General features: G+C 72.9%; 54 protein-coding genes and 1 riboswitch (2 of these 55 cut by a window edge). Of the genes, 17 read left to right on the plus strand and 37 right to left on the minus strand.

Going from position 1 to position 55,909, the window contains the following annotated elements; translation table 11 throughout:
- The 8 genes from pyrF to pyrR all read right to left on the minus strand — a co-directional run.
- Positions 1-17, minus strand: partial view of an orotidine-5'-phosphate decarboxylase gene (gene pyrF / locus ACH35V_RS09030; protein ID WP_395971201.1) — the beginning only. 670 nt of this gene lie to the left of the window's left edge; only the first 17 of its 687 coding nucleotides appear in the window; the start codon lies at positions 15-17; its stop codon lies off the left edge, out of view.
- Positions 14-994 (minus strand): dihydroorotate dehydrogenase, encoded by a 981-nt coding sequence (locus ACH35V_RS09035; RefSeq protein WP_395971202.1) that lies wholly within the window; start codon positions 992-994, stop codon positions 14-16. Before ACH35V_RS09035 ends, pyrF begins: the two co-directional genes overlap by 4 nt.
- Entirely contained in the window at positions 991-1,878 is an 888-nt protein-coding gene (locus tag ACH35V_RS09040; protein ID WP_395971203.1) for a dihydroorotate dehydrogenase electron transfer subunit, read from the minus strand. Before ACH35V_RS09040 ends, ACH35V_RS09035 begins: the two co-directional genes overlap by 4 nt.
- 80 nt (positions 1,879-1,958) lie before the next feature.
- On the minus strand, positions 1,959-5,375 hold the full coding sequence (gene carB / locus ACH35V_RS09045) for a carbamoyl-phosphate synthase large subunit (RefSeq protein WP_395971204.1): 3,417 nt from the start codon (positions 5,373-5,375) through the stop codon (positions 1,959-1,961).
- On the minus strand, positions 5,375-6,505 hold the full coding sequence (carA, locus tag ACH35V_RS09050) for a glutamine-hydrolyzing carbamoyl-phosphate synthase small subunit (RefSeq protein ID WP_395971205.1): 1,131 nt from the start codon (positions 6,503-6,505) through the stop codon (positions 5,375-5,377). Before carA ends, carB begins: the two co-directional genes overlap by 1 nt.
- Positions 6,502-7,785 carry a dihydroorotase gene (locus tag ACH35V_RS09055; RefSeq protein WP_395971206.1) on the minus strand — a complete coding sequence of 428 codons (1,284 nt, stop codon included), beginning with the start codon at positions 7,783-7,785 and terminating at the stop codon, positions 6,502-6,504. The genes carA and ACH35V_RS09055 overlap by 4 nt, the downstream gene beginning before the upstream one ends.
- Positions 7,782-8,723 (minus strand): aspartate carbamoyltransferase catalytic subunit, encoded by a 942-nt coding sequence (locus ACH35V_RS09060; RefSeq protein ID WP_131968133.1) that lies wholly within the window; start codon positions 8,721-8,723, stop codon positions 7,782-7,784. Before ACH35V_RS09060 ends, ACH35V_RS09055 begins: the two co-directional genes overlap by 4 nt.
- Positions 8,720-9,340, minus strand: coding sequence for a bifunctional pyr operon transcriptional regulator/uracil phosphoribosyltransferase PyrR (gene pyrR / locus ACH35V_RS09065; protein ID WP_395972032.1), 621 nt, complete (start codon positions 9,338-9,340; stop codon positions 8,720-8,722). Before pyrR ends, ACH35V_RS09060 begins: the two co-directional genes overlap by 4 nt.
- A gap of 442 nt (positions 9,341-9,782) precedes the next feature.
- Here pyrR and ACH35V_RS09070 point away from each other — a divergent pair, with 442 nt between their 5' ends.
- Entirely contained in the window at positions 9,783-10,277 is a 495-nt protein-coding gene (locus ACH35V_RS09070; RefSeq protein WP_021597992.1) for a transcriptional regulator, read from the plus strand.
- Positions 10,278-10,400: 123 nt separating this feature from the next.
- Here ACH35V_RS09070 and ACH35V_RS09075 read toward each other — a convergent pair whose 3' ends face one another.
- The 5 genes from ACH35V_RS09075 to ACH35V_RS09095 all read right to left on the minus strand — a co-directional run bounded on the left by ACH35V_RS09075 (position 10,401) and on the right by ACH35V_RS09095 (position 16,367).
- Positions 10,401-11,585: a CoA transferase gene (locus ACH35V_RS09075; protein ID WP_395971207.1), complete on the minus strand. Its 1,185-nt coding sequence runs from the start codon at positions 11,583-11,585 to the stop codon at positions 10,401-10,403.
- Positions 11,582-12,667: a Zn-dependent alcohol dehydrogenase gene (locus tag ACH35V_RS09080; protein WP_395971208.1), complete on the minus strand. Its 1,086-nt coding sequence runs from the start codon at positions 12,665-12,667 to the stop codon at positions 11,582-11,584. Before ACH35V_RS09080 ends, ACH35V_RS09075 begins: the two co-directional genes overlap by 4 nt.
- Positions 12,668-12,687: 20 nt before the next feature.
- The gene (locus ACH35V_RS09085; RefSeq protein WP_395971209.1) at positions 12,688-14,106 is read right to left on the minus strand and encodes an aldehyde dehydrogenase family protein; all 1,419 of its coding nucleotides are present in this window, start codon (positions 14,104-14,106) and stop codon (positions 12,688-12,690) included.
- A 739-nt stretch (positions 14,107-14,845) separates the two neighbouring features.
- A complete protein-coding gene (locus ACH35V_RS09090) occupies positions 14,846-15,343 on the minus strand; it encodes an SAV_6107 family HEPN domain-containing protein (RefSeq protein ID WP_395971210.1) in 498 nt (165 codons plus the stop codon).
- 235 nt (positions 15,344-15,578) lie between these two features.
- Positions 15,579-16,367 (minus strand): peptidoglycan-binding protein, encoded by a 789-nt coding sequence (locus ACH35V_RS09095; protein ID WP_395971211.1) that lies wholly within the window; start codon positions 16,365-16,367, stop codon positions 15,579-15,581.
- Between the two features lie 23 nt (positions 16,368-16,390).
- Between ACH35V_RS09095 and ACH35V_RS09100 the strand changes: the two genes are divergently transcribed.
- The 3 genes from ACH35V_RS09100 to ACH35V_RS09110 are packed head-to-tail and all read left to right on the plus strand — an operon-like array spanning position 16,391 to position 17,864.
- Positions 16,391-16,855 (plus strand): YbaK/EbsC family protein, encoded by a 465-nt coding sequence (locus ACH35V_RS09100; protein ID WP_395971212.1) that lies wholly within the window; start codon positions 16,391-16,393, stop codon positions 16,853-16,855.
- Between the two features lies 1 nt (position 16,856).
- Positions 16,857-17,213 carry an arsenate reductase family protein gene (locus ACH35V_RS09105; RefSeq protein WP_395971213.1) on the plus strand — a complete coding sequence of 119 codons (357 nt, stop codon included), beginning with the start codon at positions 16,857-16,859 and terminating at the stop codon, positions 17,211-17,213.
- A 48-nt stretch (positions 17,214-17,261) separates the two neighbouring features.
- Entirely contained in the window at positions 17,262-17,864 is a 603-nt protein-coding gene (locus ACH35V_RS09110; RefSeq protein ID WP_395971214.1) for a GNAT family N-acetyltransferase, read from the plus strand.
- Here ACH35V_RS09110 and metF read toward each other — a convergent pair.
- Positions 17,801-18,736 carry a methylenetetrahydrofolate reductase [NAD(P)H] gene (gene metF / locus ACH35V_RS09115; RefSeq protein WP_395971215.1) on the minus strand — a complete coding sequence of 312 codons (936 nt, stop codon included), beginning with the start codon at positions 18,734-18,736 and terminating at the stop codon, positions 17,801-17,803. The genes ACH35V_RS09110 and metF overlap by 64 nt on opposite strands.
- A gap of 159 nt (positions 18,737-18,895) precedes the next feature.
- Here metF and ACH35V_RS09120 point away from each other — a divergent pair, with 159 nt between their 5' ends.
- Both ACH35V_RS09120 and ACH35V_RS09125 read left to right on the plus strand, forming a co-directional pair.
- Entirely contained in the window at positions 18,896-19,948 is a 1,053-nt protein-coding gene (locus ACH35V_RS09120; RefSeq protein ID WP_395971216.1) for a polyprenyl synthetase family protein, read from the plus strand.
- A 271-nt stretch (positions 19,949-20,219) separates the two neighbouring features.
- Positions 20,220-21,419, plus strand: coding sequence for a serine/threonine-protein kinase (locus ACH35V_RS09125; RefSeq protein WP_395971217.1), 1,200 nt, complete (start codon positions 20,220-20,222; stop codon positions 21,417-21,419).
- Between the two features lie 33 nt (positions 21,420-21,452).
- On the opposite strand, the gene ACH35V_RS09130 is transcribed toward ACH35V_RS09125, so the two are convergent.
- The 4 genes from ACH35V_RS09130 to ACH35V_RS09145 all read right to left on the minus strand — a co-directional run bounded on the left by ACH35V_RS09130 (position 21,453) and on the right by ACH35V_RS09145 (position 24,141).
- A complete protein-coding gene (locus ACH35V_RS09130; RefSeq protein ID WP_395971218.1) occupies positions 21,453-21,611 on the minus strand; it encodes a hypothetical protein in 159 nt (52 codons plus the stop codon).
- Between the two features lie 77 nt (positions 21,612-21,688).
- On the minus strand, positions 21,689-22,357 hold the full coding sequence (thiE, locus tag ACH35V_RS09135) for a thiamine phosphate synthase (RefSeq protein ID WP_395971219.1): 669 nt from the start codon (positions 22,355-22,357) through the stop codon (positions 21,689-21,691).
- Between the two features lie 119 nt (positions 22,358-22,476).
- Positions 22,477-22,851, minus strand: a complete 375-nt coding sequence (locus tag ACH35V_RS09140) for a DNA-binding protein (RefSeq protein WP_131968529.1) — start codon at positions 22,849-22,851, stop codon at positions 22,477-22,479.
- Between the two features lie 78 nt (positions 22,852-22,929).
- On the minus strand, positions 22,930-24,141 hold the full coding sequence (locus tag ACH35V_RS09145) for an NAD(P)/FAD-dependent oxidoreductase (RefSeq protein ID WP_395971220.1): 1,212 nt from the start codon (positions 24,139-24,141) through the stop codon (positions 22,930-22,932).
- Positions 24,142-24,236: 95 nt separating this feature from the next.
- Positions 24,237-24,351, plus strand: a riboswitch (TPP riboswitch).
- Here ACH35V_RS09145 and thiO point away from each other — a divergent pair.
- From thiO to ACH35V_RS09175, 6 genes are all read left to right on the plus strand, one after another.
- Positions 24,341-25,468: a glycine oxidase ThiO gene (gene thiO / locus ACH35V_RS09150; RefSeq protein WP_395971221.1), complete on the plus strand. Its 1,128-nt coding sequence runs from the start codon at positions 24,341-24,343 to the stop codon at positions 25,466-25,468. (Overlaps the previous riboswitch by 11 nt.)
- A complete protein-coding gene (thiS, locus tag ACH35V_RS09155; RefSeq protein ID WP_395971222.1) occupies positions 25,465-25,665 on the plus strand; it encodes a sulfur carrier protein ThiS in 201 nt (66 codons plus the stop codon). Before thiO ends, thiS begins: the two co-directional genes overlap by 4 nt.
- Positions 25,666-25,771: 106 nt before the next feature.
- Positions 25,772-26,542 carry a thiazole synthase gene (locus ACH35V_RS09160; protein ID WP_395971223.1) on the plus strand — a complete coding sequence of 257 codons (771 nt, stop codon included), beginning with the start codon at positions 25,772-25,774 and terminating at the stop codon, positions 26,540-26,542.
- 148 nt (positions 26,543-26,690) lie between these two features.
- Positions 26,691-27,659 carry a DMT family transporter gene (locus ACH35V_RS09165; protein WP_395971224.1) on the plus strand — a complete coding sequence of 323 codons (969 nt, stop codon included), beginning with the start codon at positions 26,691-26,693 and terminating at the stop codon, positions 27,657-27,659.
- Between the two features lie 36 nt (positions 27,660-27,695).
- A complete protein-coding gene (gene pknB / locus ACH35V_RS09170; protein WP_395971225.1) occupies positions 27,696-29,612 on the plus strand; it encodes a Stk1 family PASTA domain-containing Ser/Thr kinase in 1,917 nt (638 codons plus the stop codon).
- Between the two features lie 20 nt (positions 29,613-29,632).
- The gene (locus ACH35V_RS09175; RefSeq protein WP_395971226.1) at positions 29,633-30,478 is read left to right on the plus strand and encodes a deoxyribonuclease IV; all 846 of its coding nucleotides are present in this window, start codon (positions 29,633-29,635) and stop codon (positions 30,476-30,478) included.
- Positions 30,479-31,126: 648 nt separating this feature from the next.
- Here ACH35V_RS09175 and ACH35V_RS09180 read toward each other — a convergent pair.
- From ACH35V_RS09180 to ACH35V_RS09200, 5 genes are all read right to left on the minus strand, one after another.
- Entirely contained in the window at positions 31,127-32,836 is a 1,710-nt protein-coding gene (locus ACH35V_RS09180) for a cation acetate symporter (RefSeq protein ID WP_395971227.1), read from the minus strand.
- The gene (locus ACH35V_RS09185; RefSeq protein WP_395971228.1) at positions 32,833-33,333 is read right to left on the minus strand and encodes a hypothetical protein; all 501 of its coding nucleotides are present in this window, start codon (positions 33,331-33,333) and stop codon (positions 32,833-32,835) included. The genes ACH35V_RS09180 and ACH35V_RS09185 overlap by 4 nt, the downstream gene beginning before the upstream one ends.
- Positions 33,323-34,147 carry a LytR/AlgR family response regulator transcription factor gene (locus tag ACH35V_RS09190; protein ID WP_395971229.1) on the minus strand — a complete coding sequence of 275 codons (825 nt, stop codon included), beginning with the start codon at positions 34,145-34,147 and terminating at the stop codon, positions 33,323-33,325. The genes ACH35V_RS09185 and ACH35V_RS09190 overlap by 11 nt, the downstream gene beginning before the upstream one ends.
- A 76-nt stretch (positions 34,148-34,223) precedes the next feature.
- Positions 34,224-35,468 carry a sensor histidine kinase gene (locus ACH35V_RS09195; protein ID WP_395971230.1) on the minus strand — a complete coding sequence of 415 codons (1,245 nt, stop codon included), beginning with the start codon at positions 35,466-35,468 and terminating at the stop codon, positions 34,224-34,226.
- A 346-nt stretch (positions 35,469-35,814) separates the two neighbouring features.
- Positions 35,815-36,438: a sulfite oxidase-like oxidoreductase gene (locus ACH35V_RS09200; protein ID WP_395971231.1), complete on the minus strand. Its 624-nt coding sequence runs from the start codon at positions 36,436-36,438 to the stop codon at positions 35,815-35,817.
- A gap of 305 nt (positions 36,439-36,743) precedes the next feature.
- On the opposite strand from ACH35V_RS09200, the gene aroF reads away from it, so the two are divergent.
- From aroF to ACH35V_RS09215, 3 genes are all read left to right on the plus strand, one after another.
- On the plus strand, positions 36,744-37,790 hold the full coding sequence (gene aroF, locus ACH35V_RS09205) for a 3-deoxy-7-phosphoheptulonate synthase (RefSeq protein ID WP_395971232.1): 1,047 nt from the start codon (positions 36,744-36,746) through the stop codon (positions 37,788-37,790).
- 215 nt (positions 37,791-38,005) lie between these two features.
- Positions 38,006-38,989, plus strand: coding sequence for a DMT family transporter (locus tag ACH35V_RS09210; protein ID WP_395971233.1), 984 nt, complete (start codon positions 38,006-38,008; stop codon positions 38,987-38,989).
- 41 nt (positions 38,990-39,030) lie between these two features.
- Complete coding sequence (locus tag ACH35V_RS09215; RefSeq protein ID WP_395971235.1) at positions 39,031-39,930, plus strand: DUF5954 family protein; 900 nt, start codon at positions 39,031-39,033, stop codon at positions 39,928-39,930.
- Between the two features lie 31 nt (positions 39,931-39,961).
- On the opposite strand, the gene thiI is transcribed toward ACH35V_RS09215, so the two are convergent.
- From thiI to ACH35V_RS09255, 8 genes are all read right to left on the minus strand, one after another.
- Positions 39,962-41,194, minus strand: a complete 1,233-nt coding sequence (gene thiI / locus ACH35V_RS09220) for a tRNA uracil 4-sulfurtransferase ThiI (RefSeq protein ID WP_395971237.1) — start codon at positions 41,192-41,194, stop codon at positions 39,962-39,964.
- A gap of 124 nt (positions 41,195-41,318) precedes the next feature.
- Positions 41,319-42,344, minus strand: coding sequence for a 6-phosphofructokinase (locus tag ACH35V_RS09225; RefSeq protein ID WP_395971239.1), 1,026 nt, complete (start codon positions 42,342-42,344; stop codon positions 41,319-41,321).
- A gap of 149 nt (positions 42,345-42,493) precedes the next feature.
- The gene (locus ACH35V_RS09230) at positions 42,494-42,967 is read right to left on the minus strand and encodes a hypothetical protein (protein WP_395971241.1); all 474 of its coding nucleotides are present in this window, start codon (positions 42,965-42,967) and stop codon (positions 42,494-42,496) included.
- Entirely contained in the window at positions 42,964-43,800 is an 837-nt protein-coding gene (locus ACH35V_RS09235; protein ID WP_395971243.1) for a DUF692 domain-containing protein, read from the minus strand. Before ACH35V_RS09235 ends, ACH35V_RS09230 begins: the two co-directional genes overlap by 4 nt.
- The gene (locus tag ACH35V_RS09240) at positions 43,784-44,773 is read right to left on the minus strand and encodes a TIGR04222 domain-containing membrane protein (protein WP_395971244.1); all 990 of its coding nucleotides are present in this window, start codon (positions 44,771-44,773) and stop codon (positions 43,784-43,786) included. The genes ACH35V_RS09235 and ACH35V_RS09240 overlap by 17 nt, the downstream gene beginning before the upstream one ends.
- A gap of 57 nt (positions 44,774-44,830) precedes the next feature.
- The gene (locus ACH35V_RS09245) at positions 44,831-45,484 is read right to left on the minus strand and encodes a response regulator (RefSeq protein WP_395972033.1); all 654 of its coding nucleotides are present in this window, start codon (positions 45,482-45,484) and stop codon (positions 44,831-44,833) included.
- Positions 45,485-45,557: 73 nt separating this feature from the next.
- The gene (gene macS / locus ACH35V_RS09250) at positions 45,558-46,736 is read right to left on the minus strand and encodes a MacS family sensor histidine kinase (protein ID WP_395971246.1); all 1,179 of its coding nucleotides are present in this window, start codon (positions 46,734-46,736) and stop codon (positions 45,558-45,560) included.
- A 66-nt stretch (positions 46,737-46,802) separates the two neighbouring features.
- Entirely contained in the window at positions 46,803-47,537 is a 735-nt protein-coding gene (locus ACH35V_RS09255) for a lysophospholipid acyltransferase family protein (protein WP_395971248.1), read from the minus strand.
- Positions 47,538-47,997: 460 nt separating this feature from the next.
- On the opposite strand from ACH35V_RS09255, the gene ACH35V_RS09260 reads away from it, so the two are divergent.
- Positions 47,998-48,903 (plus strand): hypothetical protein, encoded by a 906-nt coding sequence (locus ACH35V_RS09260; protein ID WP_395971250.1) that lies wholly within the window; start codon positions 47,998-48,000, stop codon positions 48,901-48,903.
- A gap of 158 nt (positions 48,904-49,061) precedes the next feature.
- On the opposite strand, the gene ACH35V_RS09265 is transcribed toward ACH35V_RS09260, so the two are convergent.
- The 5 genes from ACH35V_RS09265 to ACH35V_RS09285 all read right to left on the minus strand — a co-directional run bounded on the left by ACH35V_RS09265 (position 49,062) and on the right by ACH35V_RS09285 (position 53,010).
- Positions 49,062-49,769 carry an endonuclease/exonuclease/phosphatase family protein gene (locus ACH35V_RS09265; RefSeq protein ID WP_395971252.1) on the minus strand — a complete coding sequence of 236 codons (708 nt, stop codon included), beginning with the start codon at positions 49,767-49,769 and terminating at the stop codon, positions 49,062-49,064.
- A gap of 4 nt (positions 49,770-49,773) precedes the next feature.
- Positions 49,774-50,742 (minus strand): ROK family glucokinase, encoded by a 969-nt coding sequence (locus tag ACH35V_RS09270; RefSeq protein ID WP_395971254.1) that lies wholly within the window; start codon positions 50,740-50,742, stop codon positions 49,774-49,776.
- Between the two features lie 271 nt (positions 50,743-51,013).
- On the minus strand, positions 51,014-51,448 hold the full coding sequence (locus ACH35V_RS09275; RefSeq protein WP_395971256.1) for an SRPBCC family protein: 435 nt from the start codon (positions 51,446-51,448) through the stop codon (positions 51,014-51,016).
- Positions 51,449-51,509: 61 nt separating this feature from the next.
- Entirely contained in the window at positions 51,510-52,277 is a 768-nt protein-coding gene (locus ACH35V_RS09280) for a metallophosphoesterase (RefSeq protein ID WP_395971258.1), read from the minus strand.
- Between the two features lie 37 nt (positions 52,278-52,314).
- Positions 52,315-53,010: a copper homeostasis protein CutC gene (locus tag ACH35V_RS09285; RefSeq protein WP_395971260.1), complete on the minus strand. Its 696-nt coding sequence runs from the start codon at positions 53,008-53,010 to the stop codon at positions 52,315-52,317.
- Between the two features lie 435 nt (positions 53,011-53,445).
- Here ACH35V_RS09285 and ACH35V_RS09290 point away from each other — a divergent pair, with 435 nt between their 5' ends.
- Positions 53,446-55,248: an AMP-dependent synthetase/ligase gene (locus ACH35V_RS09290; RefSeq protein WP_395971262.1), complete on the plus strand. Its 1,803-nt coding sequence runs from the start codon at positions 53,446-53,448 to the stop codon at positions 55,246-55,248.
- A gap of 16 nt (positions 55,249-55,264) precedes the next feature.
- Here ACH35V_RS09290 and ACH35V_RS09295 read toward each other — a convergent pair whose 3' ends face one another.
- Positions 55,265-55,909, minus strand: the 3' portion of a protein-coding gene (locus tag ACH35V_RS09295) for an SDR family oxidoreductase (RefSeq protein ID WP_395971264.1). Its footprint extends 33 nt past the window's final position; 645 of the gene's 678 nt are visible here — the last part of the coding sequence; its start codon lies beyond the right edge, outside the window; the stop codon is at positions 55,265-55,267.

Genomic DNA, 55,909 nt, shown 5'->3' on the forward strand with positions numbered 1-55,909 from the left:
GCGATGGGGGCGGTCACAGCTTCTCCTTGTCGGGCTCTTCGGGGCGCACCTGCGGCGGGACGTACCCGGCGGGCTTGTGCGCGAGGCCCACGGCGTCGGCGAGGCGGCCGATGCGGCGGGCGACCAGGGCCTCCTCCAGCTCGCGCAGGATGCGCGGGGCGGCCGAGGGGTCGTGGAAGGCGGCGGTGCCGACGGCGACGGCGGAGGCCCCGGCGAGGATGAACTCCAGCGCGTCCAGGCCGGTGGCGATGCCGCCGACGCCGATGACGGGCGTCCCCGGCAGCGCGGCGTGCACTTGGTAGACGCAGCGGACCGCGACGGGGCGGACGGCGGGCCCGGACAGGCCGCCCGACACGCCGGTGAGGGCGGGCCGCAGGGTCCGCGGGTCGATCGCCATGGCCTCGATCGTGTTGATCAGGGTGAGGCCGTCGGCGCCCGCGTCGACGCAGGCCAGCGCGATGGTGACGATGTCGGTCACGTCGGGGGCGAGCTTGGCGAAGACGGGCGTGCCGGGCCGGGCGTGGTCGCGGACGGCGCGGACGACGGACGCCGCGGCGGACGGGTGCCAGGCGAACATGCGGCCGCGGTCCTCGACGTTCGGGCAGGCGATGTTGACCTCGATCGCGGCGACCCCCGGGACGTTGCGGAGGCGGCGCGCGACGTCGCCGTACTCGTCGACGCTGTTGCCGGCGACGGACACGATCGTCCGGACGTCCTGCTCCATGAGCCACGGAAGCTCGTTTTCCAGGAAAGTCTCCACACCAGGCCCCGGTAGGCCCATTGCGGTCAACAAACCGGAAGGGGTTTCGGACACACGAGGTGTGGGTCGTCCCGCGCGCGCTTGGGGCATCACGGAGGTCGTGACGAACGCTCCAAGGCGGGAGAGATCGAAGAACTGGGCGAGTTCGCGTCCCGTCCCGCCGCACCCGGAAGCCGTCATGACGGGGTTGGGCAGTTCCAGGGGCCCGAGCGTGGTCCTGACGCGGTCGCTCACTGGGAGCCCCCCTCGGAGACGCTCAGGACGCGCGGCGCGCCGAGCGCGTCGAACGGGATCGTGCCGAGGTCGCCCCAGCGGACGAGGTCGCCGCGCAGGACGGGCCCGTCCGCGCAGGCGCGGATCATCCGGGTCACGCCGTCCTCGCCGTGGACGGGGAGCATGCACGTCATGCACACGCCGATGCCGCACGCGCCCGTCCGCTGCAGGAACTCTTCGACGGACACCTGGGACGGGAGGCCGAAGTCGGTGGCGACCTGCGTGACCGAACGGAGGAGGGTGGTGGGGCCGCAGCCGTAGACGACGTCCGAGCCCGTCTCCTCAATGACGCGGGGCAGGACGTCGCGGACGCTGCCCTTCTCCCCCATCGACCCGTCGTCGGTGGCGACGGTCGCGCTGTCGCCGATGCGCTGCGCCATGCGGGAGCCGAACACCTGCTTGGCGGACGGCCCGCCCAGCACGAAGTGCACCTGGCAGCCGCGCCGCAGCAGCGTGTCGGCGAGCGCGAACACGGCCGCGCCGCCGGGTCCGCCGCCGACGAGCAGGCAGCTGACGGGGTCGCGGGGCAGGCGGAAGGGGCGGCCGAGCGGACCGACGAGGTCGATCTGGTCGCGGGAGCGGCGTCCCGCGAGCCAGGCGGTGCCGGGCTCGGTGTCGGCGAAGACCAGCTCGACGGTGCCGCCGTAGTCGGACTTGACCTCGTGCACCCCGAAGCAGCGGCGGATCAGCCGGGACGTGTGCTCGCCGCCGACGGCGAGGGCCACGAACTGGCCGGGCCTGAACCGCTCGGCGACGGCGGGGGCCACCAGCGTCATCGCGTGGTAGTCCTGCACCTGGCGGACCGTCAGGACCGTCGCCGACGTCTGCACCGGCGTGTCGGACACCCGTCTCCCTCTCCTCGTCGCGTGCGGGGGGCGGGCGGCGGGCCGTCCTGCACGCCCGCCGCCCGGCCCGCCCGGTTCTGTCACCCGGCTCCCCGGTCTCCGTCCACAGCCCGGTCTCCGTCCACGGCCTGCGCGCCGGTGCGCGGGCCTTCGTCCGCGGCGTGCGCGCCGGTGCGCCCGTGGGCGCCGCTGAGCCGCTCGGCGTGCTCCTGGAGGGAGCGGACGCCGACCTGCCCCCCGGCGACGGCCTCGATGCCCTGCACGGCCGCGGCCAGGCCCTGGACGGTCGTCACGCACGGTACGCCCCGCAGCACGGCCGCGGTACGGATCTCGTAGCCGTCGAGCCGGGGCCCGGACTGGCCGGGGCTGCCGAAGGGAGTGTTGACGATGAGGTCGACCTCGCCGTCCAGGACGCGCCGCACGATCGTGGGCTCGCCGGACGGTCCCGGACCCGCGCTGTGCTTGCGCACGATCTTGGCACGCACGCCGTTGCGGCGCAGGATCTCCGCGGTCCCTTCCGTGGCAAGAATCTCAAAGCCCAGGTCAGCGAGGCGCTTGACGGGGAACACCATGTGCCGTTTGTCGCGGTTGGCCACGGACACGAAGACGCGCCCCTTGGTCGGCAGCGAGCCGCCGTAGGCGGCCTGCTGCGACTTGGCGAACGCGGTGCCGAACACCTCGTCGATGCCCATGACCTCGCCGGTGGAGCGCATCTCGGGGCCGAGGACGATGTCGACGCCCTGGCCGCTCTCGTTGCGGAACCGGTCGAACGGCAGGACGGCCTCCTTCACCGCGATGGGCGCGTCCAGCGGCAGGCTGCCGCCGTCGCCCGCCTCGGGCAGCATCCCCTCGGCGCGCAGCTGCGCGATCGTGGCGCCCATCATGACGCGTGCGGCGGCCTTGGCGAGCGGCACGGCGGTCGCCTTGGACACGAACGGGACGGTGCGGGACGCGCGCGGGTTGGCCTCCAGGACGTACAGGACGCCCGCGGACAGCGCGTACTGGACGTTCATCAGCCCGCGCACCCCGACGCCGCGTGCGAGCGCCTCCGTCGCCTCCCGGATGCGGCGGATGTCGTCGTGCCCCAGCGTGATGGGCGGCAGGGCGCACGCCGAGTCGCCGGAGTGGATTCCGGCCTCCTCGATGTGCTCCATGACCCCGCCGAGGTACAGGTCTTCACCGTCGAACAGGGCGTCGACGTCGATTTCGATGGCCTCGTCCAGGAAGCGGTCGACGAGGACGGGGTGTTCTGGGCTGGCCTCCGTGGCGCGGGCCATGTACGACTCCAGCGTGACGTCGTCGTACACGATCTCCATGCCGCGCCCGCCGAGCACGTACGAGGGACGCACGAGAACCGGGTAACCGATCTCGGCGGCTATCTCGCGAGCGTCCTCGTAGGACGTGGCCGTCCCGTGCTTGGGCGCGAGCAGCCCGGCCCGGTGCAGGACGCGTCCGAACGCGCCCCGCTCCTCCGCGAGATGGATGCTCTCCGGCGACGTGCCCACGATCGGGACGCCGGCGTCCTTGAGTTTCTGTGCGAGGCCCAGGGGCGTCTGGCCGCCGAGCTGCACGATGACCCCTGCGACCTCACCGGACTGCTGTTCCGCGTAGACGACTTCTAGGACGTCCTCCAGTGTGAGCGGCTCGAAGTAGAGCCGGTCGGAGGTGTCGTAGTCGGTGGAGACCGTTTCGGGGTTGCAGTTGACCATCACGGTCTCGTAGCCCGCCTCGGCCAGCGTGAACGACGCGTGGACGCACGAGTAGTCGAACTCGACGCCCTGACCGATGCGGTTGGGTCCGCTGCCGAGGATGAGCACCTTGGGCTTGGCGCCGGGCGGTACTTCCGTCTCCTCGTCGTAGGCCGAGTAGAGATACGGGGTCTGCGCCTCGAATTCGGCGGCGCATGTATCCACGGTCAGGTAGACGGGACGGACGCCGAGCGCACGCCGCAGTTCCCTGATGACTTCCTCAGACAGGCCGCGCAGTTCACCGATCTGCGCGTCCGAGAACCCGTGGCGCTTGGCGCGCAGCAGTTTCTCCTTGGTGAGGGCATCGTCGGCGGTGCGGATCTCTTCGGCGACCTCGTTGATGGCAGCGATCTGGTCCAGGAACCAGGGATCGATGCCGGTCGCCTTGTACAGCTCTTCGATGCCGGCTCCGGCCCAGAGCGCGCGCTGGACGACCTTGAGCCGTCCGTCATGAGGGCGCTTGGCAGCCTCGACCAGTTCGGCGGCGTCGGGGGCACCCGTCCAGCTGAACGACGAGCCCTTCTGCTCCAGTGACCGCAGAGCCTTCTGCAGCGCCTCGGTGAAGCAGCGTCCGATGGCCATGGCCTCGCCCACCGACTTCATGTGCGTGGTGAGCGTGCCGTCCGCGCCGGGGAACTTCTCGAACGCGAACCGCGGCACCTTCACCACGACGTAGTCGAGCGTGGGCTCGAACGACGCGGGCGTCTCGCGGGTGATGTCGTTCGGGATCTCGTCCAGCGTGTAGCCGATCGCCAGCTTCGCCGCGATCTTCGCGATCGGGAAGCCGGTGGCCTTGGACGCCAGCGCCGACGACCGCGACACCCGCGGGTTCATCTCGATGACGATCATCCGGCCGGTGCCGGGGTGCACGGCGAACTGGATGTTGCAGCCGCCGGTGTCGACGCCGACCTCGCGGATCACGGCGATCGCGACGTCCCGCATGTTCTGGTACTCGCGGTCGGTCAGCGTCAGCGCGGGCGCGACGGTGATCGAGTCGCCGGTGTGCACGCCCATCGGGTCGAGGTTCTCGATCGAGCACACGATCACCACGTTGTCGTGGCGGTCGCGCATGACCTCCAGCTCGTACTCCTTCCAGCCGATGATCGACTCCTCCAGGAGGACCTCGGTGGTCGGGGACGCGTCGAGCCCCGCCCCGGCGATGCGGCGCAGGTCGTCCTCGTCGTGCGCGAACCCGGAGCCGGCGCCGCCCATGGTGAACGACGGCCGCACGACGACCGGGTAGCCGAGGCTTCCGGCGGCGGCGAGGCAGTCGTCCATCGAGTGGCAGATGACCGACCGGGCGGACTCGGCGTTCAGGCCCCGCTCGCGGGCGACCTTCGCGACGACGTCCTTGAACTTCTCCCGGTTCTCCCCGGCCTGGATCGCGTCCACGTCGGCGCCGATCAGCTCGACCCCGTACTCGGCCAGGACCCCGGCCTCGTAGAGCGCTATGGACGTGTTCAGGGCCGTCTGGCCCCCAAGGGTGGGCAGCAGCGCGTCCGGCCGCTCCCTCGCGATGATCTTCTCGACGACCTCGGGGGTGATCGGCTCGACGTAGGTGGCGTCGGCGAACTCGGGGTCGGTCATGATCGTGGCCGGGTTGCTGTTGACGAGCGTCACCCGCAGCCCTTCGGCCTTGAGGACGCGGCACGCCTGCGTGCCGGAGTAGTCGAACTCGCAGGCCTGCCCGATGACGATCGGCCCCGAGCCGATGACCAGGACGGACTTCAGATCTTCACGGCGCGCCATTACGTCTGCCCCTCCATCCGCTCGTCCATCAGCTCGCAGAAGCGGTCGAAGAGCCCGGACGCGTCGTGCGGGCCCGCCGCGGCCTCCGGGTGGTACTGAACGCTGAACGCCGGACGCTCCAGCAGCCTCAGCCCTTCCACGCACCCGTCGTTCAGGTTGACGTGGCTGACCTCGCCTGGGCCGTAGGGCGTGTCGAACGGGCCGTCCGTGGGGGCGTCCACGGCGAAGCCGTGGTTGTGGGCCGACACGTCGACCTTGCCCGTCGTCCGGTCCTGGACGGGCTGGTTGATGCCCCTGTGGCCGAACCTCAGCTTGTACGTCCCGAGCCCTAGCGCGCGGCCGAATATCTGGTTGCCGAAGCAGATCCCGAAGAACGGCGTGCCCGCGTCTAGGACGCCTTTCAACGCGTCCACGGCGTAGTCGGCCGCGGCGGGGTCGCCTGGGCCGTTGGAGAAGAACACACCGTCCGGGTTCAGGGCGAGGATGTCGTCGGTCGTGCTGGTGGCGGGCAGTACGTGCACCTCACAGCCCCGCTCGGACATCCGATAAGGCGTCATCGACTTGATGCCCAGGTCGACGGCGGCGACGGTGTAGCGCTTTTCACCCTTCGCCTGGACGACGTACGGCTCCTCGGTCGAAACGTCGCGTGCGAGGTCGGCGCCCTCCATCGAAGGGCTCTGCCGCACACGCTCCAGCAGTGCCTTCTCGCCAGGCGCTACCGCGTCCGGCCCGCTGAAGATGGCGGCGCGCATAGCGCCCCTGTCGCGCAGGTGCCGCGTCAGCGCGCGCGTGCCTGAAATGGCGATGCCCACCACTCCCTGGTCGCGCAGCGCCGAACCCAGCGAACCGGTGGCCCGCCAGTTGGACGCCACACGCGCGGGCTCACGCACCACATAGCCGGCCACCTGAATACGGCGCGATTCCGGGTCCTCGCCGTTGACGCCGGTGTTGCCAATGTGAGGCGACGTCATCGCCACGATCTGGCGCGCGTAGGACGGGTCGGTGAGGGTCTCCTGGTAGCCGGTCATCCCGGTGTTGAAGACCATCTCCCCGAACGTCTCCCCCGCGGCCCCGTACGCGACCCCGTGGAAGACCCTGCCGTCTTCCAGAACGAGCAGAGCAGGGCTCACTGAAGCTTCCCTTCCAGGACGGTCGGCGCGCCGCGCAGGAACGTGGCGACGACCCGTCCGGGCAGCTCCAGACCCGCGAATGGGCTGTTGCGGCTCTTGGACGTCATGGCCGACGGGTCCACGGCGCGGCGCGGCGACGGGTCGTACAGTGTGATGTTGGCGGGCGAGCCCGCCTCCAGCGGACGACCCTGTCCGCTCAAGCGGCCGATGCGCGCGGGACGGACGGCCATGCGGTCGGCGACCCCGGCCCAGTCGAGCAGCCCGGTCTCGACCATCGCCTCCTGCACGACGGGCAGCGCCGTCTCCAGGCCGATCATGCCCATCGCGGCGACGGCCCACTCGGTCTCCTTGGCCTCGACCGGATGCGGGGCGTGGTCGGTGGCGACGCAGTCGATCGTCCCGTCCGCGAGGGCGTGCCGCAGCGCCGCGACGTCGTCGGCGGTGCGCAGCGGCGGGTTGACCTTGAAGATCGGGTCGTAGCTCTCGGCCTTGGCGTCGTTCAGCAGCAGGTGGTGCGGGGTGACCTCGGCGGTGACCGGGCAGCCCTTGCTCTTCGCCCACCGGATGATCTCCACGGACCCGGCCGTGGACACGTGGCAGACGTGCAGCCGCGACCCGACGTGCTGGGCGAGCAGCACGTCCCGCGCGATGATCGCCTCCTCGGCGACGGCGGGCCAGCCGCGCAGGCCGAGCGCGGCCGACATCTCGCCCTCGTTCATCTGCGCGCCCTCGGTGAGCCGCGGCTCCTGCGCGTGCTGGGCGACGACGCCGTCGAACGCCTTCACGTACTCCAGCGCCCTGCGCATGATGACCGCGTCCGACACGCAGTGGCCGTCGTCTGAGAAGACCCGTACCCGCGCGGCGGAATCGGCCATCGCGCCCAGTTCCGCGAGCTGTTCACCGGCGATACTGCGCGTGACCGCTCCGACTGGCTGGACGTCGCAGTATCCGGCCTCGCGTCCTAGGCGCCATACCTGCTCGACTACCCCGGCCGTGTCCGCCACTGGGTCGGTGTTGGCCATCGCATGGACGGCGGTGTATCCGCCCATCGCGGCGGCCTTCGTCCCAGACTCGACGGTCTCGGCGTCCTCGCGGCCCGGCTCGCGCAGGTGGGTATGCAGGTCGACGAGCCCAGGCAGCGCTATGAGGCCGTCGGCGTCGACGGTCTGCGCGTCGGCCGCGTCCAGGCGGGAACCCACTTCGGCTATGGAGCCGTCCCGGACCAGGATGTCGGTGGCCTCCCCACCGAGAATCCGCACGCCCTTGATAAGGAAACTCACTTGGACACCTCCTGGCCGATGGCGGACTCGGAGCCTCCGAGCAGCAGGTACAGGACGGCCATGCGGGCGCTGACGCCGTTGGCGACCTGCTCGACGATGGTGGAGCGGACCGAGTCGGCCACCTCCGCGGCGATCTCGACGCCGCGGTTCATCGGGCCGGGATGCATCACGATGGCGTGGTCGGGCAGCGCCGCCATGCGCTCGGCGTCCAGCCCGTAGCGGCGGCTGTACTCCCGGACGGTCGGGAAGTAGGCGGCGTTCATCCGCTCCTGCTGGACGCGCAGCATCATGATGACGTCGCTCTTCGGCAGCACGCCGTCCAGGTCGTAGGACACCGAGCACGGCCACGTGCCGATGGCGACCGGCAGCAGCGTCGGCGGCGCGACCACGGTCACGTCGGCGCCGAGCGTGTGGAGCAGCAGCACGTTGGATCGTGCCACGCGGCTGTGCAGGACGTCGCCGACGATCGTCACCTTGCGGCCGTCCAGGTCGCCGAGCCGCTTACGCATGGTGAACGCGTCCAGGAGGGCCTGGGTCGGGTGCTCGTGCGTGCCGTCGCCGGCGTTGACGACGCTGCCCTGCACCCAGCCCGCCAGCCGGTGCGGCGCGCCGGACGCGCCGTGCCGGATGACGACGCCGTCCGCGCCCATCGCCTCCAGCGTGAGGGCGGTGTCCTTCAGGCTCTCGCCCTTCGACACGCTCGACCCCTTGGCGGAGAAGTTGATGACGTCGGCGGACAGCCGCTTGGCCGCGGCCTCGAACGAGATGCGGGTGCGGGTGGAGTCCTCGAAGAAGAGGTTGACGACCGTCCGGCCGCGCAGCGTCGGCAGCTTCTTGATGGACCGGCCCGCGATCTGCGCGAGCTCCTCGGCCGTGTCGAGGACGAGCAGGGCGTCGTCCCGGCTCAGATCGGCGGCCGAGATCAGATGGCGGTTCATTCGGCGCCCCCCGTCGGGTTCTGCTGGGCCGGGTTCTGCTGAGTCGGGTCCTGCTGGGCCGGTTCGGCCAGGGTCGGGCCGAGCAGGACGGCGTCGCGCCCGTCGTTCTCGTCCAGCAGCACCTTCACGGTCTCCCGCATCGAGGTGGGCAGGTTCTTGCCCACGTAGTCGGCGCGGATCGGCAGCTGCCGGTGCCCGCGGTCGACGAGCACGGCGAGCTGGACGGCGCGCGGCCGCCCGAGGTCGTTGAGCGCGTCGAGGGCGGCGCGGACCGTCCGGCCGGAGAACAGCACGTCGTCGACCAGGACGACGACCCGGTCGTCGACGCCCTCGGGGGGCAGCTCGGTGCGGCCGAGGGCGCGGGCCGGACGCATCCGCAGGTCGTCCCGGTACATGGTCACGTCGAGCGAGCCCCAGGGCACCGGGCGGCCCTCGACCTCGCGCAGCGCCCCGGCCAGCCGCTCGGCCAGCGTGACGCCGCGGGTCTGGATGCCGAGCAGGAGGACGTCATGGCCGCCCTTGGTCCGCTCGAGGATCTCGTGTGCGATACGGGTCAGCGCGCGCCTGATGTCGGGACCCTCGAGAACGGCCTTGGGCCGGGGATCACCGTCCGCCACGCGCGCCGCCGCGGGCCGTTCCGGCCTGGAGGCAGCATTCACCACGGAAACTCCTTTCCCGCCTCACGGGACGGGCCTTAAAGGACGTCTTGCGTCCCCCACGGTAGCAGCCGCGCCGCACCGCGCCGCGCCCGGGCCGGTCGGCGTCTTCGCAGGTGAGAGGCGTCACATTCGGAGCCGCGACAGACCCGCGAGCGCCCGCGTTCCGGGCCCTGCGCGCCGTGCCTGAGGGGCCTGCGGACGATCCGGCCGCCCGGATCGAGTCCTGCGGATTCGACCGCTTTTTTCCAATCAGCTTGACCTGGGGCCCTCCCCGTTTTACCGTCACTGTCCGTAACCATCCCCGGGGGCGGACTCCTGAGGCCCAATGGCCTCGAGAATCGGTCCCCCTCCGGCGAGAGCCGGGGTCCGACGACGATGAAAGTGAGCCTGGGGGGCCAGAATGCCGTCTGAATACGCAAAGGCTCTCGGCGCGCGCCTGCGCGCCATCCGCACCCAGCAGGGCCTGTCCCTGCACGGCGTGGAAGAGAAGTCACGTGGCCGCTGGAAGGCCGTCGTCGTGGGTTCGTACGAGCGGGGCGACCGCGCCGTCACCGTTCAGAAGCTGGCCGAGCTCGCCGATTTCTATGGCGTGCCGGTATCCGAGTTGCTGCCCGGCGGAGCCGCGCCGAGCCCGCTCGGGCCTACACCAAAGCTCGTGATCGATCTAGAGCGGTTGCAGCAGCTTCCGAAAGACAAGGCCGGTCCTCTCGCCCGCTACGCCGCGACGATTCAAAGCCAGCGTGGCGACTACAACGGAAAGGTCCTGTCCATCCGCCAGGAAGACCTGCGTTCACTCGCGGTCATCTATGACAAGTCCCCGACCGAGCTGACCGAAGAGCTCATCGGCTGGGGCGTGCTCGACCCGGAGGCGCGCCGCGCCGTCGAGTCGTTCTGACAGTTCTGCTAGATCAGCACCACCGCGATGGGGCCCGGCACCGCACCGGGCCCCGTCCCGCGCCGCCGTCGTCACGGCCACTTCCGCGCGTCCGTCGTCACGGCCCGCTCCTCCCCGCCGTCGTCACGGCCCCCCGATCAGCTTCCGGGCGCGTAGTTCCTCGATTCGGTCGGGCGGCAGGGACAGGACGTCCCTCAGAACCTCGTTCGTGTGTCCGCCCAAGGTCGGGGCAGGGCTGGGCGGTAGAGACGCCTCACCGAGCCGTAGCGGGGAGCCTGGGGCCAGGTGAGGGCCTATGCCCGGTTGGTCCAGGAGGGACATTAGGGGTTCTGCGGGCAGTTCCCGGGTGAGTTGTGCAAGGCCGCGGTAGCGGGACCACAGGACGGACGTGTCCTTCAACCCGTCCTCGACCTCCTCGCACGTGCGGGACGCGAACCAAGGCGCGAGCACACCCCCGAGTGCCTCCCGGTAGGTGTAGCGGTCGCCGGCACGGCTGAAGTCGGCGTCGAGGGCGCGTTCCAGTGCGGCGGTCACCTCGCTTAGGCCGGTCGCGTCCACCAGGTCGCGCCAATGACGCGGCGTAAGGGTGACGACCATGACGCGCCCGTCGGCCGTAGCGAAATCGCGTCCGAAGTCGCCGAAGACACTGTTGCCGATGCGCGGACGCGCCTCGCCTAGCTGCGCCTCAGCGAGAAAGCCCAAGTTCCCGGCCGTGGCCAAGGCGACGTCCTGCAGCGCGACGCGAATCCTCTGGCCCTCGCCCGTGCGCAGACGGTGCCGTTCGGCGGCCAGTAGGCCGATGGCCAGGTAAAGACCGCAGGCGATGTCCCAGGCGGGAAGCACGTGATTCACAGGGGCCGCCTGGTCGGACGGGCCCGTGATGGACGGGAACCCCAAGGCGGCGTTCACCGTGTAGTCGACGGCGTTGCCCCCGTCCCGGCGGCCCTGTAGCTGGACGTGGATCAGGTCCGGACGCGCCTGCCGCAGGGCTTCGTACGTGAGTCCCTCGCGTGGCGGTGCGTTGGTCAGGACCACACCGGCCTCTTGGATGAGACCGGCGACCAGTTCCCGTCCCTCCGAGGAGCGGAGATCGACCGTGACCGACCGCTTTCCCTTGTTCAGCCCCGCCCAGTACAGGCTGCGGCCGGACGGGGCGAGCGGCCAGCGGTCGATGTCGGGGCCGCCGCCCACCGGGTCGACGCGGATCACGTCCGCGCCGAGCTGGGCGAGCGTCATCCCGCCCAGCGGCGCGGCGACGAAGCTGGACAGCTCGACCACGCGCAGCCCGGCGAGCGGCCCCGCGGTCATGGGGCGATCTCGATGAGGGACCGCGCGCCCTGCCCGGCCCGCATCCGGTCGAACGCGGCGGCGACGCCGTCCAGGCCGATGCGGTGGGTGACCAGCGTCGACAGGTCGAGGCGTCCGGCCTCGATCTCGGCGGCGAGCGGCGGGACGTCCCGGTCGGGGTCGGACGACCCGTACACCGAGCTGGTCAGCCGCCGGTTGAAGTGGAACAGCTCCAGCGCGTTGAACGTGACGGCGTCGTCACGCGCCCCCACGCCGACGACGGTGCACTGCCCGCCGCGGCGCACCGACTGCCAGGCCGTCCGGATCAGGTCCGCCTTGCCGACGCACTCGAAGGCGTGGTCGGCGCCGCGTCCGCCCGTCAGGGCGCGGACCTGTTTGGCCAGCTTGGGGTCGCCCTCCAGGTAGTGCGTCGCGCCCGCCGCCCTGGCGAGCGCCTCCTTCTCCGCGCCCCGGTCGACGGCGATGATCGTCCCGGCTCCGGCGAGGCGCGCGCCCATGACGGCCGACAACCCGATACCGCCGAGACCGATGACGAGTACCGATTGCCCTTCCCGGACCTGCGCGGTATTGCGGACGGCTCCGATACCTGTCAACACGGCGCAACCCAGCAGCGCGCCTAGGTCGAGCGGCGCGGACGCAGGCAAAGGCACCACAGAACGTTCGGGCACCACCAGTTCTTCAGCGAAACCACCGACGCCCATACAGGCGTACAGGTCCTCGCCGTCCAGCGTCGCGCCGGACGGAGGGCTCACAGCCCCTTCAACGGCGCTGCACAGCCATGGCTCGTCCTGGCCGCAGAACCAACACTCGCCGCACGCCGCGGCCCAGTTCAGCACGACCCGGTCGCCGGGCCGCACCTTCGTCACGTCCGCGCCTGCCTCCGCCACCGTCCCCGCGGCCTCGTGGCCGAGGACGAGCGGGAACTTCGGCGCGAGCGTGCCGTTGATCATCGACAGGTCCGAGTGGCACACCCCGGCCGCCGCCACCCGGACCCGCACGTCCCCCGGACCGACCGGGGGCAGCTCGATCTCGCGGACCCGCGGCGGGGCGTCCGGCTCCGTGGCGACGACGGCCTTGACCATGGGACGGTCTCCTCCTGGGTTCAGAGCTGGATGGACTTCGTCTCAAGGAATTCGTCGAGGCCGAACCGTCCCATCTCACGGCCGAGCCCGGACTGCTTGTACCCGCCGAACGGCGCCATCGGGTTGTACGCGCCGCCGTTGACGTCGATGGACCCCGTCTTGACCTGGCGGGCGAACGCCAGCGCCCGGTCCTTCTCCGCCGCCCACACACCCCCCGCGAGACCGTAACGGGAGTTGTTCGCGATCTGGAGCGCCTCGTCCTCGTCCCGGAACGGGATGACCGACAGCACCGGCCCGAAGATCTCCTCCTGCGCGACGGTCGCGTCCTGGTCGACATCGGCCAGAACGGTGGCCGCGACGTAGTGCCCGCGGTCGAACCCGTCCGGCGTGCCGCTACCGCCCGTGACGACGCGCGCGCCTTCCGAAACGCCGGTGTCGATGAAGCCGCGCACCCGCTCCAGCTGCGCGCGGGACACCATCGGACCCAGTTTCGTGGACGGCTCAAGCGGATCCCCAGGCGCGAACCCCTCCGCGAACCCCTTGGCCAACTCCAGGGCCTGCTCGTACAGGTCCTGATGGACGAGCATGCGTGTCCAGGCCGTGCACGTCTGGCCACCGTTGAGGAACGCGTTGGAGACGCCGACCTTCACGGCGGTCTTCACGTCTGCGTCGTCCAGGATGACGTTGGCGGACTTGCCGCCCAGCTCCAGCGCGACCTTCTTGATCGTCCCGGCGGCAAGCTCCGCGACCCGCGAACCGGCCCGCACCGACCCCGTGAACGACACCATGTCGACCTCGGGATGCACGGCCAGCGCCTCCCCCACGACCGGCCCGTACCCGGGCACGAGGTTGACGACGCCCGCGGGCAGCCCGGCCTCGTGGACGGCGTCCAGCAGCAGGTAGGCGACCAGCGGCGCGAGCTCGCTCGGCTTGATCACGATCGTGCACCCGGCCGCGAGCGCGGGCGCGAGCTTGCACGTGATCTGGTGCAGCGGGTAGTTCCACGGCGTGATCGCGCCGACGACGCCCGCGGGCTCCCGCACCACCAGCGAGTTCCCGACGCGCTCGTCCGGCACGCCACCGGCGATCAGCTCGGCGTATCCGGCGACGACCGTCTGCGGCAGCTTCGCCTGGATGCGGGACGCGATCCGCATCGGCGTGCCGACCTCGCTCGCGATCGTCCGCGCGATCTCGTCCTCGCGGCTCGCGAGGGCGTCGTGCAGCCGTCCGAGATACTCCGAACGCTCCTTCCAGGACGTCGCCGACCACGCCGGCAACGCGTCCCGCGCGGCCCTGACGGCCCGGTCGACGTCCTCCGCCGTCCCTTCTGGCACGGTCCCGAAGGTCTCCTCGGTCGCGGGGTTCTCGACGGCGATGACCCCGCTGCCGCTCGGACTCGTCCACTCTCCACCGATGTAGAGCACATCTCGGTCGTGCACGGCGACTCCTCACATGTCGGCAGGTTCTATGAATACGACACCCCCACCCCGCCCGGCTCCCCCGGCCCCCTGATAGCCGCCACAGACGCTGCACCAGGCACCAGGGCACCACCCACCATCCCCCGCACGACCTTGAGGAACAACTTCCGCGACCAGCGATATCGGCCGGAGCGTCGAAGAACCACGCCGTGAGGAGGGGGCCGGGCCGTGACGAGGGCCTAGCCGTGACGAGAAGCCGGGCCAGCACGAGGGCCCGGGCCAGCACGAGGGCCCGGGTCGGCACGAGGGGCCGGGCCAGCACGAGGGGCCGGGTCGGCACGAGGGCCGGGTCGGCACGAGGGCCCGGGCCAGCACGAGGGCCCGGGCCAGCACGAGGGCCCGGGCCAGCACGAGGGGCCGGGCCGGCACGAGGGGCCGGGCCAGCACGAGGGGCCGGGCCAGCACGAGGGCCTGGTCGTGACGAGAAGCCGGACCGTGACGAGGGGCCCGGGCTGGCGCGAGGGCCCGGGTCGGCGCGCGCGAGCGTGCGGGCGGTCGGCGTATTGCCGCGCGCATGGCGAAGCCGCCGCCGCCTGGCGGTGGGCGGAGGGGGTGGGGATCGCGCCGGTGGGGCCGGCTCGGGGGGAGGTGCGGCCGCCGCCGGCGCGATCGGCTGGGGTTGGCGGTGGCCGGGGCGGCCGGTTGGCGGCCCCGGCCACCGGGAGGCGGTCCCGGGGAGGGGGACGGCCTCGGGAGGGGGTCAGCTGGCTTCGGGGATGGGCAGGGTCGGCTGGCTGGTGACGCCAAGGGTGTCCTCGACGAGGGTGACGAAGACGTCGGCGTCGTGCAGGAGTTCCTCGGCCTCGCGCGGCGTGACGGCGCGGGGCAGGCCGGCCTCGGCGGCGGCGCGCTTGTCGGCGCCGGCGGCGAAGAAGGCGGCCCATTCGCGCAGGGCGGGCTCGGCCTCCGGGAGCAGGACCCAGACGCTGCGCGGACGGCCGCGCCGGTGGGTCTCCAGGGGTTCCTTGGACGCCAGGACCGCGGCCGCGGCGCGCAGCGCGGCCAGGTGGGCGCACACGTAGCGGACGGCGGGCGAGGTGGCCTCGGCCGCTTCGGCGAGGCCCATGCGGGCGGCGTGGAGCTGGCCGGCGGCCGTGTGCGCCGGGCGTGGTGCGGGCATCGGACGGCGGCGCGGGCTCGGCGGTGGGACGGACTGGGCGGCGGCGTGGACGCCGCGTGCGGTCATCGTTCCGGACATTTCTGCCTCCTTCCGGGCTCGGGCCGGCCGGGCGGAGAGCTTCCCCTCACTCCGCCCGGCCGTCCGTCCCGCCGGAGCTGCGCTCCGGCGGGGACGTCGCCCTGGCACGGGCCGCGAGTCCCGCACCACGTCGAACATAAGTTCGACGCACAACCCAGTAAACCGCCCTGACGCCGATTCGTCAACGTGTTCGAATGGGTGTCGCATCCCGCAGGTCAGAGGGGTGCGACGATGATCAGCCGGGCCGCCTGACATGGACGGGGACGTCCGTCCCGAGGAGGTCCGGGAAGTACTCGGCGATGTGCATCGGCAGGCGGACGCAGCCGTGCGAGGCGGGGTATCTGGGCACGTCCAGGGCGCCGTGGAAGGCGATGCCGCCGTTGAAGTAGATCGGGTTGTAGAGGCGGCCCAGCGGCGAGGTCTCCCAGCCGGAGGCGCGGCGTCCCGTACGGAAGTCGCCCGTGCCCGTGCTGGCGTAGCGGCAGCGGGGGACCTTGGCGCCGCGGTCCTTGGCGCAGTAGTACTCACCGGAGCCTGACGAGATGTGCGTGATGAGACGCGGCTGCCCGTCCTTGTAAAGGACGAGGTACTGGCGTTTCAGGTCGACGTCGACGCGGTCCTTCTCGCGCTTCTTGGCCATCGGCCGCGGTTGCGAGGGGTTGGCCAGGGCCTCCCAGAACGACTTGTCGAGCGTGCCCTTCTGCTTCGTGCGGTTCACTGCCTGGAACGCCCACACGGCCAGTTGGGTGGACGTCCCGTACTTCCCGTCCGCTTTGCCTGGGTCGTAGCGCAGTTCCTTAAGGCGGCGCTGGAGTGCCTTGACGTCGTCGCCCTTCGCGCCCGGCTTCAGCTTGCGTTGCGTGGGCGTGGGCGTCGGCGTGGCGGGCGGCGCGGGCGTCGTCGGTTTGGCGACCGGCGTCGTCGGCGGGCCGGCCGCCTCGTTCGTCCCGTTGCAGGCCGTCAGGAAAAGGGCTGCGGTCAGCAAAACCGCGCTCGTCCGCACGTCGATCGGTCTCCCTCGCATGAGCTGACCTTAAAGTGCTACCCATGCATCCGAATACCGAAATCGTGGCAAAGGCGCTGCTCGACCGGGGAGCGGCGGGGGCCGTCGTGGAGCTGCCCGAGTCCGCGCCGACGGCGCAGGCGGCGGCCGACCAGCTCGGCTGCGAGGTGGGCGCGATCGCCAACAGCCTGGTGTTCGACGCGGACGGGGCGCCGCTGCTGGTGATGACGAGCGGCGCGCACCGGGTCGACACGGTGAAGATCGCGGCGCTGGTGGGGGCGGCGAAGGTGAGGCGGGCGACGCCGGAGTTCGTCCGGGAGGCGACCGGGCAGCCGATCGGGGGTGTGGCGCCGCTGGGGCATCCGGCGCCGATCCGTACGCTCGTGGACGTCTGGCTGGACAAGTACGACCAGGTCTGGGCCGCGGGCGGGCATCCGCACACCGTTTTCCCCACGTCGTACGAGGAACTGCTGAGGATCACCGGGGGCGCCCCGGCGGAGGTGGGATGACATGGAGCTCTGGCACAACCCGCGCTGCTCGAAGAGCCGCGCAGCCAAGGCCGCGCTGGACGAGGCGGGCGTCGAGTACACCGAGCGCCGTTACCTGGACGAGCCGCCCACGGCGGACGAGTTCGACGCGGTGCTGAAGCGGATCGGCGCGGAGCCGTGGGACGTGGCCCGCCTCAACGAGCCGAAGGCGAAGGAGCTCGGGCTCAAGGACCTGGCGCACGACCGGGCCCGCTGGATCGAGATCATGGTGGCGAACCCGGTGCTGATCCAGCGGCCGATCGTCCTGACCGGCGAGACCGCCGTCGTGGCGCGGGACGACGCGTCCGTGCGCATCGCCCTCGGCGCCGGACGTCCGTGATCAGCTTTCGTCATACGTCGGGGCACCGCCCGGTCTACTCTCTGTCGGGTGAGGGACCCGAAGCTCCGCGAGATCGACGAGCGCGCGTTCCTGCGCAGGCTCGGCCCCATGCTGGACGTCTACGCGGCCACCATGGACCCGCCGGACGAGCAGCTTCCGGGCCGCCACACCATCATGGAGCGGCATGCCTCGTATCCGGGTTTCCGGGCGTTCGTGGTGGAGCGGCGCGGGGCGCTGCCCGTCCTGGCGGGGCCGGTGCAGGGGTTCGCGTACGGGTTCCACGGGGCGCGCGGGCAGTGGTGGCATGACGTCGTCGTCCAGGCGCTGACCGATCTGGAGGGGCCGGAGCACGCGGAGGCGTGGCTGGAGGACACGTTCGAGGTCGCGGAGCTGCACGTCCACCCGGAGTCGCAGGGCAGGGGTCTCGGCCGGGCGCTGCTGAACGCGCTGTGCGAGGGCAGGGCGGAGCGCACGGTGGTGCTGTCGACGCTGGACCGGCGGCCGGACACGCCGGCCCGCACGCTCTACCGTTCCGTCGGCATGGTCGATCTGCTGACGGACTTCGCGTTCCCCGGAGGCGGCCCCCGCTACGCGGTCATGGGCGGGACCCTGCCGTTGGCCCCGTACGCGCCCGCGTCGAGCAGCCCGTAGACCTCGCGCGTCGCCGTGGACTTGTTGAACGTGATGAAGTGGATGCCGGGCGCGTCCTGGTCGAGCAGCTCCTGGCACAGGCCGGCGGCGTGCTCGATGCCGAGGCGGCGGACGGCGTCCGGGTCGTCGGCGACGGCGTCGAACCGGGCCTTGACCTCGGGCGGGAACGGCGCGCCCGACAGCTGCTCGGACCGCTCGATCGTGCTGATCTGGGTGACCGGCATGATGCCGGGCAGGATCGGCACGTCGCAGCCGGCGGCGGCGACGCGGTCGCGGAGCCGGAAGTAGTCCTCGGCGCGGAAGAACATCTGCGTGATCGCGTAGTCGGCGCCGGCGCGGCACTTGTCGACGAAGTGGCGGGTGTCGCTCTCGATGTCGGGCGAGCGCGGGTGCTTGTAGGGGAACGCGGCGACGCCGACGCTGAAGTCGCCGTAGGAGCGGATCATCCGGACGAGGTCGGCGGCGTACTCGACGCCGTCGGGGTGCTTGACCCACTCCCCCATCGGGTCGCCGGGCGGGTCGCCGCGCACGGCGAGGATGTTGCGGACGCCGACGGAGGCGAACCGGCCGATCAGCTGCCGCAGCTCGGCCTGGGAGTGGTCCACGGCGGTGAAGTGCGCGACGGGCGTGAGCGTGGTGTCGGTGGCGATCCGCTCGACGATGTCGACGGTCTTGTCGCGGGTGCCGCCGCCCGCGCCGTAGGTCACGGACACGAACGTCGGGTGCAGCGGCTCCAGTTCCCGGATCGTGCGCCACAGGTTCCGGGCGCCCTTGTCGGTCTTGGGCGGGAAGAACTCGAACGAGAAGGACTTGGCGCCGGAGGCCAGCAGCTCTCGGACGGCGGGAGGACGGTCTGGGCGCAGGCGTGGCATTCCCCAAGCCTACAGAAGGCCCCGGGACGCGTCCGGGACCGCCGAAAGGAGTGATGCTCCGCACAGCGAACGGGTGTTATGCCCACATTTCCGAAGATCTATGGACTTCTCACGTTTCCGGCGGACGGTTGAAACTTCCCAGGTGGATACGATCACGGCATGTCGACCAGCCTCATCCGCAAGGAGGTCGACGAGGCGCTCCTGGCCTTCGTCGACCGGCAGCGCCCGCCCCTGCTGACCATCAGCGACGACCTCGCACCGCTGCTGTCCGCCCTGGAGGCGCTGCTCGGCGGGGGCAAGCGGCTCCGTCCGGCGTTCTGCTACTGGGGATGGCGCGCCGCGGGCGGCGAGGACGGCCAGGCCATCGTGCGGGCCGCGGCGTCCCTGGAGCTGCTGCAGGCCAGCGCGCTGATCCACGACGACGTGATGGACTCCAGCGACACGCGGCGGGGGCAGCCGTCCGTCCACCGCCGGTTCGAGGCGCTGCACGGCGCGCAGGCGTGGCCCGGCGACGCGGAGGCGTACGGCGCGGGCGCGGCGATCCTGCTCGGCGACCTGTGCCTGGCCTGGTCGAGCGAGATGTTCGAGACCTGCGGGCTGGACGGCGACCGCAGGCGGCGCGGCCGGGACGTCTACGACCTGATGCGCACCGAGGTGATGTGCGGCCAGTACCTCGACATGCTGGAGGGCACGCGCGGCGAGGCGTCCGTCGCCACGGCGCTGCGCGTGGTGGAGTTCAAGAGCGCCAAGTACACGATCGAGCGTCCGCTGCACCTCGGCGCGGCGCTCGCCGGGGCCCGCCCGGACGTGATCGCCGCGCTCAGCGGCTACGGCCTGCCCCTCGGCATCGCCTTCCAGCTCCGCGACGACGTCCTGGGCGTGTTCGGCGACCCGGGCGAGACGGGCAAGCCGGCGGGCGACGACCTGCGCGAGGGCAAGCGGACGGTGCTGATCGCCCTCACCGTGGAGCGCGCCTCCCAGGCGCAGGCCGCGGCGCTGCGGCGGCGCCTCGGCGACCCCGGCCTCGACCGTCCCGGCGTGGACGAGCTGCGCGCGATCATCGAGGAGACCGGCGGGCTCGCCGCCTGCGAGGCCATGATCGAGCGCTACCTCGGCGAGGCGGAGGAGGCGCTCCGCTCCGCGCCGATCACCGCCGAGGCCCGGCACGCGCTCTCCGGCCTCGCGGTCGCGGCCACCGCACGGAGCATGTAGCCGCCCCGCGCGGAGCCTGCGGCCGCCCGCGCGGAGCCTGCGGCCGTCCCGCACGGAGCCTGCGGCCGTCCCGCACGGAGCCTGCGGCCGTCCCGCACGGAGCCGGTGGCCGTCCCGCACGGAGCACGGGGGCGCCCGCGCGCAGCAGGTGGGCGGCGTCGGCACGTTCCAGTCCGGGGGCCGAAGATCGCGGTTCCACTGCCGGAATCCCCGGCGACACGGTACAAATAAGGAGATCTTCGTCCGTCCCCGCCGAGTCGGAGCCCCCCAAGTGCCGCACGACACCTCCCCCGGGAGGACGAGCCCCCATCCCGCGCGCAGCGCCGCCGCCCGTCCCGGACGGCCCGGCCAGGCCCACGCGGGCAACCCGGGCCGTCCGGCCAAGGAACCGGGCCGTCCGGCGAAGGAACCAGGCCGTCCGGCGAAGGCGCGCCCTGCCGCGGCCCGCCCGGCGCAGCCCCGTTCCGGCCCCGACCGCCAGGCCGCCGCCGGATCGGACCCCGACCGCCAGAGCGACCCCGACTGCCGGAGCGGCGCCGCGCGGACGGCGCGCGGCAAGCGGCCCGGCGCCCCGCTCGGCCCGGACGACCCCCGCGGCCTGGGCGGATACACGCTGCTCGGACGGCTCGGCGAGGGCGGCCAGGGCGTCGTCTACCTCGGCCGGGACGGCGACGGCGAGCTCGTCACCGTCAAGCTGCTGCGCGGCGGCGTGGCGGCCGGGCAGCGGGCGCGCAGCCGCTTCGTCAAGGAGGCGGACGCGGCCCTGCGGGTGGCGGGACGGCACACGGCCCGCGTCCTGGACGCCGACATGACCGGCGACCGCCCGTACATCGTCAGCGAGTTCGTCGAGGGCCCGGCGCTCCAGCACGTCGTCCAGGACCGCGGCCCGCTGCCCGCGCCCAAGCTCCGCAAGCTCGCGCTGCGGACGGCGGCGGCGCTCGCCGCGATCCACCGCGCCGGCATCGTGCACCGCGACTTCAAGCCCGGCAACGTGCTGCTCGGCCCGGACGGCGCCAAGGTCATCGACTTCGGCATCGCCCGGATCGCCGACGCCACCCCGGTGACCACCGGCCCGGTCGGCACGCCCGCCTACATGGCGCCCGAGCAGATCGAGGACGAGCCGGTCGGGACGCCCGCCGACGTGTTCGCGTGGGGCGCCACCATGGTGTACGCCGCGACGGGACGCCCGCCGTTCGGCACCGGGTCGAGCGCGGCCGTGATGCGGCGGGTCACGTCCCGCAGCCCCGACCTCGGCGACCTCGGCGGGCCGCTGCGCGACCTCGCCGCCCGCTGCCTCGACAAGAACCCGGCCGCCCGGCCGACCGCGTCGCAGATCGTCCGGGCGCTCCGCGAAGGGCAGGGACCGATGCCGAAACCGCGGCCGACGCGCATCCCGCGCTACCGGTGGCGGATGATGGTCGCGCTCGCGGCCGTCGTCGTCTCCGGCTTCGTCCTCGGCATGCTGTTCTGAAGGGGCATGCTGTTCTGAAGGTCCAGCCCTGCCTCACCAGTGCGGCGGACGGTCCTCGAGCAGGCGGGAGTCGTCGGCGTCGCCGCGCCATTCGCCCCAGCCGGTGTCGGTGTCGTCGGACGTCTGGTCCGGCAGGATCTCCAGGTCCTCGTCCAGCTCGACCGGCCGGTCGTCGTCGGGTCCCACGCTCATGATCCCCATTGTGGGCGATCGCGGACCGGGTCGCACTGTGATCCGGGTCAAACCACGACAAGATCAAAGGCGCGGGGTCAGGCGGCGAGGCGGCGGGCGAACTCCGCCGCGGCGGCGCCCGGATCGTCCGCCTCGGTGATCGCCCGGACCACCACGGCGCGGGTCGCCCCCGCGGCCTGGACGTCGCCCAGGTTGCCGAGGTCGATGCCGCCGATCGCGAACCACGGCCGCGCCACGCGCTGCGCCGCGACGTACTCCAGCAGCTTCGGGCCCGGCGCGGGACGGCCCGGCTTGGTCGGGGTCGGCCACACCGGCCCGGCGCAGAAGTAGTCGACGCCCGGCTCCGTCGCGGCCGCCGACGCCTGCTCGTCCGAATGCGTGGACCGGCCGATCAGCATGTCGCCGCCGACGATCTCGCGGGCGGCGTCCACCGGCAGGTCGTCCTGGCCGAGGTGCAGCACGTCGGCGCCGGCGGCGTGCGCCACGTCGGCGCGGTCGTTGACGGCGAGCAGCGCGCCGTGCCGCTCGCACGCCGCCCGGAAGATCTCCAGGTAGGCCAGCTCCTGCCGGGCCTCCAGGCCCTTCTGGCGGAGCTGGACGAGGTCGACGCCGCCGGCGAGGACGGCGTCCAGGAAGTCCGGCAGGTCCCCTTGCCGCTCCCTCGCGTCGGTGCAGAGGTAGAGGCGGGCGCGGCTGAGCCGGGCGCGCAGCGCGACGGCGCGTTCGGTCGGGAGATGCCTGGACACGGCGGGGAGACGTCCTTCCGGAAATGGGTTCGCGGGGCCGCGCGCGGCGGTTCCGTCCCGGCGCGCGCGACCCCGCGATCGTGTCAGACGTTCAGACGGTCAAAGCCGGTGGGGACGGCTCAGAACGCGAGGGCCTGGGCGCGGCGGCGGACCTCGGTCCCCCGGTTCTCGGTGAGCGCGTCCACGGGCGTGCCGGGCAGCGTGTCGTCGGCGGTGAACAGCCAGCGGACGGTCTCCACGTCGTCGAACCCCGCGTCCGACAAGAGCGTCAGCGTGCCGGGCAGGCCCTTGATGACCTGACCGTCCTTGATGAACGCGGCGGGCACCATGGGCTCGCCCTCCCGGCGCACGGCCAGGAGGCGGTGCTCGCTGATGAGCTGCTTGATCCGGTTGGGCTTGATCCCGAGTCGTCCGGCGGCCTCCTTGAGGGAGAGCCACTCGCCCGCGAGGGCGTCGGTCCGGGGGTCCAGTGCGCTGTCAACGGTTGCGTGCATCTGCGTCACGCCCCCTTGCTACCACGCCATCGGAACCCTCAAACCCCCTGCACAGCCGTTACGTGCCGGCGGCGATCGCTATCCGCGAACGGCCTGGCGGACGGGCACGTCCGGGTCGGCGAGCGCGCCGGCGTCGACGGGCTCGCCCGCCGCGATGACGCGCCTCGCCTGCACCAGATCGCGGGGCCGGTCGACGGCGACGACCGCGTCGAGCCGGTCGCCGGTCAGCCACGCGGCCGTCCACTTCCGGCCGGACGGGTCGCCGCGCCAGACGATCCGCTCGGACGCCGCGTGGTTCCCCGCGTACTGCACCATCCGCCCGAATTGCTCGGACCAGAAGTACGGGACGGCGTCGTACACGGCCTCCTGTCCGAGAAGCGACGCGGCGGCGACGTCGGGGGCGTTGAGGGCGGTGTCCCAGTGCTCGACGAGGAGGCGCCGCCCGTACCGCGCCGACCACCAGGCCGCGCAGTCGCCGACCGCGACGACGTCCGGACGGACGGAGCCCGGCTCCTCCTCCCCCACGTACGCGCGGAACGAGCCGTCGGTGACCACGCCCCGCTCCAGCAGCAGCCCGGAGCCGTCCAGCCACGACAGATCGGGCCGGACGCCGATGCCGACGACGACCTCGTCCGCGTCGATCCGGGCGCCTCCGGCGAGGACGAGACCGCCGTCCCGCACTTCGGCGACCTTGACGCCGGTGCGCAGCTCGACGCCCGCCTCCGCGTACCAGGGGGCGGTGAGCGCGCCGACCTCGGGGCCGAGCGCGCCGGCGAGCGGCGTGTCCGCGGCCTCGACGACGGTCACCTCGCAGCCCTTCTTCGCGGCGGTCGTCGCGACCTCGGCGCCGATCCAGCCCGCCCCGACGATCACGATCCGGGCGCCTTCGGTGAGCCGGGACCGCAGGTCGCGGGCGTCCTCGACGGTGCGCAGGACGTGCTGGGGCCCGTCCCCCGGCAGGGTGATCGGGACGGCCCCGGTCGCGATGACCAGCCCGTCGAACGCGAGCTCGCCCGCCGTGGACGCGATGACGCCGCCGCGCGCGTCCAGGCGGAGGCCGGTGGCGCGCTCGCCGAGCAGCAGGTCGCAGCGCAGCGCGTCCCAGTCGGCGTCGACGGTCGTGTCGTCGGATTCGCCCGCGAGGACGGCCTTCGACAGCGGCGGCCGGTCATAGGGCGGATGCCGCTCCGCCGAGACGAGGGTCAGCGCGCCCTCGTACCCCCTGCCCCTCAGCGACTCCGCGGCTCGCAACCCGCCGAGCCCGCCGCCCACGACGACCACCCTCTCCATGAGAATCACCCTAACGGGCGGCCTTCCCACGTTGGACGGCTGTCCAGACAGTTGCCCACAGCTCAGGGGGTCGTAAGGTGGGGAGCGGGTAAAACAGCACAAAGCGCGGGAGTCCGGTGCGACCGGGCTGAGAGGGCGGCTGGAACGGGCCGCCGACCGCCACGACCTGATCCGGATCATGCCGGCGAAGGGAGCGCGCATGGAGATCGTGATCGTCGGGGGCGGGGTCATCGGCCTCGCCACCGCCTGGCGGGCCGCCGCGGGCGGCGCCGCCGTCACCCTGGTCGACCCCGCGCCCGCGAGCGGCGCGACGGCGGTCGCGGCGGGCATGCTCACCCCGGTCAGCGAGCTGACCTACGGCGAGGAGCCGCTGCTGCGGCTGGGCCTCGCGTCCCGCGACCGGTACGGCTCGTTCGTCGCCGAACTGGAGGAGCTGACCGGCCTTGAGACCGGCTACCGCACGGACGGGATCATCGAAGTCGCCTTCGACGCCGACGACCTGAAGTACCTGGACGACCTGCGCCGATTCCAGGAGACCCTCGGCGTCCCCGTCGAGGCGCTGACCGGACGGGAGTGCCGCCGCCTTGAGCCGATGCTCGCGCCGGGCGTGCGCGGCGGCCTGCTCGCCCCCGAGGACGGCTCGATCGACCCGCGCCGCCTGGCCCCCGCGCTGCTCGCGGCAGGTGAGAAGCTCGGCGTCCGGCTCGTCCGCCGCCGGGCCGCGGAGATCGTCGTCGAGCGCGACACCGCGGTCGGGGTGCGGCTGGACGACGGCACGGCGCTCCGGGCCGACCGCGTCCTGCTGGCGGCGGGCCCCTGGTCGGGCGATCTCGGCGGCGTGCCGCCCGGGACCGTTCCACCCGTCCGTCCCGTCAAGGGGCAGGTGATCAGGCTCCGCACCCGGACGCCGTTCATCGGCCGGTCCACGCGCGGGATGGTGAAGGGCTCGTCGGTCTACCTGGTGCCCCGCCTGGACGGCGAGATCGTCGTCGGCGCCACCCAGGAGGAGCTGGGCTTCGACACGCGCGTCACGGCGGGCGGCCTGTGGGAGCTGCTGCGCGACGCCCGCGAGCTGCTGCCCGGCGTCACCGAGCTGGAATTCGCCGAAGTGTCGGCGGGCCTGCGTCCCGGGTCGCCGGACAACGCGCCCGTGATGGGCCCGTCCGCGCTGCCCGGCCTCGTGATCGGCACCGGGCACTTCCGCAACGGCATCCTGCTCGCCCCGGTCAGCGCCGACATCCTGTCCGCGATGCTGCTGGACGGGCCCGTCCCCGACGTCGCCGAGCCGTTCTCGCCCGGCCGCTTCTCCCCCGAGGTGCACTCATGAAGGTGATCGTCAACGGTGAGCCGCGCGAGCTGCCGGACGGCGCGAGCGTGGCCGAGGCGGTCGCGTCCGTGACCGGGGCCGCGTCCGGCGTGGCGGCGGCGGTGAACGACGAGGTCGTCCGGCGCTCGGCGTGGGAGGCCACGACGCTGCGCGACGCCGACCGCCTCGAAGTCCTGACCGCCGTCCAGGGAGGCTGACCGGCGTATGGAACGGAGCGCCAGCGGAGTGGAATACGCCGGTCAGCCCCCTGCCGGGGGGTGTGGGGGTCGTCCCCCCACAATGACACCGTCCAGGGAGGCTGACATGGCGGACGAACTGGTCATCGCGGGCGAGGAGCTGGGCTCCCGGCTGATCATGGGCACCGGGGGCGCGCCGAGCATGCACGTCCTGCGCGAGGCGCTGACCGCGTCCGGGACGGAGCTGACCACGGTCGCGATGCGGCGCGTGGACCCGTCCGCACGCGGCTCGGTGCTGGACGTCCTGACCGACTGCGGCATCCGGGTGCTGCCGAACACGGCGGGCTGCTTCACCGCGGGCGAGGCCGTCCTCACCGCGAAGCTGGCCCGCGAGGCGCTCGGCACGAACTGGGTCAAGCTCGAAGTGATCGCGGACGAGCACACGCTCCTGCCCGACCCCATCGAGCTCGTCGACGCAGCCGAACAACTGGTGGACGACGGGTTCGTCGTCCTGCCGTACACCAACGACGACCCCGTCCTGGCGCGGCGGCTGGAGCAGATCGGATGCGCCGCCGTGATGCCGCTCGGCTCCCCGATCGGATCGGGCCTCGGGATACGCAACCCGCACAACATCGAGCTGATCGTCGAGCGGGCGGGCGTCCCGGTCATCCTGGACGCGGGCCTCGGCACCGCGTCCGACGCCGCGCTGGCGATGGAGCTGGGCTGCGACGCGGTCCTGCTGGCGACCGCGGTGACCCGCGCCCAGCACCCGGCGCGAATGGCCGCCGCGATGCGGCACGCCGTGGAGGCCGGACGGCTGGCGAGGCTGGCCGGACGCATCCCGAAGCGCCGCTACGCGCAGGCGTCCTCACCCTTCGAGGGCATCGCGACTTCGTAGCAGCGCTAAACCCCCACCTATAGAAATATTCGCTAGACCTGAAATGTCCGCGCCACCAGACTGAGGACGTCGAACCCGGACCCGCACGCCGCAACCCGGCGCATCGCTTCGGTGTTGATCGAAACGTCCCATACCTAAGGTGCCTGACATGCAGCAGGAAAGCGGCGCGCGCGTCGACAGGCTCGCCGTGGCGGCCGCCACGGTGACGGTGGTGCTCTGGGCGTCCGCCTTCGTCTCGATCCGCAGCGCCGGCGCCGAGTACAGCCCCGGCGCCCTCGCCCTCGGCCGGCTCCTCTCGGGGACGGTCGTGCTCGGCGCGCTGTGGCTCGTCCGGCGCGAGGGGCTCCCGCCGAAGGCCGCCTGGCCGGGCATCGTGACCGCGGGCCTCCTGTGGTTCGGCGCGTACATGGTCGCCCTGAACTGGGGCGAGCAGCTGGTGGACGCCGGCACGGCCGCGCTCGTCGTCAACATCGGGCCGATCCTCATCGCGCTCCTCGGTGGCTGGCTGCTGAAGGAGGGACTGCCGCCCCGCCTGATGGCGGGGATGGCGGTGTCGTTCGGGGGCGCGGCCGTCGTCGGGCTGTCGATGTCCGGCGAGGGCCGCTCGTCCGTCGGCGGGGTGCTGCTCTGCCTGGTCGCCGCCGTCACGTACGCGGCGGGCGTCGTCAGCCAGAAGCCCGCGCTGCGGCACGCCTCGGCGCTGCAGTTCACCACGTTCGCCTGCGGGATCGGCGCGCTCGCCTGCCTGCCGTTCTCCGGCCAGCTCGTCTCCCAGGCGGCCGACGCCCCCACCGGAGCGACCCTCAACATGATCTACCTGGGCGTCTTCCCCACCGCCATAGCGTTCACCACCTGGGGATACGCCCTGGCCCGGACGTCCGCCGGAAAGATGGGCGCCACCACCTACGCCGCGCCCGCCCTCGTCGTGTTCATGTCGTGGCTGTTCCTCGGCGAGGTCCCCGGCCTCATCACGCTCACCGGCGGCCTCCTGTGCCTCGCCGGAGTAGCCGTCTCCCGCAGCACCCGCCCGCTGCGCCGACGCCCCGCGCCCCAGGAGCCCGCGGCCGCCCCGGCCGGGTCACCCTCCGGGCTCATCGATGCTCATACTCACGACTGATGAGAACCTCGCCGATCCGGCCGTAAAATCGCAGCGATGGACACGACGGTTGCCGATCCCCTCGTCGGGCGGGTGCTCGACGGGCGCTACCGCATTGAGTCCCGCATCGCCCGGGGCGGCATGGCCACGGTCTACGTCGCCCGCGACATCAGGCTCGACCGCATCGTCGCGATCAAGGTGATGCACGCCGGACTCGCCTCCGACGAGGACTTCGTCGCCCGCTTCATCGGCGAGGCCAAGGCCGCCGCGGCGCTGTCCCACCCGAACGTCGTCGCCGTCTACGACCAGCGCACCGACGGCGAGCACGTCTTCCTGGTGATGGAGTACGTCGCCGGGCACACGCTCCGCGACGCGCTCACCACGCTCGGGCGGCTCGGCCCCCGCGCCGCGCTTGAGGTCATGCAGCCGGTGCTGGCGGCGCTCGGCGCGGCGCACCGGGCCGGGCTCGTGCACCGCGACGTCAAGCCCGAGAACGTCCTGATCACCGAGGACGGCCAGGTCAAGGTCGCCGACTTCGGCCTCGCCCGGGCCGAGACCGCGAGCAAGCTGACCAAGACCGGCGTGATCATCGGGACGGTCGGCTACCTGGCGCCCGAGCAGGTGGTGTCCGGCGACTCCGACGTCCGCTCGGACGTGTACGCCGCCGGCGTCATGCTGTTCGAGCTGCTCACCGGCCGCCTCCCCCACCAGGCCGACACGCCGCTCGCCGTCGCCTACAAGCACGCGAACGAGACGGTGCCGCCGCCGTCGGGCGCCGTCCCCGGCATCCCGGCCCGCGTCGACGAACTGGTCACCGACGCGACGAGCCACGACCCGCAGCGCCGCCCGCAGGACGCGAACCAGTACCTCGCCGAGGTCGCCGAGGTGTTCGGCGGCCTCCCCCGCGACTTCGACCGCCGCCTCGAGGAGACGAACGCCACCGCCGTCCTGGAGCGTCCGCCCTCGCACGGCCGCACCGCCGTCCTCGACGCGGGCTCCCTCCCACCCGGCCACGCGCCCGAGCGCACCAGGGCCGACCGGGCGATCGGGGCGCTGACCGGCCGGTACGTCCTCGCCGCCATCGGCGTGATCGCGGCGGTCACCCTCGGCTGGGCCGTCTGGTACCAGACGTCGGGGCAGTACGAGCACGTCCCGTCGTCCATCATCGGGATGAAGGTCGCCGACGCCCGCGACCGGCTGGAGAGCGCCGGGCTGGACGTGCAGACCGCGAAGGCCGTCTACGACGACCGCGTCCACAAGGGCGGCGTCGCCAAGTCCGACCCGCCCGCGGGCGCCCGCGTCGCCAAGGGCGAGACCGTCACGCTGACACCGTCCCGCGGCATCACGCCCAAGGAAGTGCCCGACGTCGAAGGCAAGTCCCTTGAAGAAGCCAAACAGACCCTCAAGGACGAAGGCTTCGCCGTAGGAAGGACGAGCTTCACCCCATCGCAGACAATCGCGAAGGACCAGGTCGTCGGCACGACCCCCGGGGCGGGCGAGCGGCAGTCCCCCGACGAGCCGGTCGGCGTCATCGTCTCCACCGGCATGTCGATGCCGAACCTCGTCGGCCAGAACGGCGACGCCGCGGCGAACCAGCTCCGCTCGATGGGCCTGGACGTCAAGGTCGAGAAGGAGAAGGCCGAAGGCAAGCCGCCGGACACGGTGATCCGGCAGAACCCGTCCGAGGGCACCGGCGTCTCCCGCGGCGACAAGGTCACGATCGTCGTCAACAAGCGCGACTGCCTCGTCGACACGGGCCCGTTCCAGTTCGGCTGCGAGGACGGCGAAGGCACGCAGAACGTCCCCGTCCCGAACCTGACCGGCGGCAACGTGGACGACGCCAAGAAGGCCCTGGAAGATTCCGGTTTCAAGGTCAACGTGACGGGGTTCGGCGGCGACACCGTCCGCTTCCAGTCCCCGAACAGCGGCGAGGCCCGCCGTGGCTCCACCGTCACCATCGTCCGGGGCCCCTGACCGGCTAGGCTGATCGGGCGATGACATCCAGCAACCCCGTCGGGGCGCACGTCCCCGTGGCCGGCGGCCTCGCGACCGGCGGCCTGAAATACGCCGCCCAGATCGGCGCCGAGGCCGTGCAGGTCTTCGTCGCCAACCCGCGCGGCTGGGCCCTCCCCGAAGGAAAGCCAGCCGAAGACGAGAAACTCCGCGCCACGGACATCCCCGTCTACATCCACACCCCGTACCTGGTGAATTTCGGCTCCCCCAGCCAGGAGACCCTCGCCAAGTCGATCGCGACCGTCCGCCACTCCCTCACCCGAGGCCGCGCCATCGGCGCGCTGGGCGTAGTGGTCCACACCGGCTCCGCCGTCACCCAGACCTACGACGAGGCGATGTCCCAGGTCCGCGACCACGTCCTCCCCCTCCTGGACGAGATCCCCGAAGACGGCCCCGACCTGCTCCTGGAACCCATGGCAGGCCAGAACAATATGCTCTGCGCCAAAGTCCAGGATCTGGGCCCATTCTTCGACCGCCTGGAAAACCACCCGAAACTAGGCGTCTGCTTCGACACCTGCCACGCCTTCGCCGCAGGCCACGACCTAGCGGCCCCAGGCGGCGCAAAAGCCACCATCGACGCCCTGATCGACACCGTAGGCGAGGGCCGCCTGAAGCTCGTCCACGCCAACGACTCAAAGGACCCCTGCGCCTCCGGCAGAGACCGCCACGAAAACATAGGCGCGGGCCAGATAGGCGAACACCCATTCGCCGACCTCTTCCGCCACCCCGCCGTGGCCGGAATCCCGTTCCTGATAGAAACCCCAGGCCGCGCCCCCGAGCCCCACGCCAAAGACATAGAAACCCTAAAACGCCTCCGCGACACCTAGAACTCGGTGGTTGAAGCCGCACCGCCCCGCAAACAGGCACCCACTACTGCGCGGACCCCAACCGCCACAGCAACCAGCAACAACCTCAACGCCTGCGATCGCGTCCGAAGGCAGGTTTCGAGCCTGCGAGAAACCTGATCGCGCAGCGAGCCGCCAGGCGAGCCGAAGCGATGCAGCGATCGCGCGTATTTCTCGACGATGGAGGGCCCCCAGGGCCCGAAGGAGGAGAGAAATACAAATAAACACAGCTCGGGCGCCGCTGAACAACCCCCCGACTGTTCAACGACGCCCGAGCCACAGGCCACCGGATCCCACCCCCCCGGTACGGGATCCAGCGACGCACGATCCGGCGTTCGAGCCGGATCTCCGGATTTGCTCTTGTGGCGGAGGTTTCGCGGTGTGTGCGGCGTGTGCCGTTTCACGGACCGCCCGTCCCTCCGGGGGCGGTGTGGCGTTCGGTGCCACTGAGAACTCTAGAGGTGTGATGCCACAGTTGCGGACTAGGAAAACCCAGGTCTCGGTAAACGGTACGTAGTCATAGATGTGCGTTGAGTAGTCATGCGGTCAGCGGGCGGTCCGGCGGGACGAGCGGCGTTTGGGAACGGTCCACAATGCGCGCCGACGCGATGGTCGATGGATCGCGGGCGTTCAGCGGACGGGCGTTCCCTCGGGCAGGTGCAGCTTCATGAGCGCGCGGTCGGCGCGGCGCGGGACGCGGCGGCGGGTCAGCAGCGACACGACGATCATGACGGTGAACGCGGTGGGCGCGACGACGGCGGCGGGCTGGGTGAGGACGACCTGGGGCCAGCCCGTCCAGGGGCCGTGGAACAGTCGGACGGTGCCCGCGGCGACGGCGAGGCCGCCGCCGACGAGGAGCCCGGCGGCGGCGCCGGCGGCGGTGAGGCCGCGCCACCAGATGCCGAGGACGAGGAGCGGGCACAGGGAGCACGCCGACACGCAGAGGGCCACCGTGACGAGGCCGACCACGCCCTGCGGGGCGATCCTCGGCAGGACGGCCAGCGGCGCGGCCAGCGCGAGCACGACGCCGAGGCGGAACGCCGTGACGCCGCTGCGGCGGCGGACGCTCTGCGAGATCGTCCCGGCGAGGGCGACGACGATCCCGCAGGACGTGGAGATGAACGCGGCGAACGCCCCGGCGGTGACGAGGCCGGTGAGCAGCGCGCCGCCGGGTCCGGGGATCATCCGCTGCGGCAGCATCAGGAGGGTCGCGTCGGTTTCGCCGGTCATCAGCAGTTCGGGGGCGTAGAGGCGTCCCAAGGTGCCGTAGAGGATGGGGAACACCGAGAACAGGGCCAGCATGACGGGCACGAACGCGGCGGTGCGGCGCGCGGAGGCTCCGTCGGCGCTGGTGTAGAAGCGCATCAGGACGTGCGGCAGGCCCATGGTGCCGAGGAGGATGGCGAGCAGCGCCGAGTAGATGCGGTAGAGGCCGATCTCGCCGCCGCGTCCGAACGGCGTCGCCCAGGTGACGCCGTCCTGGACGGGCAGCCGTTCGGCGTGCGGGACCGCCGCGCCGGCCGGGAAGCGGACGTCGGTTCCGGCGCCGATGGTGTGGCGGCCGGGTGCGAGGTGCACGGTCTCGCCGTCGCGGGCGACGCCGTCCACATGGCCTCGTGCGGTGACGGCGACGGCGGCGGGCACGGTGACGGCGGCGTCGGTGCGCACCTCCACCCGCGTGGCCCGGTCGAAGTTCGGCGGGACGGCGGAGACAGGGTCGGGGGCGCCGGCGAGGTTCCACACCGCGACGAGCGCCATGGCGGGGACGGCCACGGCGACGAGCTTCAGCCAGAACTGGACGGCCTGGACGGCGGTGATGCCGCGCATCCCGCCGGCGGCGGCGAGCAGCAGCGCGACGGCGACCACGACGGCCCAGCCCGTCCAGACGGGGGCGCCGGTCAGGACGCGCAGCGTCACCCCGGCGCCCTGGAACTGCGGCACCAGGTAGAACCAGCCGGTGAAGCAGACGCAGGCGGTGACGATCCGCCGGACGGTCCGGGAGCCGAGCCGCCATTCTGCGAAGTCGGGGACGGAGTAGGCGCCCGACCTGCGCAGCGGCGCGGTGACGAACGCGAGGAGCAGGACGTATCCGGCGGTGGCGGCGATGGGGAGCCACAGCGCGTCGGCGCCGTAGGCGAGCACCAGCCCGGCGGAGCCGAGGAACGCGGCGGCGGAGATGTACTCGCCGCCGATCGCGGACGCGTTCCACCAGGGGGTGACGCCGCGCGAGGCGACCAGGGAGTCGGCGGCGGGCCGGGCGGAGCGGCGGCCGCGGACGGACGCCGTCGCCAGCGCCGCGCCCACCGCGATCAGCGCCGCCGCCACGGCCAGCGCGGTCACGGACGGCCCACCGCCTCGCTCCGGGTGGCGCGGGGGTGCCTCCTCCCAGAAGAGACCGGTCCCGTCAGTTCGCGTTCCGCGCGTTCGGCGCGTCTCAGCTGCCGCATCGCCAAGGCGATCCAGACGGGCTGGATGCCGAACACCAGGACGAGCCAGAACAGCGGGACGCCGCGCACCCCGACGCCCGCGACCGCCGGGGCGAGCACGAGCAGCGCGGGCAGGCCCGCCACCACGGCGACGACGATCGCGCAGGTTCGGAGGGCGATGCCCAGCTGGCGCCGGATGAGGGCGGACACCGCGGCGCCGCCGACCGCCACAGAACGGGACGAGCCGGTATGAAGAGGATCGGAATCGGGCGGGTCGGATCCGGGGGGCTCCGGCCCGGCGGCGGAGCGTTCGGCGGGACGGGTTCCGGACGGCGGCGCGGCGTCGTCCCCCGGCGCCGGCGCGTGGACGGTCGCGGCCCCCGTGACCGGCACCCGGCGTTCACCGGTCATCGGGACCGCCTCCCGTGGCGCCGCCGTCCGCGCCGTCGCCGCCGGCGGCCGTCCCGTCCGGGTGGTGGAACCGGCGGACGAGCCGGTCCCGCACCTCGCGGGTGTGGCGGCGGCTGACCTGCAGCAGCTCGTCGCCGATCTGGACGGCGGCGCGGCCGCCGTTGAACCGCACCTCGGTGATGTGCGCGGACGCGACCAGGGTGCTGCGGTGGATCCGGATGAACCCGGCGGCCTCCCACCGCTTGGTGAGGGCCGACAGCGGCATGCGGACGAGGTACCCGCCGTCGGCGGTGTGCAGCCGGACGTAGTCGCCCTGCGCCTCGACATGGGTGACCGCCCGCCGGGAGACGAGCCGGGTGCGGCCGCCGAGCTCGACGGGGATCATCTCGTCCTCGGGGTCGCGGCCTTCAGCGGCGACCGGGGCCGGCGCCGACTGGTCCACCGCCCCGGCCACGCGCCGCACCGACTCGGCGAGCCGCTCGGGACGGACGGGCTTCAGCAGGTAGTCGAGCGCGCCGAGCTCGAACGCGGTGACGGCGCAGTCGTCGTGCGCGGTGACGAAGACGACGTGCGGGGGCGCGGCAAAGCCGGTGAGCAGGCGGGTGAAGTCGAGCCCGTCGAGCCCGGGCATGCGGATGTCCATGAAAACGGCGTCGAGGCGTTCGCCCTCGACGAGCATCCGGCTCAGGTCGCGCAGCGCGGACGAGGCGTCGCCCGCGCAGCTGACCCGGCCGACCCGCGGATCCTTGCGGAGCAGATAGGTCAGCTCCTCAAGCGCGGGACGTTCATCGTCGACGGCCAGGACGTGCAGCATGAGGGCGACTTTGCCGCGATTACCGTCTGTCCGCAATCGGTTCCGAAAAGTGAGTGGCGTGTCGCGGCGGCGCGGCTCAGTCCGGAAACACGCCCGGACGGTACTTCGGGACGCGCAAATTGACCTTGGTTCCGGCGCCGAGAGCGGTCTCGACGGTCAGCCCGTACTCGTCCCCGTAGACCTGTCGCATGCGCTCGTCGACGTTGGCGAGGCCGATGCCGGGGTCGCCGCCGGGCCGCCGCGCGCGGGTCGCGACGCTGCCCCAGCCGGTCGGTCCGGGACGGCCCAGCGGCGCGGAAAGGATCTCCTGGAGCCGTTCGGGGTCCATGCCGACGCCGTCGTCCTCGACGCTGATCGCCGCCTCGGCGCCCGAGTCGCGCGCCACGATCGAGATGTGGAACGCCTCGCCCGCGCTCTCCATGCCGTGCCGGATCGCGTTCTCGACCAGCGGCTGCAGCGCGAGGAACGGCACCGCGACCGGCAGCACCTCGGGCGCGATGTCGACGCGGAACTGGAGCCGCTCGCCGAACCTGGCCCGTTCCAGCAGCAGGTAGCGGTCGATGGAGCGCAGCTCGTCGGCGAGGGTGGTGAAGTCGCGGGGGTTGCGGAAGGAGTAGCGGGCGAAGTCGGCGAAGTCGAGCAGCAGCGCGCGGGCGCGCTCGGGGTCGGTGCGGACGAACGAGGCGATCGTCGTCAGTGAGTTGTAGACGAAGTGCGGGGAGATCTGGGCGCGCAGGGCCCGCATCTCGGCCTCGGCGAGCCGGATGCGGGCGTTGTCGAGCCCGGCGAGTTCGAGCTGGCCGGTGACCAGCCGGGCCGCCTCGCCGACCGCCCGGACCCGCGCGGTCGACGCGTGCCGCCAGTACACGGTCAGCGTCCCCTCGACGCGTCCCTCGACGGTGAGCGGGGCGACCATCGCGACCTGGACGGGGCACAGCGGGTCGCGGCAGCTCATCAGCTCGGGGGCGATCACGCGCGGCCGGCCGGAGGCCAGCACCGGCAGGGCGTCCCGGACGGCTCCCGCCGCGTGGGCGTCACAGGCGGCGCCGTCCCAGGCCAGCAGCCGGGGCGCCGCCGGAACGCCAGGGTGGTCGTCGTCGGGGTGGTCGTCGTCGAGGTCGTCGAGGTCGTCGTCGGACGGGGGCAGCACGCCCACCAGCGCGACCGCCTCGGCGCCCAGCAGCGATCGGAGCCGCCGGGCGGCCTTGCGCGCCGAGTCCTCGGTCAGCCCGGCGCGCAGCGGCGGCGACGCCCGCGCGATCAGGTGCAGGGTCGCGAACGCCGCCTGCTCGGCCGCGTCCGCGGGCAGGCGACCGGCCACGCGACCGGGCAGACGACCGGGCAAGCGACGCGGAAGCCCGCGTGAACCGCCGCGCGGAAGCCTTCGCGAAAGCCCGCGTGCGACGCCGCGCGCAACGCCGCGCGGGAGACCTCGCGCGAAACCGCGCGGAAAGCCGCGCGCGACGTCGCGCGACCGGTGCAGCGTCCAGGCCGCCGCGGCGGCGCCGACGGCACCGGCGGCCGTGGCGCAGGCGACGACGTCCGCGACGGACGGTAGAACCATGACAACGTACGGTAACGTCTGTCGTCCGCGAGGGGCGGTGTGTTGCCCATTTACGAAGGTCTCGGATGGGCCACGCCACAGGAGTTGCGGGCCTTCTGACAGGTCACAGGGGCGGCGACTCGCCCTCGTCCTCCTGGTAGGAGTACCGCTGTTCCCGCCACGGGTCGGCGACGTTGTGGTAGCCGCGCTCCTCCCAGAAGCCCCGCCGGTCCTTCACCAGGTACTCGACGCCCCGCACCCACTTCACGCTCTTCCACGCGTACAGGTGCGGGACGACGATCCGGATCGGGAAGCCGTGGTCGGGGCTGATGCGCTCGCCGTCGCGGTGGGTGGCGAACATCGTCCCGTCGGCGAGGAAGTCGCTCATCCGGATGTTGGCGCTGTAGCCGTACTCGGCCCAGACCATCACGTGCGTGACGTCCGGCGCGGGCGGCGCCAGTTCCACGATCGCCGAGCCGGAGACGCCCTCCCAGTCGTTGTCCGGGATCGTGAACTTCGTCACGCAGTGGAAGTCGGCGACGGTCGTGATCCTCGGGAGGGCGTCGAACTCGTCCCACGTCCAGCGGTACTGCTCCCCGGACGCGGTCGCGCCGAAGACGCGGAAGTCCCAGTCCTTGGGCCGGAACTTCGGCACGGGGCCGTAGTGCAGGACGGGCCAGCCCCGGGGGACGTACTGGCCGGGCGGAAGATCGCGCGGCTCCGGTGCGGACTGCTCGGGGTGGGACATGACGCGGCCATCCTGCCATCCGGAGTGAGGTGAGCCATATTCGGGGTCCGCGCGCGGTCCGCGCGGGGTCCGGGCGGGGGGCCCGCCGGGTCCGGCACCGCGCCGGAGCGGTTAAGCTGGGGCCGTGCGCAACGTCGTGTATTTCTTTTGGTTCGACCAGCCCGGGCGGCTGGTCTGCCAGACGTTGCGCTGACAGACCTCATGTCGAGAGCCCCGGGCCGCACTGGCCCGGGGCTCTCGTCTTTCCAGGGGTTGTCCGCGGGGTCCATCGGGGATCCCGGGCGAAGGAGAGAGGCAGCACACCAATGGTCGTCGTCATGGCCCCGGAGGCCAACGAAGCGGACATAGACGCCGTCGTCTCACTGGTCGAGACGGCGGGCGGCGAGGCCTTCGTCAGCCGCGGCGTGGAGCGGACCATCGTCGGGCTCGTCGGCGACGTCCAGCAGTTCGGGACGCTGAACCTGCGCGGGATGCGCGGCGTCAGCGACGTGGTCCGGATCTCCGCGCCGCACAAGCTGGTGAGCCGCGAGAACCACGCCGAGCGCTCGGTCGTGCGCGTGGGCGGCGTGCCGATCGGCCCGGGGACCATGACGCTGATCGCCGGGCCGTGCGCGGTGGAGACGGCCGAGCAGACCCTCGGCGCCGCGCAGATGGCGCAGGCCGCCGGGGCGACGCTGCTGCGCGGCGGCGCGTTCAAGCCGCGGACGTCCCCGTACGCGTTCCAGGGCCTCGGCGAGGCCGGCCTGCGCATCCTCGCGGACGTGCGGGAGGAGACGGGCATGCCGATCGTCACCGAGGTGGTGGACGCCGCCGACGTCGACCTCGTCGCGTCCTACGCCGACATGCTGCAGATCGGCACCCGCAACGCGCAGAACTTCGCGCTGCTGCAGGCCGCGGGCGAGTCCGGCAAGCCGGTCATGCTGAAGCGCGGCATGAGCGGGACGATCGAGGAGTGGCTGATGGCCGCCGAGTACGTCGCCCAGCGCGGCAACCTCGACATCGTGCTGTGCGAGCGCGGCATCCGCACGTTCGAGAAGGCGACCCGCAACACCCTGGACATCTCCGCGGTGCCGGTGGCGCAGCGCCTCTCCCACCTGCCGGTGATCGTGGACCCGTCGCACTCGGGCGGCAGCCGCGACCTCGTCCTGCCGCTGACCCGCGCCGCGATCGCGATCGGCGCCGACGGCGTGATCATCGACGTGCACCCGCATCCCGAGACGGCGCTGTGCGACGGCCCGCAGGCCCTGGTGGACGGCGATCTGCGCGAGCTGGCCAAGGTCGTCCGGGACCTGCCGCCCATCGTCGGCCGCGCCCTCACCCAGGCCCAGGACCCCGACGCCGTCCCCGCCTGACCGGCCGAATCGGCGTATTGGCCATATCGGATATATCGTTCCGTCCATGGCTTACTGGACCCCGAACTGCGGACCGCCGCGCTCCTGACGGGGCGCGGCGACCGCACTCGCTGACCGAGTCCTGACACGGCCCGGCGCCGGATGCGCCCGGCCGTGTCCTCCTGCGCCCCGAATCCGGATCACCTTCGTCCGATTCGAGGTCAGGAGCTTCTCCCGTGTCTCAGCACACGTCCGTCCGGCATGCGTCCGGCGAGGACTCGTCCGCCCGCGTCCGGCGCGGCGGCGCCGACATCCTGGTCGCGGCGTCCCTCTGGGGGACGACCGGGACCGTCCGCACCTTCGCGGACGGGTCGTCCGCGCTCTCGGTCGCCGCGATCCGCATCATCGTCGGCGGCATCATCCTGCTCGGCTTCGCCGCGGCGTCCAGGCGCGGCGCCGGGCTGCGCCACCTGTTCCGTGACCGCCGCAACTGGCCGCTCGTCGGCGCCGGCGCGGTCACGATCGCCGTGTACCAGGCGGCGTTCTTCGTGGCCGCCGGACGCACCGGGGTCGCGGTCGCCACCGTCGTCACGATCGGCAGCGCGCCCGCGTTCGCCGGCGTGATCGGGCTCGCGACCCGGCGGGCGGCGCCGGGACGCCGGTGGGCGCTGGCGACCGCCGGGGCCGTCGCGGGCTGCGCGCTGCTCATCTGCAGCGGGCTCATCGGCGGCGGCCGGGACGCCGGGGTCGAGCCGGGCGGGATCGCGCTGGCCCTGCTGTCCGGGCTGTCGTACGCGGTGTACGCGACGATCGCGTCCGTCCTCATCACGCGCGGCGAGGAGGACCGGGCCGTCGCCGGGTCGCTGTTCGGGACTGCCGCCGTCCCGCTCGTCCCCGTCCTGCTCGCGGAGCCGACCGGATGGATGACCAGCGGGCAGGGCGCGCTGATCGCGCTCTACCTCGGCGTGATCACCACGGGCGGCGGCTACCTGCTGTTCGCGCGGGGGCTGCGCACGACGCCCGCCACGACCGCGACGACGCTGACGCTCGCGGAGCCGGCGGTGGCCGCGGTGCTCGGCATGGTCCTGCTGGACGAGCGACTCGGCCCCGTCGCGCTCGGCGGTCTCGCGCTGCTGGCGGCGAGCCTGGTGGGGCTGGTCATGCCCGTCCGGCGGCGGAACGATGGCGAACATATACAGGCCGGTAACAAATTGGTATGAACCACTGGCCGGGGGCGGTCACGGCGGGAATGATGTCCGGCATGACTACGGGCGATGACGCCGGGGGGCGGCTGTTCCCGGAGGATCTGGACGGCGTCGACCCGGTCGCCGCGGTGATGCTGGCGGATGCCTGCCGCGCCGTGTCCGCCTACCCGGAGCTGGTGCTCCTGGGCGCGCTGTTCACCGCCGCGGAGCATGTTCAGGACGGCTGGCAGATCGTGTGTCCCTGCGACCCGCTGCCCCAGGGCGCGCGCGAGCTCCTCGCCGTCCACCTGGAGGACCGGGCGGCGACGGCGCGGGACGTCGCGCAGGCGCGGCAGCTCGTCGCCGCGGCGCGGACGCTGCAGGACGAGGCCGCCGACGAGGTCACGGCGGGCGGGCGGCGGTTCCGGATCGTGCGGATCGAGCAGCTCGTCCGCACCGGCCCGGACGGCCCCGAACCGCCCCGTCCCACGGACCTGGACGCGCTGCCCGCCCGCGACCGGGTCGCGGCCCGCCCCTACGACCTGCTGCCCGAGGACGGCGCGGCCTCCGGCTACGCGATGTCCGAGCTGCTGTGCCAGGTGCTGGACGCGTCCGCGGCGGGGGGCGGCGAGCCGACCGGCGCGTTCCTCACCCCGGTCGCGCTGGCGCCCGCGTTCACCGTCGCGGAGCGGGGCGAGCGGCGCTGGCGCCCGGTGGGCCGCCTGCACGACGCCCCGCAGCAGGCCCGCGACTCGCTGGTCACCTACTTCCGGCACGTGGTGCCCGCGGTGGAGAGCCCCGCCGCGACGGACGTCGCCCGGTTCGCGGAGGCGGCGGAGCTGATGGAGGACGAGACGCGCCGCAACGGCATCGCCGTCGCCGGCCGCCGGTTCCGCATCGTCCGCATCGAACGCGTCACGCTGATGGGCCCCGACGGCCCCGAACCCCCGCGTCCGACCGACTTCGACGCCCGCTGAGCGCCCGCGCGCCGCGTTAGAAGACGCCGCGTCAGGCGGCGGGGTCGGCGTAGGCGGGGCGGTGCTCCTGGACGGACTCGGCGAGCTGGTCGGCGAGCTCTCCGACGTCGAGGCGCTTCTCGATCTGGCGCAGGTCGTCGATCTTCGCCTTGGTCTCGGCGCGGCGGGGCGCCAGCATCGTGCAGCAGTCCTCGTCGGGCAGCTCGGAGATCGCGAGGGTGCGGATCCGGCGCGCCTGGTCCATGATCTCGACCTTGTCCATGCCGACGAGCGGCCGCAGGATCGGCAGCTCGACGGCGTCGTCCAGCGCGGTGATGTTGGTGAGCGTCTGGCTGGACACCTGGCCGAGCGCGTCGCCGGTGATCAGCGCGGCGCCGCGCAGGCGGCGGGCGAGGACCTCGCCGGTGCGCAGCATCAGCCGGCGCTGCGCGATGACGGCGAGCCGGTCGGCGCCGGACGACTTGATCTGCTGCTGCGCCTTCCCGAACGGGACGACGAACAGCCGGGACCCGCCCTGGAACTTGTCCAGCTCGCGGACCAGCGCGTACGCCTTGTAGATCGACTCGGGCCCGGTGAACGGCATGCCGGAGAAGTGCAGGTAGTCCACGCGCAGGCCGCGGCGCATCATCCGGTACGCGGCGACGGGCGAGTCGATGCCGCCGGACATCAGCACGAGGGCGCGGCCGCTCATCCCGACGGGCAGGCCGCCCTGGCCGGGGAGCCCGCCGGAGTAGACGAACACCTCGTCGCGGTCGACCTCGATCGACAGGGTGTGCTCGGGGGCCTTGAGCCGGACGGGCTGCCCGTACTTGCCGGTCAGGAGCGCGCCGATGTGCCGGTCGAGCTCGGTGGAGGTCATCGGGAACCGCTTGTCGCGGCGGCGGGACCGGACGGCGAACGTCCCGGTCCGGCCGTCCATGAGTTCGAGGGCGGCGCGTTCGACGCTGGCGAGGTCCTTGCCGACGCGCCAGGCGCGGTGCGCCCACACGATGCCCATGACGTCGGTGATCCGCTGGGCGACGCGGTCCATGGTGGCCAGGTCGGCATCGTGCTTGCGGACGATGAACACGCCGTGGCGGCGGATCACGTCCACCCGCGCGATGGGGCGGACGGCGGTGCGCACGTTGTCGGCGAGGCGGCGCTCGAACTGCTCGCGGTTCTTGCCCTTGAGGACGACCTCGCCCAGTTTGAGCAGCACGCACGGCTCGCCGTCGACCGGCGACTGCTCCCGGACGTCCGCCGGAGCGGGGTCGAGCGTGGTCATGCGTGGTCCTCCTGGCGGGAACAGGTCGGGGTGGGACTCCAGTGTGGCCCAGTCAGGCCAACACCGCGACCTCGTAATCGTGTTCCCGCCAGGAGGGCCGGTGTGTTCCCGCCAGGAGGGCCGGTCAGCCGAAGAAGACCTCGGACTCGGAGTAGCGCTCCAGCGGGACGGTCTTCAGCTCCTTGGTCGCCTCGTCCAGGCCCACGCGGACGATGTCGGTGCCCTGGAGCGCGACCATCTTGCCGTAGTCGCCGTCCTTGACGGCGTCGATCGCCTGGAGGCCGAAGCGGGTGGCGAGGACGCGGTCGAACGCGGTCGGGGTGCCGCCGCGCTGGATGTGCCCGAGCACCGTGGCGCGGGCCTCCTTGCCGGTGCGCTTCTCGATCTCGTCGGCGAGGGCCTGGCCGATGCCGCCGAGCCGGACGTGCCCGAACGCGTCCCGCTCCTTGGCCTGGAGCTGCATCTGCCCGTCCGTGGGGTGGGCGCCCTCGGACACCACGATGATCGGCGCGTAGCGGGTCTTGAACCGGCTCTCGACGTACTCGCAGACCTTCTCGATGTCGAAGGGCCGCTCGGGGATCAGGATGACGTTGGCGCCGGCGGCCATGCCGACGTGCAGCGCGATCCAGCCCGCGTGGCGGCCCATGACCTCGCAGATCAGCGCGCGGTGGTGGCTCTCGGCGGTGGTGTGCAGCCGGTCGACGGCCTCCATGCCGATGTTCACCGCGGTGTCGAAGCCGAAGGTGTAGTCGGTCGCGTTGAGGTCGTTGTCGATCGTCTTCGGGACGCCGACGACGTTGACGCCGTTGGCGTACAGCTCGCGCGCGACGCCGAGGGTGTCCTCGCCGCCGATGGCGATCAGCGCGTCCACGCCGAGGCCCGCCAGGTTGTCCTTGATCCGCTCGACGCCGCCCTCGACCTTGACCGGGTTCGTCCTGGACGAGCCGAGGATCGTCCCGCCGCGCGGCAGGATCCCGCGCACGGCCTGGACGTCGAGCGCGATGGTGTCGCCTTCGAGGGGGCCGCGCCAGCCGGCCCGGAAGCCCACGAACTCGTAGCCGAAGACCTGCACGCCCTTGCGGACGACCGCGCGGATCACCGCGTTCAGGCCGGGGCAGTCACCGCCTCCGGTCAGCACTCCGACGCGCATGCCGTCTCCTTCTCCCGCCACCGGGCTCCTCCCTCGATTCACATGGCCAGACTAGTCGTCCGGGCATGGCGGCACGGGCCATTCGCCGGGGGTCCCGGCGAGCCGCCATTGGTCTAGACCATAGCCCCTGGCGAGGGGTCGGTGCGCCGTTATCGGCCCCGCCGGCGGGATCGGCGCGACGGATTCCGCCCGATGACGCGGACACGCCCGCGGACCTGCACCGCCGCTCCGCCCGGCACCCTCCGCACGGCCGCCGCGCGGGGCCGTGGCGGCGACGCGCCGTCGTAGTTCCAGCGGGCTTCGGCGAGCGCCGCTTCCCGCGCCGCTTCGGCGTCGAGATCGTCGTGGTGCGCCCGCGCGAAATCCCAGCCGTCCCTGAACGATCCCTGCGTCGGACGTTCGGCCGCCCAGGCGACGAACGCCTTCGTCCAGGACGTGCCGTAGGAGGCGGCCAGTGCGGGCCAGGCGCGGGCCACCTCGCCGGCCCGCTTGAGCAGGATGCCGTGGGCCGCCGCACGCACTGCCTCCGCGTCGAAACCCTCGGGCATCGGCCCGCCCGCCGTCATCGCGCGGACGAGCGCCTCCTGCGCCGCCGCCAGCCCGGCGTCATACGTCCCGCTCATGTGACCGCGGGGAGGCCAGATGCCTCGGCTATGGCGTCGAGTTCGGCGCGGAGTTCGGCGGCAGGCGGGTAGCGGCCGTCGCGTTCCAGCAGGAACCCGGGTGGACGGCAGCGGGCGCACAGCGCCCTGATCAGGTCCAGGACCTCGGACGGGACGGCCGCGGCGTGCGTGTCGTGGTACCGCCCGCCCTCCTCGGAGCCTCCCGCGACGTGGCAGTACGCGATGCGTTCGAGCGGCAGGCGGTCGAGGAGGGCGGCGGGGTCCTCGCCGCGGTTGCGGGCGTTGGCGTACACGTTGGCGACGTCCAGCAGGAGGAGGGCGCCGGTGCGCTCCAGCAGCTCGGTCAGGAAGTCGGCCTCGGTGTACTCGGCGTCCGGCCAGTCGAAGAGCGTGGCGATGGGCTCGACGGCCAGCGGCACCGGCAGCTCGGCGGCGGTGCGGCGGATGTTGGCGGTGAGGGCGTCGAGCGCGGCCCGGGTCCGCGGGACCGGCAGGAGGTGCCCGGCCTCGATCCCGCCCGCCCGGACGAACGCGACGTGCTCGCTCACCAGCGGCGCCTTGAGTGCCTCGGCGCAGGCGGCGAGGTGCGCGACCCGTTCGGCGGCCACCGGCTCGGCCCCGCCGAGCGAGAGCTTCACGCCGTGCGGGACGATCGCCGCGCCGCGGTCGCGAAGTTCCAGCAGGTCGGGCGCGGGATGGTCCGTGTGCACGGACTCGGCGATCACCTCGGCGAAGCGCAGCCCGGGCAGCGCGCCGACGAACCCGGCGATCTCCGGACGCCAGCCGATGCCGACCCCGAGGTCCGGGACGGTCACGTCAGCCGCCTCCGCCACCGCAGCCTCCCCCTCCGCCGCCACCGCCGCCACCGCCGCAGCCGCCCCCACCGCCGCCGCAGCCGCCGCCGCTGCCTCCGCAGGAACCGCCGCCTCCGCAGGAACCGGACGAGCACACCGAGGCGGTGCTCGAACAGGAGGAGCCCGAGTACCCGCTGGACGTGGCCGCCGTCATCTCCATGTAGCGGCCGAGCCCGACCGTCTGGACGAACATGGGGTCGAAGGCCATCAGCGCCGCCGTCCCGAACAGCGCCACGCCCAGCAGCACCGACGGCGCGGGCAGCCCGACGTAGGAGGCCGTGTACTGCGGGTCGAGATGCGCGTTGGACGTCCTGAGCTGCTCGACCGCGCGCTCGCCCTCCTTCGTCCGCTCCGCGCCCGTGTTGAGCACGCTCCCGCCGACGACGGCGACCCCGCCGATCGCGACGAGCGGCAGCAGGACGCCGGGGAAGCCGTCGAAGACGTCGAGGATGAAGAACAGCATGCCGAGCGCCATCCACGCCCAGAGCACCAGCCAGCAGATCCGCAGGGTGCGCCGCCCGTCCGGGCCGATCACCATGCCCTGCGCGACCAGCCCGTCGTTGAGCTGCTCGAGCGCGGCCCGGACGCCCGGCTCCGCGGTCAGCTCGGCGAGCGTCCCGGCGCGGCCGCCGGCGATCGCCCCGAAGACCGCCGTGTCCAGCGGCTTCCCGGCCGCGCGGGGCCCGGCGGCGGACGGCGTCAGCGGGATCATCCGGCCGTCGGCGCGGGTGTCGACCGCGCCGTCGAGCCGCAGCGCGGTGATCGAGGCGGCGATCGCGTGGCGTCCGCCGCCGTGCAGGTAGGCGACCTCGTACGGGTGCAGCTCGCGCAATGGGGGGCCGCCCCGCGTCGCGTTCGCCCGCACCCTCCGGGCTATCGCGATGAGGATGATCCCGCCGATGACGTAGGCCGCGAACACCGCCAGTTCGGTTCCGGAAATGTCGTCGATCACGCTGGGCTCCCGTCCAGGCACCTTTAGGTGCTCAGACGCCGGGGGCCGGGCGGCGGTTCAGCCGGTTTCGTCCCCGTCTTCCCCGTCGAGGCCCTTCTCGATGGCGTACCGGACGAGTTCGACGCGGTTGTGGAGCTGGAGTTTGCGGAGGGTGTTCTGCACGTGGTTCTGCACCGTCCGGTGGGACAGGACGAGCCGCTCCGCGATCTGCTTGTACGTCAGGCCCTTCGCGACGAGCCGCAGGACCTCGGTCTCGCGCTCGGTCAGGCGCGGCGCGCCGTCGTCCTCGGGGGCGGGGGCGGCGGCGAGCCTGCGGTACTCGCCGAGGACGAGGCCCGCGAGCCCCGGGGTGAAGACGGCGTCGCCCTCGCCGGTGCGGCGGACGGCGTCCAGGAACTCCTCCCGCGCGGCGGACTTCAGCAGGTAGCCGGTGGCGCCCGCCTTGACGGCGTCCAGGACGTCCTGCTGCTCGCCGCTCGCCGACAGCACCAGCACGCGGACGGGCGGCTCGGCCGCCGCCAGCTGCCGCGTCACCTCGACGCCGCCGATGTCGGGGAGCTGCAGGTCGACGACGGCGACCTGCGGCCGGGCCGCCGGGGCGACGCGGACGGCGGCGCGTCCCTCGCCGACGGCCGCGACCACCTCGTGGCCCGCCTCGGCGAGGTCGCGGGCGACCGCCTCGCGCCACATCGGATGGTCGTCCACGACCATGACCCTGAGAGGAACGTCGCTCACGGGTCACACCATATGGCGACGACTCCCCATAAATGCAGGCGGCGGCGAGTCAGGAGCGGGGCACGGTCATCTCGATCTCCGTGCCCGCGCCCTCGGCGGAGGAGATCTCGACCGTGCCGCCCAGGTCCCGGACGCGGCCGCGGATCGACTGCGCGACGCCGAGCCGCCCGTCCGCCGCGGCCTCGTCCAGCCGTCCGGCGGGCACGCCGGGGCCGTCGTCGCGGACGCTGACGGTGACCGCGGCCCCGCCGTCCTCCAGCAGGATCCACGCGCGGGCGCCGTCGCCGCAGTGCCGCCGGACGTTGTCGAGCGCCGCCGCGACCGCCGCCTCGACCTCGCGGGCGGCGTGCGCGGGCAGCCGCACCTCGGTCGCGGGTGTGGACACCGTGACGGACGAGGACGCGTGGCAGGTCAGCAGCGGACGGACATCGACGTCGTCGCCCGCGTCCGGTGCGGCGGGGGCGGCTCCGACGAGCGTCCTGAGCGCCGCCTCCTGCTCCCCCGCCAGCCGTCCCAGCTCCGCCGCCTCGCCGCCGAGTTCGCCGCCGCGCCGCCGCACCATCGCCAGCACCTGCAGCACCGAGTCGTGGATGCGGCGGGCCAGCCGCTCCCGCTCCCGGGTGGCCGACTCCAGCTCGACGGCCCGCGCCAGCCGCGCCTCCGCGTCCAGCGCCAGCCGGACGACGTGCCCGACGACGAGGCCCGCGAGGAGCAGCAGGACGATGCCGTTGAACGTCGTCCGGCTGATCCCGCCCGACGTCCCGGCGATCGCGTGGACCAGCAGATTCGCCACGGACAGGACGAGCGCCGCCGCGACCCCGAGCCACCGCCGTCCGACCGGCGGGCTTCGCTCGGCGCCCCGTCCGCCCGCCACCGCCCACGACAGCACCGCCGCCGCCACCCACGACACGGGCAGGGTCGGACGGCCGTCGGCGATGTTCGAGGGCGTCTCCACCCACGCCGTGGCGACCAGGCACCCGGACGCGACGGCGAGATCGGCGGCCAGGAGCGGCCATCCGCGCCGCCGCGGGTCCCGGAAGGCGGGCACCGTGTACGCCGTCCAGACGGCCATCACGGCGAGCACCGCCCAGCCGCCGGCCGGACGGGCGTAGCCGTCGGCGTTCATCGCGATCACGGCCGCGGCGTACACCAGCGCCAGGACGCGGTAGACCGCCACGGCCCGCCAGAGCGCGGCCTCCAGCCCCATCCCCCGATCGGCCTCGCTCATCGATCGGCCTCGCTCATCGCCGCTCCCTTGGGGGGACGACCCCCACACCCCCCCGGTTCGCTTCGCTCAGCCAGAGTCGCTCAGCCCTCCGTCGTCCTCCACAGGACGCACCGGCTTGCCCGCCAGCTCCGCCTTCACCTCGGCGGCGTACCGGTCGACGTACTCCTGGCCCGACAGGTCCCTGATCGTCCGCATGATCTCGTCGGTGATCTGCCGCAGGACGTCCTTGTCGTCCTCGCGGCCGTAGTACTGGGAGAAGTCCATGGGCTCGCCGAACCGGACGCCGGGCCGCACCCCGAGCCGCGGGTACGGCTTGCCCGGCGGCATCAGCTCGAACGTGTTGACCATCGCCATCGGGATCACCGGGACCCGCGACTTCAGCGCCAGCCGCGCGACCCCCGTCTTGCCCCGGTACAGCCGGTTGTCTGGCGCGCGGGTACCCTCCGGGTAGATGCCGAGCAGCTTGCCCTCCGCGAGGATCCGCAGCCCCGTCTGCAGCGCCGCCTCGGCGGACGAGCCGCCCGTCCGGTCCACCGGCACGACGCCGACCCCGGTGAAGAACCCCTTGCTGATCAGCCCCTTGATCCCCCTGCCGGTGAAGTACTCGCCCTTGCCGATGAAGAAGATCGGCCGGAACAGGGGCAGCGGGCCGAAGAAGTGGTCGGCGAACGACAGGTGGTTGCTCACCAGCAGCGCCGGGCCCCGCTTCGGGACGTTGCGCGCCCCGCGGTTCCGCGGCCACCACCCGAGGTACAGGATCGGCGTGAGAACGATCCTGAGCAGGATCCAGAACCAGAGCATGCGGGGACCTTCCTCGGACCGCGCGCCTCAGGGATCGGCGCGGACGGGCCCTGACCGACGGGGATGATGGGACATCTTCCCACTCCGCGTCTCAGCGTTCTACCAGCCGTTACATGGCCGGACACGGAGCAGCGAACCGGACCGCCCGTGCCCCGTCACGGCCGGGCCGCCACGCGCTCGCCGCCGGGCCTCCCGCGTGATCGCCGCCGGGCCGCGGCGCGATGCCCGCCGGGCGGCTCGCGGGGGGCGGGAATGAACGTAGGCTCTGAGGCGTCAATCTCAATCGGGTGCGCCCGGGGGCTTGTCCCGGGCGACGCAGCGAATACCGTGGGACACACGTTTCAGGGTGTCCGGGAGTGCCGCCGCGAGCCGGCGGCGCGTCCGGACCCATGTCGATAGGGGCGGAGGCCGTCATGCCGGTGCCGTCGGTCACGCCGGAGTCGTCGAAGGAGCCGGCCCCGTGAATCGCCGTGGCAATGGACTGTCAGCGGACACCTACGCCCCACTGGTCGACCTCGCCCCGCATCTCGCCGACGCGATGCTGACGGCGCTGGGCGAGGCCGGGGTGGCGGCCTACGCGGCATCGCCGTCCGACCTGGCCGAGCTGGCCGACCTGGCCGACCGCGCAGACCTCACCGACCGCGCCGAACCGGCCGACCGCGCCGAACCCGCCGGGGAGCCCGTCGCCGGCGACGTCCTCGACCGGCTGTACGTCGACGTCGACATGAAGCCCGCCGCGGAGGGCATCCTGCGCGCCCACCTCGCCCGGCTGCGCGACGCGTCCTCGCGCGGCTCGGACGGCGACCGCTCCGACGGCGGCGACCGTCCCGAGACCGACATCGCCGGCCTTCCCGGGACGACCGACCCGACCGGCGGCGCGGAGGGCGGCGCGGCCGGCAAGGACGCGGACGCGCCCGGAGAGCGCGACGAGGACGCCATCTGGGCCGAGATCGTCGCCGGCTTCGACTCCGCGCCCGACGGCGAGGACGTCCCCTGGCCCGACGAGGAGAACGTCCGCGAGCCCGCCGACCCGCCGCAGGAGGGCGACGACCGCACCGGCCGCCTCCCCCGCGCCCGCGTGATCAAGGCCGCCGAGACGCCCGAGTTCCCCCCGGACGCCGACGACGAGGGCCACTACGTCCCGCCCCCTCCCCCGCCCCTGCCCAGCGCCGACCCCCTCACCAAGGGCGCCTGGATCGCCCTGATCGGCGGCCCGCTCTACCTGCTGATCACCGTCGTCCTCGACTGGGACGTCCCCGGCTGGGCCGCGTTCCTCGCCGTCGCCGCCTTCATCGGCGGCTTCGTCACCCTCGTCCTCCGCATGGGCGACGAGCCCAGAGACCCCGACGACGGCGCTGTCGTCTAACGGGGGAGCGACCCCCCGAACCCCCCGGCTGCGCGGCACGGGTCTCCTCGCTTCGGTCGCCGGCGCTCCCTGCGCTGCGGGGACGCGGCGCGCCGGGCATGCCCGCTTCGCTCGCTGGCGCTCGCTCCGCGTGCCTGCCCGTAACCGGTGGCTGGGGTTCAGGCGCTGGGGAGTTCTAGGTCCGCCAAGAGGGGGCGGTGGTCGGTGGCCCTTGGGTAGTCGGCGATCAGTGTTTCGTCGGTGGGGACGCCGCAGGCGGTGATCTTGATTTCCTGGTCGGCGAAGACGGCGTCTATTCGGCGGCGGGGGGCGCGGGAGGAGAACGTCAGCTCGTCGCCGGACGGAGCCGTGGCGTAGGCGTCCTGGAAGTGGTCGGTGAGGAGGGTCCAGGACGGGGCGCCGGGGTCCTCGTTGACGTCTCCGGCGAGGACGATCGGGGCGCGGTGGCGGTCGCGGGCTCGGGCGAGGTGGGCGAGGATCTCGTGGACGTGCCGGAGGCGCGGCTCGTCCCGCAGGTCGAGATGGGTGGACGCGGCCAGGAAGCGCGCGCCGCCGATCTCCAGGACGGCGATCGCCAGGGCGCGGCGGTGCAGACCGGGGTCGGGCGTGAGCAGGTGGAACTCGCGGGCCACGCGGCGGACGTGCGGCGCGGCGAGGACGGCGAGCCCGCAGGCCCGCCGTCCCGCCGCGATGTCCAGGCCGCAGGCGCGGGCGAGGCGGCGGCGCTGGATCCGCCACGTCCCGAAGCGCGGGACCTCCTGCAGGCAGACGACGTCAGGGGCGAGGGCGCGGACGACCCGGGCCACGGCGGCCGGATCGTCGCGCAGCGACCGGACGTTGTAGCTCAGCAGGCGGACGGACGGCACGTCTCTAGACGACGACGTCCTGCAGCGGGCGGACGCGCGCCAGGTCGGCGGCGCCGACGATGCCCGCCGCGGAGCCGAGCTCGGCGATGCGGATGTCGGGCAGCGGGCGGTGGCCGCGGCCCGTCAGCGCGTCCTCGAACGCGGCGCGGATCGGGTCGAGCAGCAGGTCGCCGGCGTCGGACAGGCCGCCGCCGATGATGAACGCGCCCGGGTCGAGGATGGCGCTGAGGTCGGCGAGGCCCTGGCCCGCCCAGTGCGCGATGGTGCGGAAGCACTCCAGCGCCGCCTTGTCGCCCTCGCGGGCCGCCTGCGACACCTCGGGGCCGCTGATGCCCTCCGGGCGTCCTTCGCCTAGTTCGAGGAGCCGTCCCGCCATCGCGGGCGCCACCCGGGCCAGGTCGCGGGCCTCGTGGACGAGGGCGTTGCCGCTAGCGTACTGCTCCCAGCAGCCGCGGTTGCCGCAGCCGCAGCGGCGGCCGTCCGGGACGACCCGGAAGTGGCCCATCTCCGCGCCGATGCCGAACCGGCCCCGGTACAGCTCGCCGTTGATGATGATGCCGCCGCCGATGCCGGTGCCGAGGGCGACCAGGACGAGGAAGTTCTCGCCGCGCCCGGCGCCGAACCTGGCCTCGCCCCACGCGGTGGCGTTGCCGTCGTTCTCCACGACGACGGGCAGCCCGACCAGGCTCTCGACCTTCTCCTTGATCGGCTCTTCCCGCCAGGCCAGGTTCGGCGCGAACAGCACGTTGGAGCGGTCCTCGTCGACGAACCCGGCGGTCCCGAGACCGACCGCCGACACCTCTTCGAACTTGCCCTTCAGCAGGTCGACGACCTCGGCGATGGTCTCGGCGGTCTCCTTGGGGTTGGTCGACGGGGTGGGCCGGCGAACCTTCTCCAGGATGGTTCCCCGGGCGTCGACGACCCCGGCGGCGACCTTCGTGCCGCCCACGTCCACGCCGATGGTCAGGGCCATGTACGCTTCCTCCTCCTCGCGCGGCACGGCTGGAGCCGGCACCGCACTACCCGATGTCGATGGGGTCGCCGCCGGTGGCGGCGGACCACGGCCCGCCCGTCCCGGGTCGGTCCGACCGCTCGGACCTACCCGCCCGCGGGCGTCCCGACGCCTCCGGCGGAGAGTACCGGCGCGTACGGCCGGAGGCGGTCTGGCCGGAGCCGCCCGGCTGGTGGCTCATGGGTCCATCTTCCATCCGTCGTCGGCGTGAACGGTATCGCCTTCGCGGTGGTCAGCTCTCCACATGGCGTTTGAGGCCCTTGAGCGCGGAGTCGATGATCCGTTTCTCGCCCTTGCGCTTCACCATGCCGATGAGCGGGATCCGGACGTCCACGGCGAGCTCGTAGGTCACCTCGGTGGAGCCGTCCCCCTCGACCAGGGTGTAGGAGCCGTGCAGCTTGGTGACCACCGAGCCGGGCTCGTCCAGCTTCCACGTCACGTGGTCGTCGCCCTCCCACGTGTAGGCGAGGCCGATGGTGTCGATGAACACGCCGCCGTCGAACGACAACTTGGCGCGGGACGCGCGGCCGTCCTCGCCGGTCTCCTCGACGGTGATGCCGCGGATGCCGCTCGCCCACTTCGGGTACGCCTCCAGATCGGCGATCACCGCCATGATCTCGGCCTTCCCTGCCTTGACCGTGATGGAGGAGCTGGTGCGGTCCGCCATCTGCGTCTCCCTTGGCTCTGGTCGGGCCCGCGCGGGCCCCTTGTCGTAGAGAAAGTATCTTTCACACCGTCAGGACGTAGGGCACGCCACGGGCCCGGAAGTGGCCCACGTTCACGCATTCGGTGCGGCCGATGCGCATCCGGCTCGCCAGGGGCTGGTGGACGTGCCCGAAAAGAACGTACTGCGGCTGCGTGCGGTGGATCGCGTCGAGGATCGCCTCGCTCCCCCGCTCGAACCGGCGCGCGACCGTGTCGTACAGCAGCTCCGGGACGGCGGGCGGGATGTGGCAGCACAGCACGTCCACGTCGCCGACGGCCTCGACCTTCGCGGCGTAGGCGTCGTCGTCCAGCTCGTAGGGGGTGCGGTACTCGGTGCGCAGGCCGCCGCCGACGAACCCGAACCGCAGGCCGCCGATCTCGGTGGTCTCGCCGTCGAGGACGTGGTGGCCGTCGCGCAGGTGCCGGCCCCACATGCGCGGGACGTCGACGTTCCCGTACGTCAGGTACGCGGGCGACGGCATGGCCGCGAACAGCTCGGCGTACTGCCGGTCGACGGCGCGCTCGATGTGCGGCCACGCGTCGCCGTCCAGGGACGCCCACAGGGCGCGGGAGAACTCGCGGGCCTCGTCGAAGCGCTTCTCCGTGCGCAGCTCGATGAAGCGGTCGGCGTTGTCCTGCCCGAACAGGTCGGCGAAGATCCCCTGCCCGTGGTCGTGGTAGTCGACGAACAGGATCAGGTCGCCGAGGCAGATGAGCGCGTCGGCGCCGTCCGCCGCGGCCGGCAGCGCGTCCGCCCGGCCGTGGACGTCGCTCACCACATGGATCCTCATGAACCGACTGTAATGGGGCGCTCGGCCCGTGGGCAGGTCAGCCCGCGGCGGCGGACACCAGCGAGCGCCATTCGCGCACGAGCGCCGGGTCGACCGGCGCGTCCCAGGCCCCGTCCGGGCGGACCGCCGTGCCCACGTGGAACGCGGTGACGCCCGCGGCCGCGAGGACCGCGACGTGCTTGCGGCGCAGCCCGCCCCCGGCCATGATCATCTTAGCGGCCTCGGGGCTCTCGGCAGCGCGCCGGACGAGCACGTCCACCCCGGCGTCCACGCCCCGCGCCGATCCGGCCGTGAGGACGGTGTCGAGCCCGCCGCCGAACCCGCGGACGACGTCCCACGCCTGGACATGGTCGGCGGCGTGGTCGAGCGCGCGGTGGAACGTCCAGGGCAGCGGGGCGACGTCGGCGGCGAGCTTGCCCACGGCGCCGGTGTCGACATGGCCGGACGAGTCGAGGAAGCCGAACACGAACCCGTCCGCGCCCGCCTCGGCGAGGCCCGCGGCGGCCTGGCGCAGCCGGTCCAGCTCGCGGCCGGACGTGCGGAACCCCGCGTTCGCCCGCAGCATCACCCGGATCGGCAGGGACGTGGCCGCCCGCACGGCGGCGACGAGCTCGGGATCGGGGGTGAGACCGTCGGCGGCCATGTCGGCGACGACTTCGAGCCGGTCGGCGCCGCCGTCCTGCGCCGCCAGCGCGTCGTCGGCCGTCAGCGCGATGATTTCGAGCAGCGACATGGCGTTCCCCCGGACCAGCTCGTGTACGACGGCCTAAGAGTAAGCGACCGCAAGCCGTCCCCCAGCGCCAACGTGCGACCTTTGCCTTGCCGTTACCCCACCACCCGCCCTCTCAACCTCAGCCCTGGCGGGTTGAGCCCGACCCCGGCACCTCGAACCCCAGCCCCGGCAGCTCGAACCCCAGCCGGCCGGTCACGGGCAGGCACGCGGAGCGAGCTCTGCGAGCGCAGCGGGCATGCCCGGCGCGCCGCGTCCCCGCAGCGCAGGGAGCGCCAGCGACCGGAGCGAGGAGACCCGTGCCGCGCAGCCGGGGGTCTGGGGGTCGCCCCCCAGATAAACAAGGCAATTCTCCTACTCGTGGGTATCATGCGGTTTCGGAGAAGCCTCCGCGGACTTCCCCGTCCACCTGTCGAAGAACGATCACAGGAGCAGGCCGTGCGCGAGTTCAGCGTCCCCGCGATGGTGGAGGTCCCCGACTCCGCCGTACTGACCGACGCGCCCTTCACCCGGGCCGCCGAAGAACCGGGGACGATCGTGGCGCGCCGCAAGAGCGGCCCCGCCGAGGCGCCGGTGTGGAGCGCCGTCACCGCCGCCGAGTTCGCAGCCGAGGCCGCCGGGATCGCGAAGGGCCTCATCGCGGCCGGGATCGAGCCGGGCGACCGGGTCGGGCTGCTGTCGCGCACCCGGTACGAGTGGACCGTCCTCGACTACGCGATCTGGACGGCCGGCGCGGTCTCGGTGCCGATCTACGAGACGTCCTCCGCCGAGCAGATCGAGTGGATCGCCGGCGACTCCGGCGCGAAGGCGGTGTTCGCCGAGACCGGCGAGCACGTGGCGGCCGTCGAGGGGATCCGCGAGCGGCTGCCGGAGCTCGCGCACGTGTGGGGCATCGACGCGGGCGGCGTCGACGAGGTGGTGGGGCTCGGCGCCGAGGTCGGGGACGACGTGGTCGAGGAGCGCCGCCGCTCCCGGAACGCCGCGGACGTCGCCACGCTCGTCTACACCTCGGGCACGACCGGGCGTCCCAAGGGCTGCGAGATCACGCACGGGAACCTGGTGTCGACCGCCCGCAACGCCGTGCAGGGCGCGATCTCCGAGGTCGCCGTGGACGGCAGCTCCACGCTGCTGTTCCTGCCGCTGGCGCACGTGTTCGCCCGGCTGATCCAGGTCGCCGTCATCGAGGCGGGCATCATCCTCGGGCACAGCGACGTCCCGAACCTGCTGCCCGACCTCGCCACGTTCCGGCCGACGTTCCTGCTCGCCGTCCCGCGCGTCTTCGAGAAGGTCTACAACGGCGCCGAGCAGAAGGCCGCCGCGGACGGAAAGGGCAAGATCTTCAAGGCGGCGGCGGAGACCGCGATCGCCTACAGCCGCGCGCTGGACGGCGGCGGCGCCGGGATCGGGCTGAAGGCGAAGCACAAGGTCTTCGACGCGCTCGTGTACAAGAAGCTGCGCGCGGCGGTCGGCGGCGAGGTGAAGTACGCGGTGTCGGGCGGGGCCGCGCTCGGCGAGCGGCTCGGCCACTTCTTCCGCGGCGTCGGGATCACGATCCTGGAGGGCTACGGGCTCACAGAGACGACCGCGCCGGCGAGCGTCAACCGCCCGACGGCCATCAGGATCGGGACCGTGGGGCAGCCGATCCCGGGCGTGGACGTCCGCATCGCCGAGGACGGGGAGGTCCTCGTCCGCGGCGTCAACATCATGCGCGGCTACTGGAACAACGAGGCGGCCACCAAGGAGGTCCTGGAGGACGGCTGGTTCCGCACCGGCGACCTCGGCTCCCTCGACGCCGACGGCTTCCTGAAGATCACCGGCCGGAAGAAGGAGATCCTCGTCACCGCGGCGGGCAAGAACGTCGCGCCCGCCCCGCTGGAGGACAGGATCCGCGCGCATCCGCTGGTCAGCCAGTGCCTGGTGGTCGGCGACGGCCGCAAGTTCGTCGCCGCGCTCGTCACGCTGGACGAGGAGGCGCTCGGGCCGTGGAAGGAGCGGCACGGCAAGCCCGCCGACATGACGGTGGACGAGCTGCGCGGCGACCCCGACCTCGTCGCCGAGATCGACGCGGCCGTCGCCGCGGCCAACACCTCGGTCAGCCACGCCGAGGCGATCAAGAAGCAGGTGATCCTCGGCGTCGACTTCACCGAGGAGGCCGGGCACCTGACGCCCAGCCTCAAGGTCAAGCGCAACGTCGTGATGAAGGACTTCGCGGACGAGATCGAGTCCCTCTACACCGCCTAGACGCCCCCTGCACCGCCTAGCCGCCGCCGAGGGCGGGGCGGAGCGACGCGACGGCGTCCTCGATCCGGGTGGGGCCGTTGAGCAGGTCGAGCGTGCGGCGCCGGACGTCGGACGCGTCGAGCAGCGCCACGATGACGGCGGCGACGTCGTCGCGGGTCACCACATCGTGCCCGATCGGCGGTTCGGCGAGGGTGACGAGGCCGGTGGGCGGGTCGTCGGTGAGGCGGCCTGGACGCAGGATCAGCCAGTCGAGGGCGTCGCGGCGGCGGAGGTCGTCCTCGGCCTCGCCCTTGGCGCGGATGTAGGCGTCCCAGACGTCGCCGCGCCCCGGCGGGGACGGTTCGCCCGCGCCCATCGCGGAGATCTGGAGGAAGCCTCGGACGCCCGCGCTCTCGGCCGCGTCCGCCATCAGGACCGAGGCGGCGCGGTCGACGGTGTCCTTGCGCGCGGTGCCGCTGCCGGGGCCCGCGCCGGCCGCGAACACGACCGCGTCCGCGCCGGTGACGTGCCCGGCGACCTCCGCGGGGTCCGCGGACTCCAGGTCGCACACGACCGGCCCGGCGCCCGTGGCCCGCACGTCGCCCGCGTGGTCGGGGTTGCGGATGAGGCCGAGCACGGTGTCCCCCCGCGCGGTCAGCAGCCGCGAGAGCCGCAGCGCGAT

It is taken from the genome of Actinomadura sp. 1N219 (assembly GCF_044326405.1).
Classification (GTDB): Bacteria; Actinomycetota; Actinomycetes; order Streptosporangiales; family Streptosporangiaceae; genus Spirillospora.

Coding starts and splice junctions, on each gene's coding strand:
- ACH35V_RS09160 (WP_395971223.1), top strand. CDS start 25,772: ATGGCGGACGAACTGGTCATCGCGGGCGAGGAGCTGGGCTCCCGGCTG.
- metF (WP_395971215.1), bottom strand. CDS start 18,736: ATGCCACGCCTGCGCCCAGACCGTCCTCCCGCCGTCCGAGAGCTGCTG.
- ACH35V_RS09070 (WP_021597992.1), top strand. CDS start 9,783: ATGCCGTCTGAATACGCAAAGGCTCTCGGCGCGCGCCTGCGCGCCATC.
- ACH35V_RS09275 (WP_395971256.1), bottom strand. CDS start 51,448: ATGGCGGACCGCACCAGCTCCTCCATCACGGTCAAGGCAGGGAAGGCC.
- ACH35V_RS09130 (WP_395971218.1), bottom strand. CDS start 21,611: ATGAGCGTGGGACCCGACGACGACCGGCCGGTCGAGCTGGACGAGGAC.
- ACH35V_RS09095 (WP_395971211.1), bottom strand. CDS start 16,367: ATGCGAGGGAGACCGATCGACGTGCGGACGAGCGCGGTTTTGCTGACC.
- pknB (WP_395971225.1), top strand. CDS start 27,696: ATGGACACGACGGTTGCCGATCCCCTCGTCGGGCGGGTGCTCGACGGG.
- ACH35V_RS09215 (WP_395971235.1), top strand. CDS start 39,031: ATGACTACGGGCGATGACGCCGGGGGGCGGCTGTTCCCGGAGGATCTG.
- macS (WP_395971246.1), bottom strand. CDS start 46,736: ATGAGCGAGGCCGATCGGGGGATGGGGCTGGAGGCCGCGCTCTGGCGG.
- ACH35V_RS09190 (WP_395971229.1), bottom strand. CDS start 34,147: ATGCTGCACGTCCTGGCCGTCGACGATGAACGTCCCGCGCTTGAGGAG.
- aroF (WP_395971232.1), top strand. CDS start 36,744: ATGGTCGTCGTCATGGCCCCGGAGGCCAACGAAGCGGACATAGACGCC.
- ACH35V_RS09285 (WP_395971260.1), bottom strand. CDS start 53,010: ATGTCGCTGCTCGAAATCATCGCGCTGACGGCCGACGACGCGCTGGCG.
- ACH35V_RS09280 (WP_395971258.1), bottom strand. CDS start 52,277: ATGAGGATCCATGTGGTGAGCGACGTCCACGGCCGGGCGGACGCGCTG.
- ACH35V_RS09080 (WP_395971208.1), bottom strand. CDS start 12,667: ATGGTCAAGGCCGTCGTCGCCACGGAGCCGGACGCCCCGCCGCGGGTC.
- ACH35V_RS09200 (WP_395971231.1), bottom strand. CDS start 36,438: ATGTCCCACCCCGAGCAGTCCGCACCGGAGCCGCGCGATCTTCCGCCC.
- ACH35V_RS09270 (WP_395971254.1), bottom strand. CDS start 50,742: ATGGCCCTGACCATCGGCGTGGACGTGGGCGGCACGAAGGTCGCCGCC.
- thiO (WP_395971221.1), top strand. CDS start 24,341: ATGGAGATCGTGATCGTCGGGGGCGGGGTCATCGGCCTCGCCACCGCC.
- ACH35V_RS09145 (WP_395971220.1), bottom strand. CDS start 24,141: ATGGAGAGGGTGGTCGTCGTGGGCGGCGGGCTCGGCGGGTTGCGAGCC.
- ACH35V_RS09090 (WP_395971210.1), bottom strand. CDS start 15,343: ATGTCCGGAACGATGACCGCACGCGGCGTCCACGCCGCCGCCCAGTCC.
- ACH35V_RS09255 (WP_395971248.1), bottom strand. CDS start 47,537: ATGCTCTGGTTCTGGATCCTGCTCAGGATCGTTCTCACGCCGATCCTG.
- ACH35V_RS09245 (WP_395972033.1), bottom strand. CDS start 45,484: ATGGTCGTGGACGACCATCCGATGTGGCGCGAGGCGGTCGCCCGCGAC.
- ACH35V_RS09100 (WP_395971212.1), top strand. CDS start 16,391: ATGCATCCGAATACCGAAATCGTGGCAAAGGCGCTGCTCGACCGGGGA.
- ACH35V_RS09140 (WP_131968529.1), bottom strand. CDS start 22,851: ATGCACGCAACCGTTGACAGCGCACTGGACCCCCGGACCGACGCCCTC.
- carB (WP_395971204.1), bottom strand. CDS start 5,375: ATGGCGCGCCGTGAAGATCTGAAGTCCGTCCTGGTCATCGGCTCGGGG.
- ACH35V_RS09185 (WP_395971228.1), bottom strand. CDS start 33,333: ATGACCGGTGAACGCCGGGTGCCGGTCACGGGGGCCGCGACCGTCCAC.
- ACH35V_RS09120 (WP_395971216.1), top strand. CDS start 18,896: ATGTCGACCAGCCTCATCCGCAAGGAGGTCGACGAGGCGCTCCTGGCC.
- ACH35V_RS09075 (WP_395971207.1), bottom strand. CDS start 11,585: ATGACCGCGGGGCCGCTCGCCGGGCTGCGCGTGGTCGAGCTGTCCAGC.
- ACH35V_RS09105 (WP_395971213.1), top strand. CDS start 16,857: ATGGAGCTCTGGCACAACCCGCGCTGCTCGAAGAGCCGCGCAGCCAAG.
- ACH35V_RS09060 (WP_131968133.1), bottom strand. CDS start 8,723: ATGAACCGCCATCTGATCTCGGCCGCCGATCTGAGCCGGGACGACGCC.
- thiI (WP_395971237.1), bottom strand. CDS start 41,194: ATGACCACGCTCGACCCCGCTCCGGCGGACGTCCGGGAGCAGTCGCCG.
- ACH35V_RS09175 (WP_395971226.1), top strand. CDS start 29,633: ATGACATCCAGCAACCCCGTCGGGGCGCACGTCCCCGTGGCCGGCGGC.
- thiS (WP_395971222.1), top strand. CDS start 25,465: ATGAAGGTGATCGTCAACGGTGAGCCGCGCGAGCTGCCGGACGGCGCG.
- ACH35V_RS09230 (WP_395971241.1), bottom strand. CDS start 42,967: ATGAGCGGGACGTATGACGCCGGGCTGGCGGCGGCGCAGGAGGCGCTC.
- ACH35V_RS09165 (WP_395971224.1), top strand. CDS start 26,691: ATGCAGCAGGAAAGCGGCGCGCGCGTCGACAGGCTCGCCGTGGCGGCC.
- ACH35V_RS09225 (WP_395971239.1), bottom strand. CDS start 42,344: ATGCGCGTCGGAGTGCTGACCGGAGGCGGTGACTGCCCCGGCCTGAAC.